Annotated in this window: 59 protein-coding genes, 1 tRNA gene, 2 rRNA genes and 1 riboswitch (1 of these 63 running past the window's edge); of the genes, 60 read left to right on the forward strand and 2 right to left on the reverse strand. The window is 50.1% G+C overall.

Features of this window, described 5'->3' with window-relative positions; genetic code table 11:
- From B1728_RS34165 to B1728_RS34175, 3 genes are all read left to right on the forward strand, one after another.
- Positions 1-82 (forward strand): 23S ribosomal RNA (locus B1728_RS34165); the annotation flags it as partial.
- Between the two features lie 273 nt (positions 83-355).
- Positions 356-472, forward strand: a 5S ribosomal RNA gene (gene rrf, locus B1728_RS34170).
- A gap of 164 nt (positions 473-636) precedes the next feature.
- Entirely contained in the window at positions 637-1,122 is a 486-nt protein-coding gene (locus B1728_RS34175; protein ID WP_079914895.1) for a hypothetical protein, read from the forward strand.
- 14 nt (positions 1,123-1,136) lie between these two features.
- On the opposite strand, the gene B1728_RS34180 is transcribed toward B1728_RS34175, so the two are convergent.
- A complete protein-coding gene (locus tag B1728_RS34180; protein ID WP_079914896.1) occupies positions 1,137-1,505 on the reverse strand; it encodes a hypothetical protein in 369 nt (122 codons plus the stop codon).
- Between the two features lie 328 nt (positions 1,506-1,833).
- Between B1728_RS34180 and B1728_RS34185 the strand changes: the two genes are divergently transcribed.
- The 10 genes from B1728_RS34185 (at position 1,834) to rsmI (ending at position 9,500) form a co-directional block, all read left to right on the forward strand.
- A complete protein-coding gene (locus B1728_RS34185; RefSeq protein ID WP_079914897.1) occupies positions 1,834-2,034 on the forward strand; it encodes a sigma factor G inhibitor Gin in 201 nt (66 codons plus the stop codon).
- A gap of 121 nt (positions 2,035-2,155) precedes the next feature.
- Positions 2,156-3,613, forward strand: a complete 1,458-nt coding sequence (locus B1728_RS34190) for an aminotransferase class I/II-fold pyridoxal phosphate-dependent enzyme (protein ID WP_079914898.1) — start codon at positions 2,156-2,158, stop codon at positions 3,611-3,613.
- Positions 3,614-3,818: 205 nt separating this feature from the next.
- Positions 3,819-4,466: a dTMP kinase gene (gene tmk / locus B1728_RS34195; protein WP_079914899.1), complete on the forward strand. Its 648-nt coding sequence runs from the start codon at positions 3,819-3,821 to the stop codon at positions 4,464-4,466.
- 275 nt (positions 4,467-4,741) lie between these two features.
- Complete coding sequence (locus tag B1728_RS34200) at positions 4,742-5,071, forward strand: cyclic-di-AMP receptor (protein ID WP_079914900.1); 330 nt, start codon at positions 4,742-4,744, stop codon at positions 5,069-5,071.
- Positions 5,072-5,092: 21 nt separating this feature from the next.
- Positions 5,093-5,539, forward strand: a complete 447-nt coding sequence (locus B1728_RS34205) for a YaaR family protein (protein ID WP_079914901.1) — start codon at positions 5,093-5,095, stop codon at positions 5,537-5,539.
- A 73-nt stretch (positions 5,540-5,612) separates the two neighbouring features.
- A complete protein-coding gene (gene holB / locus B1728_RS34210) occupies positions 5,613-6,590 on the forward strand; it encodes a DNA polymerase III subunit delta' (protein ID WP_079914902.1) in 978 nt (325 codons plus the stop codon).
- Positions 6,591-6,592: 2 nt separating this feature from the next.
- Complete coding sequence (locus B1728_RS34215) at positions 6,593-7,399, forward strand: PSP1 domain-containing protein (protein WP_079914903.1); 807 nt, start codon at positions 6,593-6,595, stop codon at positions 7,397-7,399.
- A gap of 28 nt (positions 7,400-7,427) precedes the next feature.
- Positions 7,428-7,778 carry a DNA replication initiation control protein YabA gene (gene yabA / locus B1728_RS34220; RefSeq protein WP_079914904.1) on the forward strand — a complete coding sequence of 117 codons (351 nt, stop codon included), beginning with the start codon at positions 7,428-7,430 and terminating at the stop codon, positions 7,776-7,778.
- Positions 7,779-7,841: 63 nt separating this feature from the next.
- Positions 7,842-8,612 carry a tRNA1(Val) (adenine(37)-N6)-methyltransferase gene (locus tag B1728_RS34225; RefSeq protein ID WP_079914905.1) on the forward strand — a complete coding sequence of 257 codons (771 nt, stop codon included), beginning with the start codon at positions 7,842-7,844 and terminating at the stop codon, positions 8,610-8,612.
- Between the two features lie 12 nt (positions 8,613-8,624).
- Positions 8,625-9,500: a 16S rRNA (cytidine(1402)-2'-O)-methyltransferase gene (gene rsmI / locus B1728_RS34230; protein ID WP_079914906.1), complete on the forward strand. Its 876-nt coding sequence runs from the start codon at positions 8,625-8,627 to the stop codon at positions 9,498-9,500.
- 314 nt (positions 9,501-9,814) lie between these two features.
- Here rsmI and B1728_RS34235 read toward each other — a convergent pair whose 3' ends face one another.
- Positions 9,815-10,069: an AbrB/MazE/SpoVT family DNA-binding domain-containing protein gene (locus B1728_RS34235; RefSeq protein ID WP_010501678.1), complete on the reverse strand. Its 255-nt coding sequence runs from the start codon at positions 10,067-10,069 to the stop codon at positions 9,815-9,817.
- Positions 10,070-10,429: 360 nt separating this feature from the next.
- Here B1728_RS34235 and B1728_RS34240 point away from each other — a divergent pair, with 360 nt between their 5' ends.
- The 47 genes from B1728_RS34240 to folK all read left to right on the forward strand — a co-directional run.
- The gene (locus B1728_RS34240) at positions 10,430-11,716 is read left to right on the forward strand and encodes an HD domain-containing protein (RefSeq protein ID WP_079914907.1); all 1,287 of its coding nucleotides are present in this window, start codon (positions 10,430-10,432) and stop codon (positions 11,714-11,716) included.
- A gap of 63 nt (positions 11,717-11,779) precedes the next feature.
- On the forward strand, positions 11,780-12,547 hold the full coding sequence (locus B1728_RS34245) for a TatD family hydrolase (protein WP_079914908.1): 768 nt from the start codon (positions 11,780-11,782) through the stop codon (positions 12,545-12,547).
- A gap of 224 nt (positions 12,548-12,771) precedes the next feature.
- Positions 12,772-12,967, forward strand: a riboswitch (cyclic di-AMP (ydaO/yuaA leader).
- A 414-nt stretch (positions 12,968-13,381) separates the two neighbouring features.
- Positions 13,382-14,521 (forward strand): resuscitation-promoting factor, encoded by a 1,140-nt coding sequence (locus tag B1728_RS34250; protein WP_079914909.1) that lies wholly within the window; start codon positions 13,382-13,384, stop codon positions 14,519-14,521.
- 192 nt (positions 14,522-14,713) lie between these two features.
- On the forward strand, positions 14,714-15,265 hold the full coding sequence (gene rnmV / locus B1728_RS34255) for a ribonuclease M5 (protein WP_079914910.1): 552 nt from the start codon (positions 14,714-14,716) through the stop codon (positions 15,263-15,265).
- Positions 15,262-16,176 (forward strand): 16S rRNA (adenine(1518)-N(6)/adenine(1519)-N(6))-dimethyltransferase RsmA, encoded by a 915-nt coding sequence (gene rsmA / locus B1728_RS34260; RefSeq protein WP_079914911.1) that lies wholly within the window; start codon positions 15,262-15,264, stop codon positions 16,174-16,176. The genes rnmV and rsmA overlap by 4 nt, the downstream gene beginning before the upstream one ends.
- Before the next feature lie 82 nt (positions 16,177-16,258).
- Positions 16,259-17,134, forward strand: a complete 876-nt coding sequence (gene yabG, locus B1728_RS34265) for a sporulation peptidase YabG (protein WP_079914912.1) — start codon at positions 16,259-16,261, stop codon at positions 17,132-17,134.
- Positions 17,135-17,319: 185 nt separating this feature from the next.
- Positions 17,320-17,592 (forward strand): biofilm formation stimulator Veg, encoded by a 273-nt coding sequence (gene veg / locus B1728_RS34270; RefSeq protein ID WP_028551901.1) that lies wholly within the window; start codon positions 17,320-17,322, stop codon positions 17,590-17,592.
- 137 nt (positions 17,593-17,729) lie between these two features.
- Positions 17,730-17,918 (forward strand): small, acid-soluble spore protein, alpha/beta type, encoded by a 189-nt coding sequence (locus tag B1728_RS34275; protein WP_079914913.1) that lies wholly within the window; start codon positions 17,730-17,732, stop codon positions 17,916-17,918.
- A 110-nt stretch (positions 17,919-18,028) separates the two neighbouring features.
- Positions 18,029-18,883 (forward strand): 4-(cytidine 5'-diphospho)-2-C-methyl-D-erythritol kinase, encoded by an 855-nt coding sequence (ispE, locus tag B1728_RS34280; RefSeq protein WP_079914914.1) that lies wholly within the window; start codon positions 18,029-18,031, stop codon positions 18,881-18,883.
- A 229-nt stretch (positions 18,884-19,112) separates the two neighbouring features.
- Entirely contained in the window at positions 19,113-19,940 is an 828-nt protein-coding gene (gene purR, locus B1728_RS34285; protein WP_079914915.1) for a pur operon repressor, read from the forward strand.
- 5 nt (positions 19,941-19,945) lie between these two features.
- The gene (locus B1728_RS34290) at positions 19,946-20,335 is read left to right on the forward strand and encodes a RidA family protein (protein WP_079914916.1); all 390 of its coding nucleotides are present in this window, start codon (positions 19,946-19,948) and stop codon (positions 20,333-20,335) included.
- Between the two features lie 119 nt (positions 20,336-20,454).
- Entirely contained in the window at positions 20,455-20,739 is a 285-nt protein-coding gene (gene spoVG / locus B1728_RS34295) for a septation regulator SpoVG (RefSeq protein WP_028551906.1), read from the forward strand.
- 259 nt (positions 20,740-20,998) lie between these two features.
- Positions 20,999-22,402: a bifunctional UDP-N-acetylglucosamine diphosphorylase/glucosamine-1-phosphate N-acetyltransferase GlmU gene (gene glmU / locus B1728_RS34300; RefSeq protein WP_079914917.1), complete on the forward strand. Its 1,404-nt coding sequence runs from the start codon at positions 20,999-21,001 to the stop codon at positions 22,400-22,402.
- Positions 22,403-22,478: 76 nt separating this feature from the next.
- Positions 22,479-23,120, forward strand: a complete 642-nt coding sequence (locus B1728_RS34305) for a 50S ribosomal protein L25 (RefSeq protein ID WP_079914918.1) — start codon at positions 22,479-22,481, stop codon at positions 23,118-23,120.
- Positions 23,121-23,275: 155 nt separating this feature from the next.
- Complete coding sequence (gene pth / locus B1728_RS34310; protein WP_079914951.1) at positions 23,276-23,836, forward strand: aminoacyl-tRNA hydrolase; 561 nt, start codon at positions 23,276-23,278, stop codon at positions 23,834-23,836.
- A 97-nt stretch (positions 23,837-23,933) separates the two neighbouring features.
- Positions 23,934-24,164: an anti-sigma-F factor Fin gene (gene fin, locus B1728_RS34315; protein WP_079914919.1), complete on the forward strand. Its 231-nt coding sequence runs from the start codon at positions 23,934-23,936 to the stop codon at positions 24,162-24,164.
- Between the two features lie 337 nt (positions 24,165-24,501).
- Positions 24,502-28,023, forward strand: a complete 3,522-nt coding sequence (gene mfd, locus B1728_RS34320; protein WP_079914920.1) for a transcription-repair coupling factor — start codon at positions 24,502-24,504, stop codon at positions 28,021-28,023.
- The gene (locus B1728_RS34325; RefSeq protein WP_079914921.1) at positions 28,010-29,092 is read left to right on the forward strand and encodes a peptidylprolyl isomerase; all 1,083 of its coding nucleotides are present in this window, start codon (positions 28,010-28,012) and stop codon (positions 29,090-29,092) included. The genes mfd and B1728_RS34325 overlap by 14 nt, the downstream gene beginning before the upstream one ends.
- A gap of 237 nt (positions 29,093-29,329) precedes the next feature.
- Positions 29,330-29,872, forward strand: coding sequence for a stage V sporulation protein T (spoVT, locus tag B1728_RS34330; protein WP_079914922.1), 543 nt, complete (start codon positions 29,330-29,332; stop codon positions 29,870-29,872).
- 207 nt (positions 29,873-30,079) lie between these two features.
- Positions 30,080-31,750 (forward strand): putative polysaccharide biosynthesis protein, encoded by a 1,671-nt coding sequence (locus B1728_RS34335; RefSeq protein WP_079914923.1) that lies wholly within the window; start codon positions 30,080-30,082, stop codon positions 31,748-31,750.
- A gap of 120 nt (positions 31,751-31,870) precedes the next feature.
- Complete coding sequence (yabN, locus tag B1728_RS34340; protein WP_079914952.1) at positions 31,871-33,349, forward strand: bifunctional methyltransferase/pyrophosphohydrolase YabN; 1,479 nt, start codon at positions 31,871-31,873, stop codon at positions 33,347-33,349.
- Between the two features lie 79 nt (positions 33,350-33,428).
- Entirely contained in the window at positions 33,429-33,701 is a 273-nt protein-coding gene (locus B1728_RS34345; RefSeq protein ID WP_028551916.1) for an HU family DNA-binding protein, read from the forward strand.
- Positions 33,701-33,970, forward strand: a complete 270-nt coding sequence (locus B1728_RS34350; RefSeq protein ID WP_079914924.1) for an RNA-binding S4 domain-containing protein — start codon at positions 33,701-33,703, stop codon at positions 33,968-33,970. The genes B1728_RS34345 and B1728_RS34350 overlap by 1 nt, the downstream gene beginning before the upstream one ends.
- Positions 33,971-34,356: 386 nt before the next feature.
- Positions 34,357-34,641 carry a sporulation protein YabP gene (gene yabP / locus B1728_RS34355; protein WP_079914925.1) on the forward strand — a complete coding sequence of 95 codons (285 nt, stop codon included), beginning with the start codon at positions 34,357-34,359 and terminating at the stop codon, positions 34,639-34,641.
- Positions 34,638-35,207: a spore cortex biosynthesis protein YabQ gene (gene yabQ / locus B1728_RS34360; RefSeq protein WP_079914926.1), complete on the forward strand. Its 570-nt coding sequence runs from the start codon at positions 34,638-34,640 to the stop codon at positions 35,205-35,207. The genes yabP and yabQ overlap by 4 nt, the downstream gene beginning before the upstream one ends.
- Before the next feature lie 22 nt (positions 35,208-35,229).
- Positions 35,230-35,568 carry an FtsB family cell division protein gene (locus tag B1728_RS34365; protein ID WP_079914927.1) on the forward strand — a complete coding sequence of 113 codons (339 nt, stop codon included), beginning with the start codon at positions 35,230-35,232 and terminating at the stop codon, positions 35,566-35,568.
- A 214-nt stretch (positions 35,569-35,782) separates the two neighbouring features.
- Positions 35,783-36,307: a S1 domain-containing RNA-binding protein gene (locus B1728_RS34370; RefSeq protein WP_079914928.1), complete on the forward strand. Its 525-nt coding sequence runs from the start codon at positions 35,783-35,785 to the stop codon at positions 36,305-36,307.
- A 235-nt stretch (positions 36,308-36,542) separates the two neighbouring features.
- A tRNA-Met gene (locus tag B1728_RS34375) sits at positions 36,543-36,616 on the forward strand.
- Between the two features lie 644 nt (positions 36,617-37,260).
- Complete coding sequence (gene spoIIE, locus B1728_RS34380; RefSeq protein WP_256865627.1) at positions 37,261-39,705, forward strand: stage II sporulation protein E; 2,445 nt, start codon at positions 37,261-37,263, stop codon at positions 39,703-39,705.
- 142 nt (positions 39,706-39,847) lie between these two features.
- Positions 39,848-40,621, forward strand: coding sequence for a vWA domain-containing protein (locus tag B1728_RS34385; RefSeq protein WP_079914930.1), 774 nt, complete (start codon positions 39,848-39,850; stop codon positions 40,619-40,621).
- Positions 40,605-41,516: a protein kinase domain-containing protein gene (locus B1728_RS34390; protein ID WP_079914931.1), complete on the forward strand. Its 912-nt coding sequence runs from the start codon at positions 40,605-40,607 to the stop codon at positions 41,514-41,516. The genes B1728_RS34385 and B1728_RS34390 overlap by 17 nt, the downstream gene beginning before the upstream one ends.
- 17 nt (positions 41,517-41,533) lie before the next feature.
- The gene (gene tilS, locus B1728_RS34395; protein ID WP_256865628.1) at positions 41,534-42,988 is read left to right on the forward strand and encodes a tRNA lysidine(34) synthetase TilS; all 1,455 of its coding nucleotides are present in this window, start codon (positions 41,534-41,536) and stop codon (positions 42,986-42,988) included.
- A gap of 39 nt (positions 42,989-43,027) precedes the next feature.
- Positions 43,028-43,567 carry a hypoxanthine phosphoribosyltransferase gene (hpt, locus tag B1728_RS34400; protein WP_079914932.1) on the forward strand — a complete coding sequence of 180 codons (540 nt, stop codon included), beginning with the start codon at positions 43,028-43,030 and terminating at the stop codon, positions 43,565-43,567.
- Between the two features lie 70 nt (positions 43,568-43,637).
- Positions 43,638-45,581: an ATP-dependent zinc metalloprotease FtsH gene (ftsH, locus tag B1728_RS34405; RefSeq protein ID WP_079914933.1), complete on the forward strand. Its 1,944-nt coding sequence runs from the start codon at positions 43,638-43,640 to the stop codon at positions 45,579-45,581.
- Between the two features lie 404 nt (positions 45,582-45,985).
- A complete protein-coding gene (nadA, locus tag B1728_RS34410; protein ID WP_079914934.1) occupies positions 45,986-46,924 on the forward strand; it encodes a quinolinate synthase NadA in 939 nt (312 codons plus the stop codon).
- 94 nt (positions 46,925-47,018) lie between these two features.
- On the forward strand, positions 47,019-48,632 hold the full coding sequence (gene nadB, locus B1728_RS34415) for an L-aspartate oxidase (protein WP_079914935.1): 1,614 nt from the start codon (positions 47,019-47,021) through the stop codon (positions 48,630-48,632).
- Entirely contained in the window at positions 48,625-49,494 is an 870-nt protein-coding gene (gene nadC / locus B1728_RS34420; RefSeq protein WP_079914936.1) for a carboxylating nicotinate-nucleotide diphosphorylase, read from the forward strand. Before nadB ends, nadC begins: the two co-directional genes overlap by 8 nt.
- A complete protein-coding gene (locus B1728_RS34425) occupies positions 49,491-50,255 on the forward strand; it encodes a type III pantothenate kinase (protein ID WP_079914937.1) in 765 nt (254 codons plus the stop codon). Before nadC ends, B1728_RS34425 begins: the two co-directional genes overlap by 4 nt.
- Before the next feature lie 53 nt (positions 50,256-50,308).
- Positions 50,309-51,178, forward strand: a complete 870-nt coding sequence (gene hslO, locus B1728_RS34430) for an Hsp33 family molecular chaperone HslO (RefSeq protein WP_079914938.1) — start codon at positions 50,309-50,311, stop codon at positions 51,176-51,178.
- Between the two features lie 74 nt (positions 51,179-51,252).
- Positions 51,253-52,185 carry a peptidyl-prolyl cis-trans isomerase gene (locus B1728_RS34435; RefSeq protein ID WP_079914939.1) on the forward strand — a complete coding sequence of 311 codons (933 nt, stop codon included), beginning with the start codon at positions 51,253-51,255 and terminating at the stop codon, positions 52,183-52,185.
- Between the two features lie 137 nt (positions 52,186-52,322).
- The gene (gene cysK, locus B1728_RS34440; protein ID WP_079914940.1) at positions 52,323-53,261 is read left to right on the forward strand and encodes a cysteine synthase A; all 939 of its coding nucleotides are present in this window, start codon (positions 52,323-52,325) and stop codon (positions 53,259-53,261) included.
- 111 nt (positions 53,262-53,372) lie between these two features.
- Entirely contained in the window at positions 53,373-54,920 is a 1,548-nt protein-coding gene (locus tag B1728_RS34445) for an anthranilate synthase component I family protein (protein WP_079914941.1), read from the forward strand.
- Positions 54,921-54,924: 4 nt separating this feature from the next.
- Entirely contained in the window at positions 54,925-55,506 is a 582-nt protein-coding gene (gene pabA, locus B1728_RS34450; RefSeq protein ID WP_079914942.1) for an aminodeoxychorismate/anthranilate synthase component II, read from the forward strand.
- The gene (gene pabC, locus B1728_RS34455; RefSeq protein WP_079914943.1) at positions 55,503-56,381 is read left to right on the forward strand and encodes an aminodeoxychorismate lyase; all 879 of its coding nucleotides are present in this window, start codon (positions 55,503-55,505) and stop codon (positions 56,379-56,381) included. Before pabA ends, pabC begins: the two co-directional genes overlap by 4 nt.
- A 12-nt stretch (positions 56,382-56,393) precedes the next feature.
- Complete coding sequence (gene folP, locus B1728_RS34460; RefSeq protein WP_079914944.1) at positions 56,394-57,263, forward strand: dihydropteroate synthase; 870 nt, start codon at positions 56,394-56,396, stop codon at positions 57,261-57,263.
- 8 nt (positions 57,264-57,271) lie between these two features.
- A complete protein-coding gene (folB, locus tag B1728_RS34465) occupies positions 57,272-57,634 on the forward strand; it encodes a dihydroneopterin aldolase (protein ID WP_079914945.1) in 363 nt (120 codons plus the stop codon).
- A 4-nt stretch (positions 57,635-57,638) separates the two neighbouring features.
- Positions 57,639-57,671, forward strand: partial view of a 2-amino-4-hydroxy-6-hydroxymethyldihydropteridine diphosphokinase gene (gene folK / locus B1728_RS34470; RefSeq protein ID WP_079914946.1) — the 5' portion only. 474 nt of this gene lie beyond the right edge of the window; only the first 33 of its 507 coding nucleotides appear in the window; it begins with the start codon at positions 57,639-57,641; its stop codon lies off the right edge, out of view.

The following is a 57,671-nucleotide window of genomic DNA, read 5'->3' on the forward strand; positions in this document are numbered from 1 at the left end:
GACGACGAGGTAGATAGGTTCGGGGTGGAAGCACGGCAACGTGTGGAGCTGACGAATACTAATCGGTCGAGGGCTTAACCTAGAGTCCCCACAAAGTGAAGCAAAGCGTTGTAGCTTATGCCGATTACTTTGCGGGGAGCCCCGAAACACAAATTGCTCAACAATACGCATGCATTTCGTATCTAGTTTTCAAGGAATAAGCCTTGAGCTGCAAGTCCTTTCTAAGGATGGATATTTTCTAGCAGTAATTTCGAAGGAGTAGCGCTTCGAAAAAAGCGTATGCTTACGAAGTAAGCTTTCTGACGAAAGCTCAGCAATCCTTACGAAGCCAGTTTTGCTAAAGCAAAACTCTTAGTTTGGTGATGATGGCGGAAGGGAACCACGCGTACCCATACCGAACACGAACGTTAAGCCTTCCAGCGTCGATGGTACTTGGACCGAAGGGTCCTGGGAGAGTAGAACGTCGCCAAGCACAAATTGAAACAGTCTTTCTGGATGTAGGTCCAGAAAGACTGTTTTTTGTTTTTCCGTCCGAAAGCATGGTGGGTTATGGGGCGAATAGAACCGATGACGGGGACTGATAATAACTCGTGAAGCTGGTGCCGTCCTTCACTTTGAGCTTATCGGAGGAATACAATGAGACATTATGCGTTAGTACTATGTATAGGTTTCCTTATTATGCTGATCGCTTTTCCGGCCGCAGCGGACGCTAATTCCGAAGTAATGCCGACGGAGTACAGACAGGATCTAAGACAAGCCCCTGCTATGGACGGGGAGGTTGCTCCTCAAGGCTATCGCTCGGGCCGGGGATCGTTTTCCGGGGTAAGAACTCCTGCAGGCAGGGGCACTACGACCACTCCGAACCGTAATCCTGCGAATGTTACTACCAATCCGCGGACCAATCCTCCGACTACAGGGACTCCTGCCCGAGGAGGATGGGGAAGTTTATTCGGCGGCTTCGCGGCAGGGGCCTTAATCGGGAGCTTATTTAATCCGTTTGGATTTATGGGCTTCGGTCCGGGAGCAGGAACACCGTTTTCCTTTATTGGGCTGATTTTTTGGGCTGTTGTGATTTATTTGGTTTATCGGTTGTTTACAAGATCCCGTAGAAACGAATCCTGATTTAGGGAACGATTTTATTGAGCGTAGCAGGATGTGTCCTGATCGTTAATTTTCAAATATCCGTTCTCCATGTGGTGTCTCAATTGAAAGATGAGTACAAATCTGGGAAGCAGGATCCAGACGTGTACAAACATTGCATGGAGAATCAAATCCAAGGATACCCAAGGGAAAAAGCAGCCGCAAATGACAACGGTAACCCATAGCAGGTGAGCGGTCAGATTACGCATGCGATATAGAGCAAAGTAGCTTAATGGAACGTACCCCAGCCAGGGAAGCCGATAAAGAAGTCCCCACTGATGCAGCGGGCGTTTTTCCTTAAAGGTAAAGTATACGTAAATGATGAACGTATGCAAAAGAGGAATCAGTACTGTGCTAATAATCATTGGCAGAGGATTCCATCGTATCAAATCCCAAAGTAATAAAAGACCGGGAATGCACCAGTAAGCTATAAGTAACCAAGGCTTATACCGAATTCGTTGAAGCAGCCGGTAATGATAAACGGTTGATTCCTTTGATAATCGTTGTTCCTTCACTTGATCTCACTCGTCCATTTTCATAGATTCTTTTTTGCAAATACTATATCGGTTATTTTAGCTTGAAATATAAGCGTTTGGAACCATGTACTAGCTTTTTTCATAAAAATAGATCATCCGCGTTTACTTTAAGAGAAACAGGACATACTGGTAGAAAAGAAGAATAGAGGTGAGTTGTGTGGGAGACGCTTTACATGAACCTACGGTGGCCCATAACTGCATCATCTGCGGACAATTAAAGGAAGACGGCATTATGATTATATCCGAATTCATCTGCGAAGACTGCGAGCATGAAATGATCTCAACCGACGTCAGGGATGCCAAATATCCTTTTTTTATCCATCAAATGAGGCAAATCTTTTATAAGAAAAATGCATAGGTTGTCTATGAAACATGAATTCGGCTCTGATGAACGGAATTTTTCCCGTTGGTGAGAGTCTTTTTGTTTGTTACAATAAAGGGTATATCAACTTTTATACGCAAACAGGGAGATTCACAACATGGATAAACAGAGCGCTCCATTATTCGAGCGATTGGTACAGCATTCTCAAGGGAAGCATGTCAGCCTGCATGTTCCCGGTCATAAATCAGGACAAGGCTTGGATGAAGAAGCCAGAGCTTATTACGAATCTATTATGCATCTGGACGTAACGGAAATTACCGGGCTGGACGATCTTCATCATCCGGAGGAAGCGATTCGGGAGGCGCAGCAGCTGGCTGCCGAATGCTTTGGTGCGGAGGAAACCTTTTTTCTAGTAAACGGAAGCACTGTGGGCAATTTGGCCATGATCCTAAGCGTATGCCGCAGAGGAGATTTGCTGCTGGTTCAGCGTGATGCCCATAAATCGGTGATACACGGCCTTATGCTTGCGGGTGCAAGGGCTGTGTTCTTGAATCCTGAGATCGACCCGGCAACAGGGCTCACATTAGGGATTCGCCAGGAGGATGTCCGTCTAGCCTTGCAAAAATATCCCGAAGCGCGTGGGCTTCTTATTACTCGGCCAAGCTATTACGGCACGGCCATTCCTCTAGAAGGGATCGTACAGCTTCTGCATGAATACGACAAGCCTCTGCTCGTGGATGAGGCGCATGGAGCGCATTTCGGATTTCATCCGGCCCTTCCGAAGTCAGCTTTGTCCTGCGGGGCGGATGTTGTGGTACAGTCGACGCATAAGCTGCTTACCGCTATGACGATGGGAGCGATGCTTCACGTGCAGGGGGATCGGATCGACCGGAAGGAAGTAAAGCGCTACTTAACGATGCTTCAAAGCTCAAGTCCTTCCTATCCTCTCATGGCGAGCCTGGACCTAAGCCGCAGACAAATGCATGTACAAGGCATGGAGCTGCTGGAGCAGGGGATTCGTATTGTCGATCAGGTGATGGAGCTGATGAAGGATAATGAACGGTTTGTGCTGCTTCAGCCGGAGCACGATAACGAGATCGTCCGCGATCCGTTCAAACTGATCGTCAAGGACGCGACGGGCTCTTTAAGCGGCTTTGAACTGAAGGATGCCCTGGAAGAGCGCGGATGTTTTGTCGAGCTGGCAGACCCGCAGGCGGTTTTGCTTGTCCTGAGCCTGGCGTCCACGCAAGAGGATGCGCATAGGCTGGCGCAGTCTTTTAAAGAAATAGCCGAATCCAGCCCGCCTGTTAACCAACAAGGGAACGCCAGGCTTACCGCAACCTATTCTGCGATGTCGGGTTTATCGGAGCCGGTATCCTTCGATGAATCGGTGTATCGCCATAAAGGGACGGCGCAAGTGCCTTTGGGGGATGCCATAGGCTTGAGATCCGCAGAGATGATGGTTCCCTATCCTCCTGGAATTCCGGTTCTATGCCCCGGCGAAATTATTTCTTCCGAAGTGGTTCGCTATTTGAAGCAATTGGTTCAGATGGGGGCCCGTATTCATGGATTAATCGACGGCGAAGAGCCGATGCTGTCCGTATTGATATCTTAACTAAATAACCCCACTCGGGAACTTATCTTCCATGCTGAATCAAGTGTTTTGCTGGGAGTCCCCGCTATGTTATGTCTTTCATCCGGAAGTTAGGAAAACAAGCTAGGTATTGCAAGCCAAACAGTATATAATCATAATATCCTTAAGGGTATGCTGAGCCTGCAATCGGGCAATAGTGACCTATTATATGATTGGAGATAACCGAATGCAAAAAGGGTATTTTATAACGGTGGAAGGCGGCGAAGGGGCAGGCAAAACCTCCGTTATCGAACTCATGACTCAATATTTATCCACGCTGGGCCTGGAAATCGTCTCTTCACGGGAACCTGGCGGGATCGACATAGCGGAGCAGATAAGAGCGATTATATTAGATAAAAGCAATACGAAGATGGAAGGGAGAACGGAAGCCCTCCTCTACGCAGCCGCGAGAAGACAGCATTTTGTTGAGAAAATTCAACCGTCCCTGGCTCAGGGGAAGGTTTTCATATGCGATCGGTTTATTGATAGCAGCTTGGCATATCAAGGCCATGCCAGAGGCTTGGGAATGGATGAGGTGCTTACGATCAATCAGTTTGCGATCGAGAATGTATTCCCCGACCTGACGATCTATCTGGATGTAAACCCTGAGGAAGGGTTACGGCGCATTCATGCCCGGAGCGACCGGGAAATCAATCGGCTTGATCTGGAATCATTGGCGTTTCACCAGAAGGTTCGCGAAGGATATTTGATCTTGGCGGATCGATTCCCCGACCGCATCGTACGCATTGACGCTAACGGCGGCATAGACGAGGTTTATGAAAGCGTGAAGGGCTGTCTGGACAGCCGATTCAAGAAAAGCAGCGAAGCCGATTAATTCCGGCATGACGCAATCTTGCAGTCGATTTCGCACACCGCCCGTTATCGTGACATATACTGCCATAGATCGGACAGAAGGCTGCTTTGGGAATGGCGATGAGAAGTTAAATTACGGTTCCCAAAACAGCTTTCCAAAGAGAAAAGCAGGAATCGAATGAACCGGTGTCAAATTAATAAGATATGAACTAATGTATCATTCGACATCATTCTAAGTCATCCATTGCTGCAAGGGTCAACCGAGTCATTTGTAAAAATGTAAAGGAGGGCAATGCCATGAAATTAGTTGTTGCCGTTGTACAGGATAAGGATAGCAATCGGCTTTCGAATGCTCTGATCAAGGAAGGCTTCCGGGCTACCAAGCTGGCAAGTACGGGCGGGTTTCTACGGGCCGGCAATACGACCTTTATGATCGGTATCGAAGACGACCGTGTGAATGAAGTAATGCAGGTTATCAAGTCGAACTGCAAAATTCGTGAACAGATCGTTACTCCTGTATCTCCTATGGGAGGAACGACCGACTCCTATATTCCGTTCCCGGTCGAGGTTCAGGTTGGAGGAGCTGCGGTATTCGTGCTTCCGGTTGAACGGTTTGAGCATTTCTAAATCGGAGAGGCAGGTTGCACTGTGAAAATAAATCCGGGCTGGCGCCCTTTCGGTAAAGAAATTCAACGAAACGAGACCTCAACGCCCCAACAGCTGCAGCAGAAATCGTTCTCAGATATGATGCACCAGCACGACGAAAGGGCATCGCAGGAGCAGCTTCAGCGTATTTTGCAGCAGATTCATCTGCAAGGGGAACGCTTGTCGAGATCGATGACGGTCCGTGAATTGCGCCAGTATAAGCTTCTCGTGAAGCAGTATTTGGAGGAGACGGCACGCCGCGGGGTACAGCTGCGCGATACGCGCGGCTGGGACCGGCGGGGGCGCTCCAAGCGGTACAAGCTTTTGGAGGAGATAGACGAAAAGCTTCTGGCCCTGGCGGACGAGCTGTTAGAAAGTGAGCAGGGAAGAATTGATCTGCTGCATCAAATAGGCGAAATTCGCGGCATGCTGATCAATCTTGCTTTCTAGGTTTGTAAGAATCGGACAATGCAAAGGTCAACACTGACCTCTATATAATAGGAAAGGATAGTACAGGAGCACAATGTCTTTCCAATCCATACCCGGGCAAGAACGTGTCAAACAGATATTGCAGAACAGTTTACGTACAGATAAAGTATCCCATGCTTATATATTTACAGGTCCATCCGGAACTGGCCGTAAGCAGATGGCGCTTGCTTTTGCACAAGCTCTGTACTGCCAGGTGCTGCCGGACGATGCCTGCGGAGAATGTCTCGACTGCCGTAAGGTGGAGCATGGCAACCATCCGGACCTGCATTGGGTCCGCCCAGATGGGGCTTCTATCAAGATTGAGCAAATTCGGGAGCTTCAGAAGCAGTTCTCCTATCGTGCATCCGCTTCCGGGCTAAAGATGTACATTCTGGAAGACGCCGATAAGATGACGGTTCAGGCTGCCAACAGTCTGCTGAAGTTCCTAGAAGAGCCGACCTCCCGTGTCGTCGCCATTCTGATTACTGATAATGGACAGGCCCTGCTTCCGACGATCCGGTCCCGGGCGCAATGGGTTCCCTTTGCTCCTATGAGCCGCGATCGTATGATAGCCGTGCTTCAAGAGGAAGGGCATCCCTCGGTTCTGATTCAAGCGGCGGTTCGGCTGGCTGCAGGTCCCGATGCGGCGAGAGAGCTAATTCAAGGAAATGGGTTTGCAGAAATAAGAAATCTAGTGATACAATTAACAAAGGAAAGTATGTCCCGACTGCCTACGGCGCTTTTGACGGCTCAGCAAAAGCTGGCTAAGTCCGAGCTGACGGAGCAGCTTCCCTTATTCATGGATCTGCTGATTTTATGGCTGAAAGATATGGTGCAGTTAAACATCGGCAATCGGTCCGGGCTCGTATATGCCGATCAAACCGATTGGATGGCAGGATTGGCCTTATCTTACGATATGAAGCATTGGGTGCGGTGTTTGGAGCAAGCAGTCGAGCAGCAGAAAAGACTCCGCTTTCATGCAAACCCGCAGCTGGTGTTGGAAAAAATGTTAATGCAGCTGAAGGGGGTGTAAATTTGTACTCGGTTGTTGGTGTCCGCTTCAAGAAAGCGGGAAAAATCTATTATTTCGACCCGATCGATTTACCGGTGGATAAAGAGAGTGCGGTTATTGTTGAAACGGCTCGAGGGATTGAGTACGGAAAAGTAGTTATCGGGAGACGGACGGTTCAGGAATCCGATGTCGTTCTTCCATTAAAGAAAGTCATTCGCATAGCGGATCAAACTGACGCACAGCTTGTGGAGGACAATAAGAACGCGGCGAAAAACGCATTTGCGCTTTGTCAGGATAAAATAAGGGATCATCAGCTCAAAATGAAGCTGGTTGACGTTGAATATACATTTGATCGCAACAAAATCATTTTTTATTTTACAGCCGAAGGAAGAGTCGATTTCCGGGAGCTGGTGAAAGATTTGGCCGGAGTCTTCCGGACCCGCATTGAGCTTAGGCAAATCGGCGTTCGAGACGAAGCCAAAATGCTGGGAGGTATCGGTCCTTGCGGGCGCATTCTTTGCTGCTCATCCTTCCTGGGGGATTTTGAGCCGGTATCCATCAAGATGGCAAAAGACCAAAATTTATCGTTAAATCCGACAAAAATTTCCGGGCTTTGCGGCCGGTTAATGTGTTGTTTGAAATATGAGCACGATAACTATGAAAGTGGTAAAGAGGATATGCCGCGCGTAGGAAGCGAAGTCATTTCCTCCCTGGGCAACGGCCGTGTCGTATCGCTAAATATTAACGAGCGTACCGTAAAAGTGCAGATTTATGAGCTCGGTAAAGTCATGGAGCTATCCTTTGACGATGTAGTGGAGCAGCAGCTTTAACGGTTGTTAGCTTTCTTGAGGTGAATGTGTGGATAAAAGAGACGTTTTTGTTCAAATTGAGCAAATCGAAGAACAGATGGGTGCTATCTACTCCGAGCTGGGGCTGATGAAAAAGCAAATTATCGAGCTCCTCGAGGAAAACAAACGCTTGAGCATAGAAAATCAGCAGCTGCGCAAGCTGCTAAAGAAGGATGCGGAGCCACCTGTTGAAGTACCCCATATTCATGTCACCGCCGCACAGGCCAAGGAGCTTACAGGTGAGGGGTACGACAATCTGGCCCGCCTGTACCACGAAGGCTTCCACATCTGTAATGTCTACTACGGTCATTTGCGTACGGAAGGCGATTGTTTGTTTTGCTTATCGTTTTTAAATAAATAAAAAAACCGCCGTAGGGAGCAAGCTTCTCTACGGTTTTTTTCAAGAAAGAGGAAGCGTGCGCTGATGGAAAAGGTACCTTTGCAGCCTAGTGAAAGACTAGACGATTTATTAACGAATGATCTGAAAATCATCCAAAGCGATGAAGTGTTCAGCTTCTCGATGGATGCGGTGTTGTTAGGCAGATTTAGCTATGTTCCGCCGAGGGGAAGGATGGTCGACCTCTGTACGGGGAACGGAGTGATTCCCTTGCTGCTGTCGACGCGCACGAAGGCTTCGATCGTTGGCGTAGAGATTCAGGAGCGGCTCGCGAATATGGCGGAGCGCAACGTCCAGCTGAATGATTTGGATCACCAGATTCAGATTATTCACGGGGATTTGCGCACGATTCATCAGCAGCTGGGGAACGGGACCTTCGATGTAGTGACCGTGAACCCGCCATATCTTCCCGTTCCGAACGGGGAGCAAAATGGGAATGAGCATGTGGCGGCTGCACGGCATGAGGTGTTCTGTACGCTTGAGGATGTCGTCAGAACCAGCAGCAGGCTGGTGCGCAGCGGAGGCCGCGTAGCGATGGTGCACAGGCCCAGCCGGTTAGTCGAAATTTTTTGCACGATGCGTCAGTATAAACTGGAGCCCAAAAGAATCCGGTATGTACACCCGCGTGCAGGCGAAGAAGCGAATATGGTGTTGATTGAGGCGCTCAGAGACGGGAAGCCGGAGCTTAGGACGCTGCCGCCGCTGATCGTATATAAAAATAAAACGGACTATTGTGACGAGCTGATGGAGATATATTACGGCAAGCGTGACGAGCTCATCCAGCCGACCGTTACATAGTGAGGGACTAACGTGGACATTCAGAAAAGCTATCAGCAGGATCATGGAGCAGGGAAGCTGTATCTGGTCGGAACACCGATCGGCAACCTGGAGGATATGACGTTTCGTGCGGTGCGCATTTTAAAGGAAGTGCAGTGGATCGCCGCAGAGGATACGAGACAGACACGCAAGCTGCTAACCCATTTTGATATCGCAACACGGCTTGTAAGCTACCACGAGCATAATAAGCATGCAAGCGGGCCCGAGCTGATTCGTCTTTTGCAAACAGGCGAAGACATTGCGCTTGTCAGTGATGCAGGGCTGCCTGCCATTTGCGATCCGGGAGCGGATCTGGTTCGACAAGCTATCGACGCAGGAATAGCGGTTATACCCATTCCAGGCGCCAACGCGGCCTTATCGGCCTTGATCGTATCGGGGCTATCGACAGAACGTTTCACCTTTCTGGGCTTTTTGCCGAGAGACAGAAAGCCGCTGCAGCAGGAGCTTGAATCGCTTAAGCAAAGGAACGAAACGATGCTGTTCTATGAATCCCCTCATCGCATAATGAAGACGCTGGAAGCGATGCTGGAGGTATGGGATCCGGAACGGCAAATGTGCCTGATGCGGGAGCTGACCAAGAAATACGAGGAAGCGGCAAGAGGGACGATCCGAGAATGCTATGAGCTGCTGCAGGAGCATCCTCCCCAGGGAGAATACTGCATCGTCGTACAGGGCAGCACCGATTCGGAGAATGAAGCTTCGGACGCCTGGTGGGAAGGCTTCAGCCCGGAAGAGCACGTCGAGCATTATACGACTCAAGGGCTTGACCGCAAGGAAGCGATAAAACGCGCGGCAGCGGACAGACAGATACCGAAGCGGGAGCTGTACAATTATTTGCACCAAAAGTAGATCGCGAATGCGGAAGCGGCGAAATCAGCCGGTCGGCTCATTGCCGGATCGGCTGATTTTTTATTGGCTTACGCAGGCCGTACAAGCCCGTCGATGATGTGCCCGTGCTTTCCCGCCGCCAAACTGTAGAAATGGAGGCTTGGCGGAACTTTTGTGACATGTTCTTTCTATTATAATAGGTGACGCTAACACAAATAAAAACGGAAAAAAATCCCCAATCTCATGAAATTTCATGGATTGGGGAATAGAGGAGATATGAAAAAGGTTAGAATTACCTTAGTAAGAAGTGCTATCCTTATTATAACCTATTTTTCTTATTTTGTCACAGGTATTGGCATTTCCGATAAACATTCGTGACAAACAATTTTACCTTTGAAATAAGAGACGTTTTCTGCATTGCCACAGAAAATGCAGGCCGGCTCATATTTCTTCAGCATGATGCGCTCACCGTCGACATAGATTTCCAAAGCGTCTTTTTCGCCGATGCCCAATGTTCTGCGAAGCTCGATAGGGATAACAACACGTCCCAGCTCGTCAACCTTTCTAACAATACCAGTAGATTTCATCATATATAAAAGTCCCCTCTCGAATTAGATAAATCGTCATTATTCGACAATATTCTTAAGATTTATGATACCAACCATTCCCAAAATAGTCAACTAGAAAATTGCATTTTTTGCCGTTAAAATATGGTAGTCTATCCTTCTACTTCAATATAAAACAGAGTGGCTGCTGAAAAACCTTGCAAATATGCACCTTTTCTATAGACACCAAACATAGTATTATGAATATATTCCATACTAAAGAAAAATTTAGAAGACATATTCTGTTCACATTTGGAAGTTTCATACGACAAAGTTCGACAAAATCATCATTTTCCTGCTCATTCCGTGTCGAAAATACAAGAAGCTTTAGGGAGGTTACGCATCATGTCGAGTCCTTTACAGGAAGAAAAGGTATTCAAAGACCCGGTACATAAATACATCTACGTGCAGGACCAAACGATTTGGGATCTGATTAACACCAAAGAATTTCAACGCCTCCGTCGTATACGACAGCTCGGCACTTGCTTCCTGACGTTTCACGGCGCCGAGCACAGCCGATTTTCCCATTCCCTCGGGGTTTACGAAATCACGCGCAAAATCATATCGCAATTCGAACGAAACGGCTATGAGGATTGGCCGCGGGAGGAGCGGCTGCTCTCCTTGTGCGCGGCCCTTCTGCACGATGTCGGACACGGCCCCTTTTCCCATTCGATTGAAAAAACGTTCGGGACCCATCACGAGGAATGGTCCTGCCGGATCGTTCTTGGAGATACCGAAGTGAACAAGGTGCTTAAGCGCATATCCCCCACTTTTCCACAAAGGGTGGCCGGGGTTATCGCCAAAACGTACAAGCAGGAAATCGTCGTCAGCCTCGTCTCGAGCCAGCTGGATGCAGATCGGATGGACTACTTGCTCCGCGACGCTTATTATACCGGTGTCAATTACGGGACGTTCGACCTGGAACGCATTTTGCGGGTGATGAGACCGTTTCAAGGCCACATTGTCGTGAAAGAGAGCGGCATGCATGCTGTCGAGGATTACTTGATGTCCCGGTACCAGATGTATTGGCAGGTATACTTTCATCCTGTTACCCGCAGCGCGGAGGTTATTCTGCATAAAATTTTTGAAAGAGCGAAACAGTTATATGAAGAAAACTATTCTTTCTCGTTTATGCTGCCGCCGCTCTTAAGCCTGTTCCGGGGGACATTGTCCATACAAGAGTTCCATTTGCTCGATGAAGCCTTTATGCAGACGGTGCTGATGCAGTGGACCAACGAGCAGGATGCCATTCTGGTTGACTTGTGCTCTCGCTTCCTTAACCGCAAGCTGTTTAAGTATGTCATGCTGGAGAGGATCGACGCGCTTCAAATAGAGCGGCTGCGCGATACGATGCGGGCTCTGAATCTGGATCCGTCCTTCTACCTCGAAATTGATTTCCCGTCGGATCTTTCGTATGATGTGTATCGGCCGGGAGTCCATGACGAAAAATTGCCGATTTTGCTGCTGGACCAAAAGCATACGTTGACGGAAATTTCGCGCAAGTCGGAAATTGTCCGATCCATCAGCGGCATTCATATGGGGAAATATCATCTGTATTTCCCGGAGGAGCTCTTATCCGCTGATCCGGGCTCCATTCATCCGGAGCACCGCAAGCTGCTTGGCATGGAATAAAAGCTCGTCTATCGAACCGCAAGGACCAAATTGAACTTACATATGAAGGAGTTAATTGCCGCTATGCTGATAGACACGCACACCCATTTGAACGCCCCTCAATTCGATGACGATCGACATGAGGTTATCCAACGGGCATTAGAAAGCGGAATCAGTCGAATCATCAATGTCGGATTTAATCGCGAAACGATCCCTACCTCGATTGCGCTTGCCGAGCAATATGACTTTATTTATTCAACCGTCGGATGGCATCCCCAAGATGCCAAAGATATGATGCCGGGCGATCTGGAATGGATCGAAGAGCTGTGCAAGCACGAGAAGGTGGTCGCCATCGGAGAGATAGGCTTGGATTATTATTGGGATACCTCTCCCAAGGATGTACAGGATCGAGTATTTCGGGAACAAATCCGTCTGGCCCGCAAGCTGGGTATGCCTATCGTGATCCATAACCGGGACGCACACCAAGACATTATCCGGGTTCTTCGAGAAGAGAAGGCTTCGGAGGTCGGCGGCGTCATGCATTGCTTCTCCGGCAGCTGGGAGACGGCCAAGATGTGCCTCGATATGAACTTTTACATCTCCTTCGGCGGCCCTGTCACATTCAAAAATGCCAAGCAGCCCAAAGAGGTGCTGGAGAAAGTTCCGCTGGACCGTTTATTGGTTGAAACCGACGCGCCTTATTTGACTCCGCACCCCTATCGAGGGAAAAGAAATGAAACCGCATATGTGAAATTAGTCGCAGAAACCGCTGCACAAATCAAGGGGTTAACCCTGGAGGAGCTGGCTCACGCGACTACGAAAAATGCAGTTACATTGTTCGGATTACGGTGAAATAAAAGGGGGGTTGGGACAGCCCTATTTTCGTCGAAAACGTGAAAACGAGAGAAAAACAATCCAAAAAATACGTCAAGTTGAGAAATACATGGGTTATGCTCAAGAAATCGATCAAAAAAATCGGAATTGAACAAAAACGGACCTTTTTTGCCGAGTTTGTATACTTTACAACTTTATATCCGACAGCGTAAACTCAATATTAACTTAATACGATTACCAATTTTCCATTATCGCTGAGTTTCCGTAAGGGAAACGGGGGAACCGCAAAAGGCCAGTCTTGATTTGAAAATAAGGCTAAGGTCACATTTTCTGGGGTGAGTCTTGGATGGGTAGATGTTTGTTTACCCGGATCCAAGTAGGGCGACTCTCAAGTCCGAATCCGTCAGCTAACCTCGTAAGCGTTAAGAGAGAGGTATGATTGTCGTGTGCTTTATTTCATTACTGATGAAATAACCTAAAGTCACGGGAAGAGTCCTCTTTCCGTGACTTTTTTTGTTCTCCCGTCATTGTGATAACTATCCGACAACATAATCATTACCTACAGCCAAGAGGAGGTGCTGGCCGCACGCAGGAGAAACGATATGGATTGCTAGTTGCAGCCCTTAGTTGACCGCACAGGAGAAGCTTAATCGGGCAGAACAAGTGTTCGATGAAGTCTTCCGTGCTTCCAGGATGCGTTGGACTCAACGGTCATGGAGGCTGTTCCTGGGGGAAAGAACGTCGTTAGGCGTTGTTCTTTATTAACCAACAGATTGCAAAACTTAACCATAGTCGCGTCAGATCAATCATGCGTAACACTCGACGGCGGGGCTTTGAAGGAGGACCGAACTAGTGGGAGCTATTCAACACGAGCAAACCCATGTAAGACGATCATCCAGCATGTCCTTCGCATTGCGATGGAGGCATGAAAACTTGCGTTTGATATCGATCATAGCAATTATTTCATTCGCGTTGACTTTCATGTTTTTATTAATGTTATACGGTACGGCTACCAAGAAGGTGACCGTAGTCGTGAACGGAGAAGAAACCGTTGTTTACACTAAGCAATGGGATTTGAAGCATTTACTGGATGAGCAAGGCGTCACTGTAGGAGAGCATGATCGTCTCTCTGCAGCGCTGGATTCGAAAGTAAAATCCGGGGACCGGATTACGATCGAGCATGCAAGGCCGATTCAGCTGACGGCTGACGGAGAAACGAAGACGCTGTACACGGTGCAAAAGACGGTGGGCGGCGCATTGAATGATTTACAGGTTCAGGTAGGAGAGCTTGACAAGGTAACCCCTGTCGTGGATGCCGAGCTGCCTGACAGCGGTGAGATTCAAATCGTACGGGTAACCAAAGAGGTTGAAGAGGTTCAAGAAAAGATAGCCTATGACGTTGTGAAAAAGAACGACCCTCAATTGGTAAAAGGCAAGGAGCAAGTGGTGCAGGAAGGCCAGGAAGGCCTGGTTGTGAAGAAAAAGGAAAAGATGTACGAAGACGGTAAGCTTGTATCCGAAGAAGTAGTGGACCAAAAGGTTCAATCAGAGAGCGTCAATAAAATTGTCGCAGTAGGCACCAAAAATCCGGTTGTTGTATTATCGGCATCATCGCCAAATCTACAGGAAGTAACAAAAGGCGGAGTTTCCTTCGGCGTCAAGCAGGTCATTAACAATGTGACATTGACCGCTTATTCAGCGGGCGCTGCTTCGACAGGAAAGAGTACAGAGCATCCGCAGTACGGACTTACGTCTACAGGCACGAGAGTAACGGAAGGTCGCACAATTGCAGTGGATCCCAAGGTGGTTCCGCTGGGCTGGTGGGTTTATATTGACGGGCTTGGATTCCGCAGAGCGGAGGATACCGGAAGTGCAGTCAAAGGAAACATTATCGATGTGTATTTTGACAGCAACGATTATGCCAACCGATTTGGCTTGAAGCGCGGGTATACCGTTTATGTGATTGGACCCAAGAAACCAACCGCGGACTAAGGACCTGCAATTGGGGAAGACTCATTATATATATGCTAAAGGAAGAGAAGAGGGCTACCTCTTCTTTTTTATGTGATCAGGGCAAGTTCACGCGGGCAGGCTTCGTCATCACTTGAAAGTGGCGGGAACAAAGGCTAGTATAAAGAAAGCCGTATGGATGATCCTGGTATAGGGTGAAGGAAGGTAAGCAAGATGATCAAAGAAATTATAGTGGTAGAGGGCAAAGACGATACAACCGCCATCAAAAGAGCCGTAGAAGCCGAGACCATAGAAACGGGCGGCTCCGCGATTAATAAAGACGTTATCCGGCGCATCAAGCTGGCTCAGCAGCGCCGCGGCGTCATCATATTGACGGACCCCGACCATGCGGGCGAGCGCATCCGTAAAATCATTACGGCGCAGGTGAAGGGCTGTAAGCATGCTTTTATCACTCAGGAAGAGGCGACGGCCAAAGGGGACATCGGGGTAGAGAATGCTTCGGTTGAGGTCATCCGCAAGGCTCTTGCGAATGTAAGAACCGATTATGAGGCTGAAGAGTCGGACATTACTTGGGAGGACTTGATTGACGCCGGCTTGATCGTCCATCCGCAAGCTGCTGCCCGTCGTATGGAAATGGGCAAGCATTTGGGTATCGGGTACTGCAACGGAAAGCAATTTTATAACCGCTGCCGAATGTTTCGAATTTCCCGCGAGGAGTTCGCGGAGGCATGGAAGCAGCTTGAGAAAAAAGAGGGCGAATCATGACAAATATCCATTTCAATATGCAGGAGGACATTGCCTCCCCCAAAAAAACGAAAGAGCTTCTTCAGAGGCATGGCTTTACGCTGAAAAAAAGCTTGGGTCAAAACTTTTTGATCGATCCGAATATATTAAATAAAATCGTTACCGCCGCAGATCTGGATACTTCCAAAGGAGCACTGGAGATTGGTCCCGGGATCGGTGCTTTAACCCAGCAGCTGGCCAAAATCGCAGGCGGCGTTGTTGCCGTCGAGATCGATCGGCGACTGCTCCCGCTATTGGAGGAGACCCTGTCGGCCTATCCGCATGCGAGCGTCGTCCATGGCGACGTACTGAAGGTCGATTTGAAGGAATTGTTTGAACAGCATTTCTCGGCATTCTCCAAAGTAAGTGTGGTCGCCAATTTGCCGTACTACATCACGACGCCGATTATTATGAAGCTGCTTGAGGAAAAGCTTCCGCTGGAGAACATTGTCGTTATGATCCAGAAGGAAGTGGCGGAGCGAATGTCGGCCAAGCCGGGAGGCAAGGATTACGGCAGCTTGAGCATTGCGGTGCAGTACTATTGCGAGCCTGAGATTGTTACGATCGTTCCTCATACGGTATTCATTCCTCAACCGAATGTCGATTCGGCCGTCATCAAGCTGAAGGTTCGGAGCGCGCCTCCTGTGACGGTGACGGACGAGTCCTTCTTCTTCGAGGTCGTTCAGGCTTCTTTTGTGCAGCGCCGTAAAACGATCTATAACAACCTGGCTTCGCGGTTCTTTACCAAAGAGACGAAGACCCAGCTGGAGGCTATTTTGCAAGAGGCGGGCATCGAGCCTTCCCGACGGGGAGAAACCTTGTCGATCGAGGAATACGCTCGTCTGAGCGACTGCTTGCTCCGTGCACGTGGGAGCGAAGCATCGGCAACGTGATTGCGGATTTCATGAAAGGATAGGCTTGATAATCACCAAATGCCTATTGACGCCATAGGATACACGAGGAGGCGATTTGGCCATGAAACAGGGAGACCTCGTTATTCGTAGATCCTATGGCGGTGATATCATATTTAAAATTCAGGATATTATGCAGAATCAGGCTATTCTGCGTGGTGTGGATTACAGGCTGCTGGCCGACGCACCGCTTTTTGACCTGATCAAGGCGCCGCTGGATCCGTACCAGTACACGATCAATACCACCCGGCCGTCATGGATGGAATCCATGCGTCGGGCAAGAGAGAATCAAACGGAAGCCCCCCAGGCATACGGGGCGGTAGGAACTGCCGGTAATCCGACTCCGGTATATTTTGAAATGCCGGGGAAGGTGCTGCATTTGGACGGCGATCCGATGTATTTGCGCAAATGTATGAACCTGTACGGTGAATTAAGAGTCCCCGCAGAGGGATACTATGTACCGGAGCCTCAGATGGCGGATGCCATGTACCGTTTACTGCCCCAGGTAAAGCCGGATATTGTGGTCGTGACCGGCCATGACGGCATTCTGAAGCATCGCAGAAACGGCGACGTGACGCATCTGAGCAACTATAAGAACTCCTACCATTTTGTGAATGCCGTCAAAATAGCAAGGCAGTATGAGAAAAATAAGGATACCTTAACGGTCATCGCAGGCGCTTGCCAATCCCATTTTGAGGCGATTATGCAGGCCGGAGCTAATTATGCCAGCTCACCGGCCCGGGTGCTGATTCATGCATTAGATCCGCTCTGTGTGGCGGTTAAGGTAGCCTATACGCCAATAAGGGACACGGTCAATATAGTGGATGTCATAGGACTGACTCACAGCGGACTGGAAGGGCTTGGCGGTGTGGAGTCTCGGGGCAGCTACCGTAGAGGCGTTCCCACTATGCAAAAAATGACTCCTAAAGAAGCGCCATAAGGCGCTTTTTTGTTTTTATATGACAATTTTGTGAACGGTAATGAGGGGGATTCCTCGAAAAAGTCGCTGGAATAAGGAAAAATCCCGTTGACAACCGCTCGACATGGCTGATATAATATTTGTTCTAATTTGACATACTACCTCTATTGGGTTATAATTAACAAGGAAAGAGGTGGTAGTGGTCAATGGCTAAAAACGCGCTATTGGAGATCAAACGCAGTTTGGAACCTCATGTCGGACAGAAAATCATGTTAAGAGCAAACGGCGGTCGCCGTAAAACGATCGAACGCTCCGGTGTATTGGAGGAAACCTACCCTTCCGTTTTTATTGTGAAGCTTGATCAGGAACAGAACGCTTTTAAGCGCGTTTCCTATAGCTACGCAGATATACTGACTGAGTCAGTTGAGGTCATGGTTTGTAACGATGATGGACAAGTACGTATCACTATACAGCAATAAAGGGGTTACTTGAACGGCATGCTCTGACAAACAGAGTGTGCCGTTTTTGGTAAGTGAGCCTTCGTCTATCCGGACTGCATGAATAAGCGGCGGCCGGGTATACTACGGTTATCTTACCTGAAAAGGAGTGTTCGCGTATGGCACGCAGAAGAAAGGGAGTCATGTCGGAACAATTCAAATACGAGCTCGCCAAAGACCTGGGATTTCACGATACGATACAACGTGAGGGCTGGGGAGGTATACGTACCAAAGATGCGGGCAACATGGTAAAGAGAGCGATTCAGATTGCCGAGCAATCGATTTCGAAGCAGCCGCCGAGAGGTTAAATAACGGTTCTAACGGAAGCTGGAGCACGCGAAGCGCTGCTTTAGCTTTTTTTTGTTTCTTTTTTGTTATAGTATTAGGGAATAGACTAGAGCTGCAAAGAAGGTGTCCTATGAAAGTATTTGAAAAAGCGCCGGCCAAAATCAATTTGTCGTTGGACGTCCTGCGGAAGCGGGAAGACGGTTACCACGAGGTAGAGATGGTGATGACGATGGTGGACCTTGCAGACCGGATTGAAATGCAGGAGCTTCCACGTGATACGATTATCATCTCCAGTCAAGCGGGGTATATCCCTCTGGATGAAAAGAACTTGGCCTTTCAGGCAGCCAAGCTCATCAAGGACCGTTATGATGTAAAGCAGGGTGTTTACATACATTTGGATAAAAAAATACCGGTAGCTGCAGGTCTTGCGGGCGGTAGCAGCGACGCGGCAGCTACGCTGCGGGGACTCAACCGGTTATGGAAGCTTAACATTCCTTCGGAGGAGCTTCAGCGCTTGGGAGCGGAGCTGGGATCCGATGTGCCCTTCTGCGTTACAGGGGGTACAGCTATTGCGCGAGGGCGCGGCGAGAAGCTGGAACCGATCGAGTCTCCTCCTCAGTGCTGGGTTGTTTTGGCCAAGCCCCCTATCAATGTATCCACTTCGGAAATTTATGGAAAATTGAAAGCCAATGCGATTCAATCGCATCCTTCCACGGAACGCATTGTCCAAGCGATTCGGAATAAAAGGTTCGATCTGTTATGCGAAAACCTCGGCAATGTGCTGGAGGAAGTGACACTGGATTTATACCCGGAGGTTCGCCAGCTGAAGGATTGCATGATGCGGCTTGGGGCGGACGGAGTCCTGATGTCGGGCAGCGGGCCGACTGTATTCGGATTAGTATCCAAAGAAGCCAAAGTCCCAAGGATTTATAACGGCCTTCGCGGCTTTTGCAAGGATGTTTATGCCGTCCGTATTTTAACATGATCGGTTTGTGTTAGTTATATGTAAGAATAATTTGCATCGATCTCTTGAATAAATACGGATAAAAATGATATATTCACTATATATTATTCGGATTTTTGTGTATTTTCATGAAAGATCTTACAGTGCTGGCGGTTCATCGTACATAAGCACGAAGAAGAACGTATGTTACCTCTGGCCGGGGTCTCTTCACTGGGGGCCGGCAGAGGGCTATCTCAAAGGGGGCATTCAGATGAAAAAGTTAAAAAGAAGCGCAAGGTTGGTCGAGATGACCCAATACTTGCTTTTCCGCCCCCATACCCTGATTCCTTTAACGACATTCGCGGACAGATATAATTCGGCTAAATCTTCGATAAGCGAAGACTTGGCAATCATTAAAGAGGTGTTTGAGGAAGAAGGGCTTGGCGAGCTGATGACGCTGGCCGGAGCAGCCGGTGGCGTCAAGTTTATTCCGAAGGTGACCAAGGCGGCCTCGTTGCAGTTTATTCAAGGCATCTGCCGTCAGCTGGAGCAGCCGGAGCGAATATTGCCGGGCGGTTATATGTATATGTCCGATATTATGGGACAGCCGATGATATTGAACGAAGTAGGGAAAATGTTTGCTACGGCCTTTGCCGGGAATGAAATCGATGTCGTCATGACGGTAGAAACCAAGGGGATTCCGCTGGCTTATGCTACGGCATCGTTCTTGAATTTGCCTGTTGTCATCGTGCGCCGCGATAACAAAGTGACGGAGGGCTCCGCCGTCAGCATCAATTATGTTTCGGGCTCGAACAAGCGGATTCAGACGATGTCGCTTTCCCGCAGAGCCTTGAAGGAAGAATCCAAGGTGCTCATCATCGATGACTTCATGAGAGTGGGCGGAACAGTGCACGGGATGATGGACCTGTTGAAGGAATTTAATGCTACGGTCAAAGGTGTAGGCGTTTTCGTGGAATCCGGAGAAGTGGAGGAGCATTTGGTGGAGGATTACATTTCTCTCGCCAAGCTGTCTGCCGTTGATCCGAAGACAAGACAAATCACCGTAGAACCGGGAAACTATTTCAGTGACGGAGAGTGAATACAATGACATTAAAAACCATTGCAACGACAGAGGCCCCAGCGGCCATCGGACCTTATTCGCAAGCCATTCAATTCGGCAGCCTGCTGTTTACTTCCGGACAGATTCCGTTAAATACGGACGGGCAAGTGGTGAGCCAGGATATTGAAGAGCAAACGCACCAGGTATTCCGGAATTTGCAGGCGGTGTTATCCGCAGGCGGCTCCTCCTTCAGCCAGGTGATTAAAGCAACGGTGTTCATCAAGGACATGAACCAGTTTGCCAAGGTCAACGAGATCTACGCATCGTACTTCGGTGACCATAAACCGGCCCGCTCTACGGTCGAAGTAGCCCGTTTGCCAAAGGATGTCCTTGTCGAAATTGAACTGATAGCGACGACCAGTGTCGAAATTTAATAAATTAATCAAATATTTATAAAATTATACATTTTTGATTAAAAAAAAGAAGGATTTTGCCCTAAAATGTGGAATTTTATATCCCAAGTCTCCTAGATGGAAAAAGGTGGTGAACACTAATGCAGATTACAGACGTTAGACTCCGTCGGGTTAATTCCGAGGGAAGAATGAAAGCCATTGCTTCCATTACCATCGACAACGAATTTGTGGTTCACGACATTCGTGTGATTGACGGTAACAACGGCATGTTCGTCGCAATGCCAAGTAAGCGCACACCAGACGGGGAGTTCAGGGATATTGCACATCCGATCTCTTCCACAACTCGTGAGAAAATTCAAGCCGCTGTTTTGGCTGAATACGATCGAGCAGCAACGGAGGAAGAAGTAATCGTTGAAGGGGCATAATTCAGCTGAGAGAGGGCCGAGAGAGGCTCTCTTTTCTTTTTGCATGAATTCAGATATATTGGGTTGAGGGACCACGTTCATGAATATGTTTGGCTGGGATGGTCCCAAGCGGGAACGTCCTTTCGAAGGTTTTTTTAGTGAGAAATCGCAGTCTCCTCTTGAAGGAGCCTCTCTTTTACTTGTTTTCATAAGTATAGTTGGTTAGCATGGAAGTAGAAGTTTCATAGACATAATAGGGATAACAAAGGAGTGGACTGGATTGAACGTGATGGGGATTGTCCTGGCGGCAGGACAAGGCAAACGTATGAAATCGAAGCTGTACAAAGTGCTTCACCCGGTATGCGGGAAGCCGATGGTAGGCCATGTTGTTACCGTGCTGGAGCAGCTGCAAACGCAAAGAACGGTTGTCGTGGTAGGCCATGGGGCTGAATCCGTTAAGGCATACCTTGGAGACCGCGCCGAATATGCGCTGCAGGAGCAGCAGCTGGGTACGGGACATGCCGTGCTGCAGGCTAAGGAATTGCTAGGAAACGAGGACGGGTTAACCGTCGTGCTATATGGCGATACGCCGCTTGTAACGACAGAGTCCGTACAGGAAATGATCCGTGTCCACCAAGAGAAGGGCGCTGCCGCAACGGTGATGACGGCTATCTTTGACAATCCGTTCGGGCTGGGGCGCATTATCCGCGACGCCCAGGGGCGTGTTTCCCGAATCGTGGAGCAGAAGGACTGCAATGCGGAGGAACGGGAAATTAAGGAGATTAACTCCGGAATGTACTGCTTCACTAACCGAAAGCTGTTTGATGCTCTTTCCAAGGTGAAGAATGATAATGCGCAGCAGGAGTATTACTTGACGGACGTTATCGGGATTCTGGTGAATGAAGGGGATATCGTGGAGGCTTACTGTACGCCGGATGCGATGGAGACGCTCGGAGTAAATGACCGGGTGGCGCTGTCGGAAGCGGAACAGCTGATGAAGTCAAGGATCAACCGCGGTCATATGCTCAATGGGGTTACGCTTATCGATCCGGCGAATACGTATATTGAAGCTGATGTGCAAATCGGTTCGGATACGGTCATTTTGCCCGGAAGCGTGCTGAAAGGGCACACCGTGATCGGTGAGGATTGCATCATCGGCCCTCAAGCGGATATTACGGATTGCAAGCTCGGCAATCAGATCCAAGTGAAGCATTCGGTTCTTTCCGAAGCTGAGGTCGGCGACGGCACGGCCATCGGTCCGTTCGCTTATTTGCGTCCGGGCTCCAAGCTGGGCTCCAACGTGAAGATCGGAGATTTCGTGGAAATCAAAAACGCGAAGCTGGACGATGATGTGAAGGTATCCCACTTGAGCTATATCGGCGATGCGGTCGTCGGCAAGAACGTCAACTTTGGCTGCGGAGCGATTACGGTCAACTACGACGGCTTCAATAAACAGCTTACCGAAGTAGAGGAAGATGCGTTTATCGGCAGCAACGTCAATTTGATCGCACCGGTCAAAATTGGAAAGGGCGCCTATGTCGTGGCCGGATCGACCATTACGCATAATGTCGAAGCGAATGATTTGGCGATTGCCAGAGAACGTCAGGTGAATAAATCCGGCTATGCCGAGAAGCTGCGCAATAAATTTCGCGCGAAGAAACAGCAATTGAAGAACGACAAGTGATTGGTTTTTTCCTTATTTGGGTAAAGTAAGAATAGGCAGGCTATTTCCTGGACCCAAATGAAGGAGGATTCACCCAATGGAAGCTACATTGAAAGCGGAAGTCCGCGGTACCAATACCAAATCAGAACGTAAAGGTCTGCGGGCAAAAGGAAAGATTCCGGCGGTTGTGTACGGAAGCAAGGTGACCAACACGCCTATCGCTGTAGATGAAAAAGAGCTGCTGGCACTGCTGCGCTCCAATCCTCACGCCATCATTCAGATGGAGCTGCCGGATTCGGGCAAGCAGCCCGTGATGATCAACGAGGTTCAGCGAGATGCCATTTTGAAAAATGTGCTTCACGTTGATTTTCACCAAATTAACATGGACGAACCGGTTACGACAACCGTGCGGCTCGACTTTACCGGAGAGCCTGTCGGCGTAAACATGGGCGGTATTCTGCAAATTCAGCATCATGAGATTGAAATTCGCTGCTTGCCAACTCATATCCCTGCTTCGATTGAAGTCGATATTAGCGGGCTGGAGATCGGCGGCAGCATGCTGATATCGGATCTGAAGGTGGACCCGTCTATTGAGATCAAGTCCATCGCCAATGATGTATTGGTTACCGTGCTGGCGCCTCAGAAAGAGGATCTTCCTGCCGATACGGAGGAAGAAGCAGAGCAAAAGGCGGAGGCCCAGGCCGAGGCGGCTCAGAACCATGCGCAGGAAACGGTGTAACGTTAGTTTGGTGGGGAGTTCTCCCTTGTTTGCGGAGCGTGTCGAACGCGTGTTCGATGCGCTCCTTTGTCACGTTTGGCGTCTTCCTGCTAAGCAGATAGCTTCTACAGCATCACTTGGTTACATCAGCTGGAGTGGGAAGGGGAGCAATGAAAATGAAATGGTTTGTCGGATTGGGCAACCCGGGCAAGCAGTATGAAACGACCCGGCATAATATCGGTTTTATGGCATTGGACCGTTTTGCAGACAAGCATGGGATTACAATAACCCAAAATAAATGCAAAGGGCTCTTGGGAGAAGGTAATGTCAACGGAACGAAGGTGTATTTGCTGAAACCGATGACGTATATGAATTTATCGGGGGAATCGATAAGAGCATTCCTTGATTTCTATAAGGCATCTATAGACGATTTGGTCGTTATTTACGATGACCTGGACACGAGCTATGGACAAATCCGGCTTCGCTACCAAGGAAGCGCTGGAGGCCATAACGGCATCAAATCCACCATTCAGCATCTCGGCACTCAATCGTTTAACCGGATCCGGATGGGGATCAGCCGCCCGGCGCCGGGGTACAACATTGCGGACTATGTGCTGTCTTCATTTTCCAAGGAGGAATTCAAGACCATGCCGCAGGTGCTGGATACGACGTGCGAGGCCATGGAATATGCGCTGGGTAATCCGTTCGAGAAAACTATGGCGAAGTTCAACGGCTAATCTATGCTAGAGCGTGGTCTTATTTATTGATCGGGTGAGTGTCGGCTAAAATCCCCCTTTTTGGGTCATAATGTAATCAAAAAGGAGGGATCGCGTCATGGCTATCCGATACGTCTGCCGGCACTGCCGGACAATGATAGGAGAACTGGAGCAGCGTCAGGTAAGTGAGGAGCTGCTGGGCTTCCATTTCTTGACCCCCGAAGAGCGTCAGAGTATAATATCGTATAACCCGAACGGAGATATGACCGTCAACGTGGTTTGCGATTATTGCAAGGAAGCGCTGGACAACAATCCGGAGCTGTCGCTTGTGGCAAGTCCGCTTCAGTGACAAGGGCGGCTGCAGCATTCGAGTATACGTGCCTGGGCTAGTTGAAGTCTGGGTTCTTTTTCGAGTACTTGAGTTACGGGCTTCTTAAGCGGGCCTCCCCGCCATATGATTTAGATGGAAGCCTTGCGTGACATCCATCCCTATTGGAGCTTTATTAGGTATGTGAACATGGATAGTGAATAATAAAAAGGGGCGTCACCCTGATATGGTGTCGCTCCTTGTACCCGTTGGCGGGAAACAGGAGAGCCACTCGGCCGTTGGCGAAGCAGCCGCGGCTGACTTCTAGAGGGCGATAGATGAAAGAGGTTTTGTTGATGGGTGAGAGGGGGTACGTTTTTTGCAAGCTTTAATCCAGGCGTTCTCTGCGGACCCGGATTTGCAGAGTATTGTTTCGGGCATTCAATCGGGGATGAGAGAGCAATTAATATCCGGGTTGTCCGGATCTTCCAGACAGGTGATGCTGGCTGCGTTATACCAGGAGCTTCAGCAGCCGTTGTTTATCGTAACGCACAACATGTTTTCGGCACAGAAAATATTCGAGGATTTGGTGGAATGCCTGCCGAGCGATAAGGTGCTGCTGTTCCCGGCTCAAGAGCTGCTGGCCGCAGAAATGGCAGTTGCCAGTCCTGAAATGCTGGCTCAGCGGATCGATGCGCTGACCCGGCTATCCGAAGGGTTCCGAGGCGCCGTCGTTGTGCCGTATGCAGGTATGAGGCGGATTCTTCCGCATAAGGAGATGTTTGCCGAAGCCAGGATTCCCGTTCAGGTGGGCCAGACTTTGGATTTGGATGCGTTTGTAGCAGAGATGGTGCATCTCGGGTATGAACGCGTAGAGCGTGTGGAAAGCAAAGGCGAGATGAGCGTTCGAGGCGGGATCATTGACTTTTATCCGCTGTCGGCCGTGAATCCGTACCGAATTGAGCTGTTCGATGTGGAAGTGGATTCGATCCGCACCTTCGACATAGCCGATCAGCGCTCTATGGATAAAATAAATGACTTGGTGATAACCCCCTGCCGCGAAATTATCGCCGAAGGAAAACGGTTACAAAGCGCGGCGCAGCAAGCCTATGAGCTGCTTCAGGCCCAGATGGAGAAAATGGCCGACCGCAACGCCAAGGACCGCCTGCTTGAGGGCGTAGGGCATGATATTGAACAAATGCGGGAAGGGCAATATTTTCCTGGCCTTTTCAAATACATTTCTCTGCTGTTCCCGGAACGTCAAACGCTGCTCGATTATATGCCGAAGGATTCGGTGCTCTTGATCGACGAGCCGGCAAGGCTTCTGGAGACAGCCAAGCAGCTGGAGCGGGATGAAGCCGAGTGGATGACAATGTCTCTGCAGGACGGCAAAAGCATCCCGGCGCTAACGCTGTCCAAACCTTATGAAACGCTGCTGCAGCGCAAGCCTTATCCGATGCTGTACATGTCTTTGTTCCTGCGGCAGGTTCCGCAAACCCAACCGCAAAACATCGTAAACTTCATGTGCCGCGTCATGCAAAATTTTCATGGGCAGATGAATGTGCTCAAATCCGAAATGGAGCGCTGGAAAAAGTCGGGCGCGAAGGTGCTGATTCTGGCTAACGGAGAAGAGCGGGTAGAACGCGTGCGCCGTGTTCTGGCGGATTACCACATTGAAGAACCCGCGATTTTGAACGGCAACCTGCAGACCGGCTTCGAGCTGCCGAATATTCATTTGGTGGTCATTACCGAAGGGGAAATGTTCACTCAGAAGCAGCGCAAGGCGAGAAAAGTAGAGAAGAAAATGGCGAATGCCGAGCGGATCAAGAGCTATCAGGAGCTCAAGGTAGGCGATTATGTCGTTCACGTCAACCATGGGATCGGGAAGTTCGTGGGCATCGGCACGCTGGAAGTCGGCGGCATTCATAAGGATTATTTGCATATTTTATATGCCGGGGGAGATAAGCTTTCTGTTCCTATCGATCAGATCGATCATATTCAGAAATATGTAGGGTCAGAGGAAAAGGAGCCTAAGGTTTATAAGCTGGGCGGAGCGGATTGGAACCGTGTGAAAAGCAAGGTGCGTTCCTCTGTTCAAGATATTGCCGATGACCTGATTAAGCTGTATGCGGAACGCCAGGCGACGACAGGGTACGGCTTTAACCCGGACACGACGTACCAGCAGGAATTCGAAGGCATGTTTCCTTACGAGGAAACGAGCGATCAGCTGCGGGCTATCAGCGAAATCAAGGCGGATATGGAGAAGCCCCGTCCGATGGACCGGCTGCTGTGCGGCGATGTGGGTTACGGCAAGACTGAGGTTGCAATCCGGGCCGCTTTTAAAGCGGCGATTGACGGCAAGCAGGTAGCTGTTCTTGTGCCGACCACGATTTTGGCCCAGCAGCATTATGAAACGTTCCGTGAGAGATTCTCCGGATATCCGTTTAACATTCAGGTGCTGAGCCGCTTCCGGTCGAAGAAGGAGCAATCCGATACGATGAAGGGCGTGAAGGCCGGTACGGTGGATGTCGTTATCGGAACCCACCGGCTGCTGTCCGCGGATGTGAAGTTCAAGGACTTGGGTCTTCTCATCGTTGACGAGGAGCAGCGGTTCGGCGTATCCCATAAGGAAAAGCTGAAAAAGCTAAAAACCAATGTGGATGTTCTGACGCTCACGGCGACGCCGATCCCGCGCACGCTGCACATGTCCATGTTGGGAGTACGGGATTTGTCGGTTATCGAAACGCCGCCTGAGAACCGCTTCCCTGTGCAGACTTATGTCGTCGAGCACAGCAATGCGCTTGTGAGGGAAGCCGTGGAGCGGGAGCTTGCCCGGGAAGGTCAAGTCTACTATTTATACAATCGGGTTCAAGGCATCAATCAAATGGCCGAACAGATATCCATGCTCGTTCCCGACGCGAGAGTAACGGTAGCACACGGTCAGATGTCGGAGCAGGAGCTGGAGAAGACGATCCTCGACTTTTTGGACGGGGAGTACGACGTTCTGGTTAGCACAAGCATTATCGAGACCGGGGTGGACATCCCTAACGTGAATACGCTGATCGTTCATGACGCTGATAAAATGGGCTTATCCCAGCTGTATCAGCTCCGTGGGCGCGTCGGCCGTTCGAATCGGATCGCTTATGCGTACTTCACCTATCAAAGGGATAAGGTGCTGACCGAAGTAGCCGAGAAAAGGCTGCAGGCGATAAAAGAGTTTACAGAACTTGGATCAGGGTTTAAAATTGCGATGAGGGATTTGGCCATTCGCGGTGCAGGTAACCTGTTGGGCGCCGAGCAGCATGGATTCATTGCTTCGGTCGGCTTTGACTTGTACTCGCAAATGCTCGCCGAAGAAATTGCCAAGAGAAAGCACGAGATTACTGGGGAAGAGCCGGAGGTTCAAAAGCCTTGGACAACCCAGCTCGATATTCAGCTCGACGCTTACATTCCCGGAGATTACATTTACGACAGCGTACAAAAAATCGAAATCTATAAAAAAGTGGCTGCCATTAAGACGTTGGAGGAAGCTGCAGAGCTGCACGACGAACTTGTAGACCGATTCGGCGATCTGCCTCAGGCGGTTCTCAATCTGCTGGCTGTTGCGAGATTGAAGGTATATGGTTCGATGTATGCGATCGAAACGATTTCGCAAAAGGGAGTGGATTACGACATCAAAATTCATGCCGACCAAACCGGCAATTTGGATGGTCAAAAGCTGCTTGCGGTAACAAGTGAGTTTGAAGGCAGGATCAAGCCCGTTTCCGGTCCGCAAATTCATTTCCAACTGAAAGGCAAGGGATTAAAGCCAGAAGAATCCATCGATTTGCTGGAAAGGTTTCTGGTACAATATAAGCGTGCGCTGAAATCGAAGGGAGAACTACAGGATGTTGCAAAATAAATGGAAGACGGCCAAGAAAGGGCTTATCGCTCTGCTGGCTGTTACGACAATCATTGCGGCCGCAGGCTGCGGTAAGAAGACCGATACAGAAAATACAGGAAATGCAGGCACTGCAAGCAAAGACGCTAACGAGGTTATAGTAACGTATAAAGATGGCGGTAAAGTGACACGCGGTGAATTTGATACGTTCATCGACACGAACCTGTTGTTCTATAAAGAGTACGCGCAATTTAAAGAAGAGCCTGCGTTCCAGCAGGACATGATGAAGCAGCTGGTTACATTCAAGGTATTGTCCGCGCGTGCGGATGATAAAGCCAAGGCTGAAGCGGCTACGAAGTCGAAGCAGCAGCTGGACCAGATCAAAACCTTCTTGGGTATGCAGGAAGGCGGCATGGAGAAACAGCTGAAGGATAACAATATTACGGAGAAGGATCTGGAATCGTTCGTTGACCGCAGCTTCCAGGCCATTGCCGCTATGGAAAGCAAAGTGACGGATGATGAAGTCAAGGCGGAATATGACAAACGGATTACCGCGGATAAAAATGTGTATGATGTGGCGACGGTAAGACATATTCTAATCGGGCTTACCGATCCGGCTACGGGCAAGGAAACCCGTTCGAAGGAAGATGCATTGAAACGTGCGAAGGAAGTTGAGGACAAGCTGAAAAACGGCGGCGATTTCGATGCGCTGGCCAAAGAATATTCAGATGATCCGGGCTCCAAGGATAACGGAGGCAAATACGAAGATGCTCCGATCTCCCAATGGGTTCCTGAATTTAAAAAAGCGGCTGCCGAGCTTCCGCTGAACCAAATCAGTGACCCAGTGGAAAGCAGCTTTGGTTATCACGTGATGAAGGTGGAATCGCGCAAAACCAAGACGTTCGATGATGTGAAGGGCGATTTGCGCTCTGAGCTTGCCGAGCCTCATATTTATGATTTTGTGGAGAAAGAGCTGCCTGCTATGATAGAGACGAACAAGCTTCCGACTCCAACGCCTGCTCCGACTCCGACACCACAGCCTTCTGGGGCGCCGCAGCCATCTGCGACTCCGGCAGCACCGGCCAAGTAAGATATTACCAGGGTACCCGCAAGGGTGCCCTGTTTTTATTTCTCAAATATGGACATAATGAAAACAACGGCGTCACGGATATGGGGTTCGCGAACGGGCGCTAACTACTTAGCAACAGATGTATAAGCTTCTGGGAATCGAAGAATACTATGGTTACTAATTGAATTCCCTCCATTTGTATACACCGTGCTATCCAGTCGAATCTAACTCTTCAAGGAAAGCGAGGCATCTAGAAATATGAAAGCAACTGGAATCGTTCGTCGTATTGACGATTTAGGAAGAGTGGTTATCCCTAAAGAAATTCGCCGCACACTAAGGATTCGCGAGGGAGACCCGTTGGAGATTTTCGTGGATCGCGACGGGGAAGTTATTTTAAAAAAGTATTCTCCTATCGGAGAATTGGGCGATTTCGCCAAGGAATATGCGGAGTCTTTATTTGAGAGCACGAATCATATTACGATGATATCCGACCGGGACACCATTATCGCAGTGGCCGGAGGATCGAAGAAGGACTACTTGGAGAAGCAAATCGGTCCCTTGGTGGAAACGTGCATGGAAAACCGCAAGTCGTCGATGGAGAGCGGAACGGGTCAATACGAGATATGCAAGGATATAACGGAAACGTACTCCTCCTATGTCATCGCCCCGATTGTGGCCGGCGGAGACCCTATCGGCTCCGTTATCCTTGTAAGCAAGGACGAGAATGTGAAGATGGGGCAAATGGAAACGAAAATGGCGGAGACCGCCGCTGGATTTTTGGCTAAACAGATGGAGCAATAGGTGATTCACGCATGCGCAGTTCATAAGCTTCCTGACAAGCGGATCCTTTATGGGAGACGAAAGTTGGGAAGCTTTTCGCTGTTAGAGCGGGGGTGCGGAGCCCGTAGCGCGAATGGACAGCCCTTTCGTTACAACAGACGATATTATATAATGATGAAATTAACAGGGCTGTACATAAGGAGCCGGGATGGGGAATGAACGAACCGGATGAAAGAAGAACCGAATAATGCAGGCGGCCTGAAGGCAACCGCCGTACCTTCCTTACTGCGGGGGGCAGCCGTGCTGGGCATCGCCGCTATCGTATCGAAGCTGATCGGAACGATGCAAAAAATTCCGCTGCAAAATATAGCGGGCGACGGCGTATTCGGCATTTATAACGCTGTGTATCCGCTCTATATATTAATATTGTTTTTGGCTACGGCCGGATTTCCGCTGGTCGTATCCAAATTTGTGTCCGAACAGGCCGTTGCCGGGCGGCATCGGGAGGCGCGACGCGTACTCAAGGTAGCGTCTTCGGTGCTGGCCGTCACGGGCATGCTGTTCTTCGCATTATTGTACTGGGGAGCCGATTGGATTGCTGCCCTGATGGGAGCCGAACAGACGAGCCCGGCGATCCGCAGCGTCTCGTTTGCCCTTTTGTTTGTGCCGGTGATGTCGGCCTTGCGCGGCTATTATCAGGGCTACCAAAATATGATGCCGACGGCGGTTTCCCAAGTCGCTGAGCAGACGGCACGGGTAGCTGTGATGTTCCTGCTGCTGCTCCTGTTCGTCCATTGGCAGTATGGGCCAGAGCTGATTGCTGCGGGGGCCACCTTCGGTTCTGTCGCCGGCGCGGTAGCCGGGCTCATCGTCATGCTGTGGTTTTGGAGGAAGGCCGATCCCTCTCGCGAGCGGCAGGAATCGCTGCCAGGCGCGGACGACGGCTATGCGCCGGAGAGCAATGGGAGATTGGTTCGGCGTCTGCTTGCCTATGCGATCCCGATTTGCCTCGGTACCATCGCCATGCCGATATTGACGCTGGTCGATTCTTTTACGGTTCCGCGGCTACTGAAGCTGGGCGGAGCGGATGAGTCGGAGGCGCTGCTCCGCTTCGGGCTGTACAATCACGGGCTTCCGCTAGTACAGCTTGTCGCCATGATTGCTTCCTCGATGTCGGCGGCGCTCGTCCCGTCCATCGCCGAAGCCCGGTGGCGGGGCGACAAGGAGGCGCTGCAAAGCCGCACGCGGATGTCGATCCGGCTGACGTGGCTGATCGGGATGGCTTCGTCCTTCGGCTTGGCCGTCCTGGCGGAGCCGATCAACGTCATGCTGTTCAAGAGCCCCGAAGGCTCGTGGACGATGTCGATCCTCGCCTTCACGGCCTTATTCAGCACGCTGAACATCGTGGCGTCCAGCGTGCTGCAGGGCTTCGGCGCCGTCGCCGCTCCGGCGCTGTATCTGCTCGCCGCGGCGGCGGTCAAGACCGCGGGCAACATCGCCCTCGTGCCCCTCTGGGGCATCGATGGCGCTGCCGCCGCGGCTGTGGCCGCCTACGCGCTCGCAGGCTTGCTCGCGCTGGCGCACGCGCTCTCCGCCGCCGGCGTCAAGCCGGCCCTAGGCCGCGCGGTCATCAAACCGGTGCTGTGCACCGGCTTGATGATTGCGGCCGTGCTGGCCGTGACGCACGGGCTGCCCGCGCTGCTCGGCGCGCTCCGCCTGAGCCTGCCCCCGCGGGGCATGGCTACGGCGGTCGCGCTCGCAGGCGTCGCGGCCGGAGCGCTCGTCTACGCGCTCGCGCTTCTGCGCCTCGGCGTCATTACCGCCGCCGAGCTGGAATCGGTTCCGAAGCTGGGCGGCAAGGCGCTCAAGCTTCTGCGCAAATGCAGGCTGCTGCGATAAATAAGCCGGCCGTCCTCGTTGCGAGGACCGCCGGGAGAGTCCCGGCAGCGCATGATTCACAAGGCATATCCGGCTCACGCCGATAACAGATATGAACAATTGAAGGAGGCGAATGCCGACATGAAACCGCACATTACGGTAGTCGGACTAGGGTCGGGCGACGAAGATCAATTGACGCTCGGCGTTTGGAAGAAGCTGAAGCAGGCCGATCGGATCTACCTTCGCACCGATCAGCACCCGATGGTGAAGCTGCTGAGGGAGAACGACATCGCATTTGAGTCGTTCGACAAGCTCTATGAAAGCCGGGATACGTTCGAGCAAGTGTATGAAGCCATTGCGGACGAGCTGCTGCACAAGGTGAAGGAGGCCGGCGAGCTCCTGTATGCCGTTCCCGGGCATCCGATGGTAGCGGAGATGACCGTCCAGCTGCTGAAGGCACGCTGTCCGGAAGCCGGTATCGAACTTACGCTGCTTGGGGGAGAGAGCTTCCTGGATCAGGCTTTTATCCGTCTCGGCTTCGATCCGATCGAAGGCTTTCAGCTGCTTAACGGAACCGAGCTGTCGGTTCATGCCCTCAATCCGCAGCTCCACACGATAATCGGCCAGGTCTACGATACGTACTCTGCCTCCGATGTGAAGCTGACCCTGATGGAGCTGTACCCGGATGATTGGGAGGTTGTCGTCGGCCATGCCCTGGGCGTACCGGGAGAAGAGGCCATTCACCGCATTCCTCTTTACGAGCTGGACCATTTGCAGGATTACGGCAACTTGTCGCTGGTCTGGATCCCGCGTTCGGATGAGGACCGGCTGCGCAACCGTACCTTTGCCCGCCTGCACGAGATTGTCGAAATATTGAGAAGCCCCGAAGGGTGTCCATGGGACCGTGAGCAGACGCACCAGTCGCTGCGCAAAAACCTGATCGAAGAAGCGTACGAGGTGCTCGAGACGTTCGATGAGGACGATCCGGACCATATGGCGGAAGAGCTTGGCGACCTGATGCTGCAAATTATGCTTCATTCCCAGATCGAAGCGGAGGAAGGCGGGTTTACCGTATGGGATGTCATTGCGGGGCTCAATGAGAAGCTGATTCGACGCCATCCTCATGTATTCGGAGAAATGAAGGCCGAGGATGCGGACGAGGCGTTAAGCAACTGGCAGCAGATCAAGCAGGAGGAGAAGCGCCGTAAGGGCATAGATCCTGATGAGCTTCCTATTCTATCCGGCGTTCCTCGCGAATTGCCGGGACTCATGAAGGCCTACAAGCTGCAGAAGAAGGCGGCGGCCGTCGGCTTTGACTGGTCGGAGCTGGGCGATGTGTTGAAAGTTGTCGAATCTGAGCTGGTCGAATTGCAGGAAGCTATTAGCTCCTTGTCGAAGAAAGAACAGCAGGAAGAACTCGGCGATCTGCTGTTCTCGATTGTAAATTTGGCCCGTTTCCTGAAGATCGAGCCCGAAGAAGCCATGTCTGACGCCAATCGCAAATTTTTTGACCGTTTTGGCTATATCGAGCGGCAGCTGCGTTTAAAGGGTAAATCTTTTGACCAAACTGATTTACAAGAGATGGAATCTTTGTGGCAGGAAGCAAAAAAAGTTTTATAAATCGACAACGGCTAGCAGGAATTTCCTGATGAACAAAGAATACATAGCATTAGTGTTATTTTGAGGAGGAAATGTATCCATGAACAAAACAGACTTGATTAACAACATCGCTGAGAAAAGCGGCATGACCAAGAAGGACGTTGAAACCGTTCTGAACAACTTCCTGGGCGAAGTAACCGAAGCTCTTTCCACCGGCGACAAAGTACAACTTATCGGCTTTGGCACCTTCGAAACTCGCAAGCGTTCCGGACGTACGGGCCGCAACCCGCAAACCGGTAAAGAAATCAACATTCCTGAATCCGTAGTTCCGGCTTTCAAAGCAGGTAACAAGCTTAAAGAAGCGGTAAAATAATGCGCCTTGATAAATTTCTCAAGGTGTCCAGGCTGATCAAGCGTCGTACGGTCGCCAAGGACGTGTCCGATCAAGGACGTGTTTGGATCAATGGAAAGGACGCCAAGCCAAGCAGTGCGGTTAAGGTCGGCGACGAGCTGAAAATTCAGTTCGGCCAGAAAATCGTAACCGTGCGTGTAGAACAGCTGTCCGAATCGACCCGCAAGGAAGATGCGGCTGCTATGTACACGCTGCTTAGCGAGGAAGCTCGTAAAACCGAATTATGGTAACGCTAAAGAGACTGAATCCTTCAGTCTCTTTTTTGACCCCCTAATAGAGTTAGATGATGTCTATTTGGCGGTGAATCAGCTTCCAATTCCGGGCCTCACTTTGTGGGGTTATTTTGGTTCTATTTCGGGACATCCCTCCATATTTTTAAGTAAACAAGCTTTGCTCGTGAATGCTTGATGATTCCATGTTTCATAAGGCGGAGGGCAGTGTAACGAACCGGAGAGTTTACGTGTCGCCTTTGAAAACGGGTTGTACCAGAAAAAATCTTATGATCAAGGAACCCGTTTTCAACAGCGACCGGAGGTCGTTACACTGGCCCGCAGCCTGGCCGAAACATGTAATCCTTTGTTCATTCACGAGCAAAGCTGCCAGGAGGGATCGTATCATGGCAATCGAGCCGGGAAAAGTAAAACGCCAAGAAATCAAGATGCTCAACCGTAAGCTGCTTGAAGTATCCGGCGTCATGAATGTAGAGAGCTTTGATAGTGAGGAATTTTTGCTGGAAACCGAGTTTGGCTATCTTATGATTAAGGGGCAGAACCTGCATATCAAAAACTTGAGTTTGGAGCAGGGATTGGTTGCGATTGAAGGTTTGGTGAACGAGCTGGCCTATTTGGACACAAACTCCCAAGGTAAGCCCAAGGGATTTTTCGGTAAGCTGTTTAAGTGACCCTTCAGGTTCAATTCGTCACGATGGGCATGATGCTTCTTGGGGGACTTTCGCTAGGCGGACTTTTCGATCTGTATCGGGTGCTGGCCGGCCAGCTTCGAGCGCCCCGGTATGCCTATTACCTCCTTGACATCTTCTTTTGGTGCATCGGGACGCTCCTTATTTTCAAGCTGCTCTACATGAGCAATTTGGGACAAGTGCGGATGTTTATTTTTATCGGCTTGCTTGTTGGGGTGGGGATTTACTTTCTGCTGTTTAGCCGAACGGTGATTCGTGTCATTATGTGGATGATCCGATTGGTTCAGGCAACGATCCGTTTGGGAATACGGCTGTTCCGGGTATTTATTATCATTCCGTCGATTTGGCTATATAGGGCTACTGTCGTGTTTTTAGGATTTTTACTGGCCATAGCTATTTTCCTGTATAAAGTTATGCTACAATTACTCTATCCTATGTGGAAATTGCTGCTATGGCTCGTGAGGCCGCTCGGCAAGTGGTTCCGTATGCCTACATGGGTAAACCAAGCAGGTCGAAGCATTGCGTCATTCTTTCGTCGCTTTTTTTGACCGGATAAGGAGGATTGCACAGTTGACGCGAGCAGTTCCGGCAGTAAGCAAAGAGACAAAACCGAAACCGAATAACAAAGGCTCTTTTCGGAGACGCCGGTTAGTCCTCATTATTTTTGCATGCTTTATGAGCTGGGCTGGTGTAACTCTGTGGAATCAGATCGATAAGCTAAAGGACCGCAGCGAGAAAGTGATTGCTCTGGAGCAGAAGAAGAAGGAAACCGAGCAGGTGAACCAGGACAGCAAGCGGGAGATAGCAAGATTGAACGATCCTGAATATTTGGAACAAAAAATTAGAAAAGAGCTGCACTACGTGAAGCAGGGAGAAACTCTCTTTTATGTCCCGAAGGAACAAAAGTAAACAAGTGTCATAATCCTTCTGTTGACCGTATTGCGGCCAGTACGTTATAATCTGCATTGTCAGGGTTTTTGTTACCATCGTAAGAATGGTCTCGTTATCTTTTTACGGGCTGTATCTTATTGGCAATAAGGCCTACCTCTAAGCGCGGTCGCTCATCTTCGAAAGGCCTCGATAGAGGTTTTCTCAATTATTTAAGGGAGGAACATTTTACTTTATGGCAATTGAAGTGGGCAGCAAGCTGGAAGGAAAAGTAACGGGCATTACTCACTTTGGGGCGTTTGTAGAGCTGCCTGAGGGCGGTACCGGCCTTGTGCACATCTCGGAGATAGCAGACAACTATGTTAAAGATGTTAATGATCATCTGAAGTTGAATGACATGGTTACCGTCAAAGTGATTAATGTGGACAAAGACGGCAAAATCGGGTTATCGATTAAGCAAGCCGTAGATAAACCGGTAGAAACAGCGAGGCCCGCTCGTTTTGAAAGACCTAGTGGCGGTTCCAGTGGCGGCGGCAATTTTGGCGGCGGCGATCGTGGAGATCGTGGACCACGAGGCGGTGGCGGCGGTTTTGGTGGCCGTGGAGGCGACCGTGGTGGCCGTGGGGGTAAACCTCCTGCTGGCAAGTTAACATTCGAAGACAAAGTGTCACGCTTTTTGAAAGATAGCGAAGAACGTATTTCGTCCCTGAAGAAGAATACAGAAGGTAAACGTGGAGGCCGAGGAGCACGACGCGATTAATGATACAAAGTAAGCCGTACGGGCATGTGAATGCTTGTACGGTTTTTTTAACTCTATAAGACTTCACGGAAAAAGATCTGAATCAGCATCGAAGGCAATCCCCACTTTGTGGGGTTCACTCGGGGCTCCCCGCAAAGTACTTGAATCAGCATCGAAGCTAAACCCCACTTTGTGGGGTTCAACACCAGCTATCTTGACAAACGCTGCGGCGGTAGTATATAATTCTGATTGTTGTGGCGGTGTAGCTCAGCTGGCTAGAGCGTACGGTTCATACCCGTGAGGTCGGGGGTTCGATCCCCTTCGCCGCTATAGAAGATACAAGAAGACACCCTTTCCGAAATCCGATTTCGGGAAGGGTGTTTTTCGTTGTCATGCAGCTTTTGTGGCTCATCCAAAATACCTGAACCAGCTTCGATGCCGATGCCTGCTTTGCGAAGCTATTTTTTTTCAGCAATTTCGTTATTAGCTCCGTGCTCTGGCAGAATTCGTGTCATTCCATGGCAAGTGGTGAGACGTTTCGGGCGAATCTTGCCCATTTGACCATTTTAAGCTCAGGGGAGTGGAAAGTTGTGGAATAATATCCCAATCCATGTCGGCCGATGAATCCCGTTTCAGTTGTTTTGTCGTATCGTTAAAGAGCCCCCGGTGAATCGACACCATGTAACGGCAATAGAGGAGGCTTGACCAGTTCATAAGCCGAACACTCGTTTGGGTATGTGATAAATTCCGTACCCTGCCATAGTCCTTCACGGCTGTCTATATAAGGGCTGGCGCCGACTCGGCCCGGCTTCTTTTTTTTGTCGGAAAAAACTTTTGCTCTACCAACTCATTCTGACAAACTTTATAGTAGACTGCCCATATACTAGAACCACTAAATAGTCTATGGGTGGTGTTCAGGAAATATGCAAAGAAAATTAAATGCCGGTCAAGTTGGAATCGTTTGGAGTCGTTGGATGCAATCAGGGAAAAGCCGTATTACCAGCATCGTCGTGGAAAATCGCTTGGTTCAATCCGTCGTTGCCAAAAAATGGTCCATTCTTCTTTTGTTTATGGCATTTTTATTGGGAAGGGCAATGATCCTGGATCAGCTGGCGCCGTTCGCCGTAGCCTTCTTTGCGGTTATGTATTTCTTGCGAAGGGAGCTGCTGTTCTGGACGGGGACCTTCCTGTTGGCCGGCAGCATCTTCTCGGCTGCTCCTGCACACGCAGGCTATATTGCTGCACAGATGCTCGTCTTTCTTCTCATCCAAAAAGGGGTCGAGAGGTTTGAACGATCCGATATTTCTTATGCACCGGTCATTGTATTTTTCTCCACCTTCTTCGTCCAGCTCTTTGCCAGTTTGGTCAATACGCAGCTGAGTGGTTATGCGTTCTTGATGATTGGAGTGGAGTCGCTGCTCAGCCTCATACTGACGCATATCTTTTTGCAGGCGATTCCGGTGTTTACCTTAACCCGCAAAAATTACAGCTTAAAGAACGAGGAAGTCATATGTCTTATTATTCTTCTCGCTTCCGTGATGACAGGGACTGTGGGCTGGTTGGTGGGGCCGGTTACCGTAGAGCATGTACTGTCACGCTATCTCATATTGCTGTTCGCCCTGGTGGGAGGGGCTCCGTTAGGGGCATCCGTCGGGGTCATTACCGGATTAATCCTTAGTCTTGCCAATACCAATGCCATCTACCAGATGAGTCTTCTTGCTTTTGCCGGTATGCTGGCAGGCTTATTGAAGGAGGGAAACAAACTAGCGGTATCGCTCGGCATGCTGCTGGGCTCATCTATTCTCACGATTTATATCGGGAACCAATCGGAGGTGTTGAATTCAACCTGGGAATCGCTGGCTGCCGTTATTTTATTCATCTTTACACCGAAAGCGGTAATTCAAATGCTGGCCAAATATGTGCCCGGCACTCAGGAAAATTTGAAATCCCAGCATGACTATGCCAAACGGGTGAGAGATGTTACGGCAAGCCGCGTGGAGCAATTCAGCGAGGTGTTCCGCCAGCTGTCGCGCAGCTTCAAGCAAATTACGGCGGATGTGCAGCCGCTTCAGAAGGAGGAGGAGGTCGGGCATTTTATGAATTCGGTCGCTGAGCAGTCCTGCAAGGGCTGCTGGAAGCGAAGCCAATGCTGGGATGATAAATTTTATCAAACCTATAAATTTATGACCGATATGATGACGGAGGTGGAGGTCAGGGGGCCGCTCGCAAGAAAGCATATTTTGCCTCAATGGAAAAAGCACTGCATTAAGCCGGATCAAGTGCTTGAGGTGATGAAGCATCAGTACAGCCTGTACAAGAACGATCAGCATTGGAAAAAACAGATCATGGAGAGCCGCCAGCTGGTGGCGGAGCAGCTATCTGGGGTCTCGCAGGTGATGGAGGACTTGGCCAAGGAAATCAAACGGGAGGGCCAGGAGCTGTTCATGCAGGAGGAACAGATTCGCAGCGCATTGGAGGAGCTGGGGCTATCCATCCACAGCATCGACATTATAAGTCTGGACGAAGGGAACGTGGAAATCGAAATTATCCATCAATACACGAAAGGATTTGATGAATGCCGCAAAATCATAGCGCCATTGCTTTCTGAAATATTAGGAGAGCATATTGCCGTCAAGAATGAACAGGCGCTTGAACGCAAGGAGGGGTACAGCACTGTAGTGTTCGGCTCGGCTAAGGAATATGAAGTCGAGACCGGTATTGCCGGCGCCGCCAAGAACGGCGATTTGCTGTCGGGAGATAGCTTCAGCGCCGTAGAGCTCGGCAACGGGAAGTTTGCCGTCGCTTTAAGCGACGGCATGGGGAATGGTGAACGGGCCCGGGCGGAGAGCAGCGCGGCACTCAGCATATTGCAGCAGCTGCTGCAATCGGGCATGGAGGAGAAGCTTGCGATCAAATCCGTCAATTCCGTTCTGATGCTGCGCTCGTCTGATGAAATGTATGCGACAGTGGATGTTGCACTGATCGATTTATATAATGCGAATACGACCTTCTTGAAGATTGGTTCGACGCCAAGCTTTATTAAGCGCGGCTCGGAGGTATTCCCCATTTCGGCAAACAATTTGCCGGTAGGGATCGTGAACGACATTGATGTCGATCTGGTAAGCCTGCCGCTGCAGCCGGGGGATATTCTGATTATGATGACCGATGGGATTTATGATGCGCCGGGCCATGCTGTCAATAAGGAGCTTTGGATGAAGCGGGTGCTGTCGGAAATCCATACTGATGTTCCGCAGGAGTTTGCGGATATTTTGCTCGAGCGGGTCGTCCGCTACCATCACGGCAATATATATGACGATATGACCGTCGTTGTCGCCCGCGTGGAGAAATACCAGCCGGAATGGGCAACGTTCCGCTGGCCCGGGCTGCAGCGGATTGAACGCCCCAAGACGGTCAGTTAACCTATGGACAGGCGCTTTCTTCTCTGACTGAGAGAAAGTGCCTTTTTGTCGCGGCCGGTCGACTTCTCCCTTAAGTTTAGGAATCTCGCAAAATGGAAAAACTAGAGATCATACTATTCGTTATAGGGAGGAAGAGGCATTTATGAAGCAAATTATTTTAATAACGGACGGCTGCTCCAACGTGGGCGTCAGTCCTGTCATTGCCGCCGCCCACGCCAAGGCGGAAGGGATTATCGTCAATGTTATCGGTTTGATCGATTCTAGTGAAATCGGAGAGCATGGCATAGAGGAAATCAACGAGACGGCCAGCGCGGGAGGCGGGCTCAGCCGTATAGTGAACGCATCCGAGCTCTCGCAAACGGTTCAAATGATGACGCGTAAAACGGTAGTGCAAACCATTCAGCAGGTGGTTGGGAAAGAGCTTCAGCATATTTTAGGAGACTCCAAGATTGAAAGTCTTCCTCCGGACAAGCGGTCGCAGGTCGTTCAGGTCATGGATGAGCTGTCCGAATCGTCTTCCTTGCAGGTGGCGCTGCTCATCGATACGAGTGCCAGCATGAAGCCCAAGCTGCAGGCGGTGAAAGAAGCGATCTATGATTTGCAGCTAAGCATTCAGGCGCGCAAAGGGGACAGCGAAATGGCCGTTTTTCATTTTCCGGCATCGGTTTCCGGCGAGGATGAGGTCGAAATGGACCTCGGCTGGACGCGGGACCTTGCAAATCTGAACCGTTTGTTTTATAAATTAAACATGAAGGGTACGACCCCGACCGGGCCTGCGCTTCTCAAGGTCATCCAGTTCATGACAGGAGCCGGGGAAGGGCTGCACCGGGATCAAACCTTCGGGCGCGAGGAGCCGTCCGGAACAGCGAGCAAGCATAAAGGCGAGGATGGGATTCTGAGTGACTACGTCGTTTGAGCCGTTCGCGGCTTCCGGAACGGTCGTTATCGGCAAGTGGAATAAGCGGCAATACCGGATCGAGCGCCTGCTGGGCGCAGGGGCCAACGGCAAGGTATATCTGGTCAGGCGGGGCAAACTGCATTACGCGATGAAGACCGGCTTTGACGCTGTGGATCACCAGTCGGAGGTCAACGCGTTGAAGGCATTGTCGCGGTCGAATACGTCGTTTCGGCAATATTTGCTCGACGTGGATGATTATCAACGGGACGGCCAGGATATTCCGTTCTATGTCATGCCTTATTTCAAGGGATCATCCATCGGCGATTTTATGAAGCTTAACGGCCGGGATTGGATTTATCTGATAGGCTTGAACCTGCTGCGCAAATTGGTAGAGCTGCATAAGGAAGATTACATATTCGGCGATATCAAGATGGAGAACCTTATCGTCTCGGGATACGGTGACGTTGATTTGATCGATTTTGGCGGAGTTACCCCCAAGGGGAATGCCGTCAAGCAGTTTACAGAGGTGTATGACCGCGGATTCTGGGGAGCTGGAAGCCGCACTGCGGATGAGGCATACGATTTGTTTGCCTTTGCGGTGCTCCTGATCAGCAGCACCGATTCCGAGCGCCGGCTTGCGGGAATCAAGCAGGTGCTGCCGCAAAACCGGAATGCGGACATGCTGCTCGACATGCTGCAATCGAACAAAGCCTTAAGCCAGGCTGCCCCTGTGCTGCGCAAGATGCTGCTCGGGAAATATTCGACATCGAAGCAGGCTTTGGCGGATTGGCGGAGGCAGAGCTACCCGAGACCGGCCAAATCTCCGCGTTCTACAGGGGGAACCTGGCTCAAAGTTTGCTTCGCGGCTTCGCTCGTGGTCTTCGGCTTGACGGTTTATATGTATTGGTCGTGAGGAAGCATAACGGCCGTATGAAAGGATTTATGGCGATGGATCTGGTATCAAGGATTGAGAGGCAATTGAAAGACGAACAGCTGCTTTGCCGAGGGGACAGTATCGTTGCTGCGGTATCGGGGGGACCTGATTCCATAGCCATGCTGCATGTCCTTTTTTTGCTGTCCGAACGATGGGAGTGGCGATTAACGGTAGCGCATGTCAATCATCAATTCAGGGTGGAGGAGTCCGCAAGGGAAGCGGAGTTCGTCAAGGACTTTTCCGACAGGCTTGGCCTTCCGTGTGAAGTTGCCGTCATCAACGTGCCCCAGTATATTCAGGATACCGGGATGAACGCGCAGGCGGCCGCCCGCGAGCTGAGGTACCGTTTCCTGCAGGAAACGGCCGCCAGGTTGGGCGCGGGGAAGATTGCTCTCGCCCATCATGCGGATGATCAGGCGGAGACCATGCTGATGCGGCTGCTCCGCGGTACGGGACCCTCCGGCCTGGCAGGAATCCCTATTCGGCGGACCGAACGGAATGTGGAACTTGTGCGCCCGTTGCTCCGTATATATAAATCAGAGCTGCTGGACTACTGCCATCATCATCAGCTTACTTATTTTATGGATAGCAGCAATCTGAGTACGAAGTATCTTCGGAACGAAATCCGTCTAGAGCTGCTGCCGATGCTTCAGCAAAGATATAATGATCAGCTGCCGCAGGCGCTCAATCGGCTGTCAGTTACAATGGCTGCAGAAGATGATTTTCTGGATCAGCAGGCATCCGCCATATTTGAACAAAATGTGGCCGTAGAAAGCGATTTCGCACAATGGTCAAGAAATTGGTATGCCGGGGTACATGTTGCTTTACAAAGGCGATTGATTAAACTAATATTAAATTATCTTTCTTTTGAGGCCGATTCCCTTGATTTTACCAAGCTGGAGCAAATGAGGGAGCTAATCGTCAAGGAAGAGCCTTCCAACCAACGTATCGATATAGGACATAATCTGACGCTAACAAGGGAATATGACCGTATCCAATTACATACTTATGTGGTACCGCCTAAGCCCTACCTGTACACGTTACAGCCCCGTCAAGGAAGCTTGACCGTTTCCGAAACGGGAGCGGTTATCGAATGCGCTTTGTTGGAAGAGGCGGGGAAGTACGAGCGTAATTCCGGGGACAGAGCCTCGGAGTGGTTCGATGCAGATTTGCTGGCATTTCCGCTGACGGTGCGCAGCCGCGCTGACGGGGACAGAATGAACCTGTTCGGACTAAACGGGTCGAAAAAAGTAAAAGATATTTTCATCGACGCCAAGATTCCGCCGAGTCTCAGAGCCAGAATACCTGTCATCGAGGATGCGGAGCACCGCATTATATGGCTGCCGGGGATTAGAAGATCCTCGTGGGCTCCGGTAACCGGGAATACGAAAGCATGGCTTCACTTGAAACTTTGCATGGAGGAAGGTTTTTTGTCCACTGTGTTAAGATAGCATTACAAGATCATTTTATTCCAAGTAGGAGGTTCTCTCTTGCAAAACGACATTCAAGAAGTACTTTACAGCGAGCAACTGATTCAGGACAAAGTAAAGGAGATGGGCCAACAAATAAGCCGCGATTTCGAAGGACGCAATCCGCTAGTCATTTGTGTACTGAAGGGTGCGTTTATTTTTATGGCGGATTTGGTTAAACAGATTACAGTGCCCTTGGAAATTGATTTCATGGCAGTTTCCAGCTACGGTCAATCGACCAAATCGTCCGGGGTCGTCAAAATTATTAAGGATCTCGACGTTCCTGTAGAAGGACGGCACATTATTATTGTCGAAGACATTATTGATAGCGGATTGACCTTGAGCTACTTGATCGACGTATTGGAGCGCCGCAACGCTCTTTCCATTACGGTGGCCGCACTTTTCGATAAGCCTGGGCGTAGAACTGTGGAATTGGACGCAGACTATAAAGGGTTCGTTATTCCTGACGCGTTCGTTGTTGGATATGGTTTGGACTACGCGGAGAAGTACCGCAATTTGCCGTATGTCGGCATACTGAAGCCCGAGGTTTACTCCCATTAGCATTTCTTGTGATGCCAAGACTTGCTGTGGTACAATATACAAAGTTGCCGTTTTTGAGAGGAGGTAGGGGATGAATCGAATTATTCGCAATACAGGCTTTTATTTGCTCATTTTTTTGGTCACTGTCGGTATCGTTCACTTTATCAGCACACAGAATGACCAGAAAGACGTAATCAGCTACGATAAGCTCCGACAGGCCTTAATCAGCAAAAATGTGGAATCGGTCAGTTTGAGATATGACGGACAAACATACTTGGTTCGCGGTAAATATAAAACTCCAGAGTCGCCGGATAAGAAGAATTTCGAAACCCGTGCGCCTTACGACCAAGAAACCGTTACTTTGATCGAGAAGAGCGACGTGCCTAACATCGTCATCGAGAAAATGGAAGGGGACAATGTCTGGATCAGTTTCCTTACCTCCATTATTCCGTTTGTCATTATTTTCATCCTGTTCTTCTTCCTGTTGAATCAGGCACAGGGTGGCGGCGGTAAGGTGATGAATTTCGGAAAAAGCCGCGCGAGGCTTTATAATGAAGAGAAGAAGCGCGTGACCTTTGAGGATGTAGCGGGGGCAGACGAAGAAAAGCAAGAGCTTGTGGAAGTAGTCGAATTTTTGAAGGATCCTCGTAAGTTTGCTGCCGTAGGAGCCAGAATTCCTAAAGGGGTTCTGTTGAATGGTCCTCCGGGAACGGGTAAAACTTTGCTGGCGCGAGCGGTTGCCGGTGAAGCGGGAGTTCCGTTCTTCAGCATAAGCGGTTCCGATTTCGTAGAAATGTTCGTCGGTGTGGGTGCATCCCGTGTCCGCGATTTGTTCGAAAACGCTAAGAAAAATGCACCTTGTATTATATTTATAGACGAGATTGACGCTGTAGGTCGTCAGCGCGGTGCCGGTTTGGGCGGCGGTCATGACGAGCGGGAGCAGACTCTCAACCAGCTCCTCGTGGAGATGGACGGATTCGGAGCGAATGAAGGGATTATTATCGTCGCGGCTACCAACCGGCCGGATATTCTAGACCCTGCGCTGCTTCGTCCGGGACGCTTTGACCGTCAAATTACGGTGGATCGTCCGGATGTCAAGGGCCGTGAAGCGGTACTCAAGGTACATGCTCGCAATAAGCCTTTGAATAAAGACGTTAAACTGGATGTGCTGGCGAGATACACAACAGGCTTTACAGGCGCTGACCTGGAGAACCTGCTGAATGAAGCTGCTCTGATTGCAGCCCGCCGCAACCGGAAAGATATCTCTATGGAAGAGCTGGACGAAGCGTTCGACCGCGTTATTGTCGGTACGCAGAAGAAAGCTCGCGTCATCAGCGAACGCGAGAAGCGCATGGTGGCTTTCCACGAAGCCGGGCACACAATTATCGGCTACCATTTGGAGAATGCCGATATGGTCCACAAGGTTACGATTATTCCTCGCGGTCGTGCAGGCGGCTATGTCATGATGCTGCCTAAGGAAGGCGAAGACCGGATGATGAATACCAAGAACGAGCTTCTTGATAAAGTTACCGGTTTGCTGGGCGGACGCGTATCCGAGGAGCTGTTTATCGGCGAGATCGGTACTGGTGCGTACAGCGACTTCCAACGGGCAACCGGCATTGTACGCAAGATGATTATGGAATACGGCATGAGCGATAAGCTGGGTCCTATGCAGTTTGGTAATGTTCAGGGGCAAGTGTTCCTGGGCCGTGATTTCGGACATGAGCAAAACTACAGTGATGCGATTGCCTATGAAATCGACCAAGAGATGCAGACGATCATCCGCAGCTGCTATGCCAGAGCAAAAGAAACGCTTGAGAAGTACGCGGATCAGGTTCGCCTGATTGCCGAAACCTTGCTCGAGAAGGAAACCCTCGAGAAAGAACAAATCAAGCAGCTCATCGAGAACGGCAGGCTGGATGATGCCGGCTCTGAAGTGAAGGTGAACATTGTCGGTCAACAGCAAACGGCAGATGCCAACAAGCTGGACTTCGACAAAGGTACTTCCGATGAGGAAGATAAAGAGAACAAATAAAGAGACACAGAACCGGAAGGCGAATGCCTTTCGGTTTTTTTTGCGCCGTAGCTGTCTAGACACCACTTTCCCGTTAACAGATAAACAACTTGTTTACGAAACGGGGGGTTGCTGAAGCGAAGTCTTAAGGTCTCAACTTTATGGAAGTACATCAGCGAGACAATGCACCCATTTTCACTGTCTTTATTTAGCCTTAACATAGAAACTGGACACTAGAGACCAAAGCACGGAACAACACCGTCATCTGCTGAATGAATTCGGGTATTTTGTTGTTATTTGAGCATTGACACCACCGGGGATGTTGTGTAAATTAGTTGTAAATCTTCAAACAATATGTGAACATTTTCACGACTTAGTTGTTAAATAAAAAGGGGCATAGGGACGGAAAGGATGGTAATGCGACGATGGAAGCATTAGCTCTGGAGCGCAAGGAAGAACAGAAAAGGGAGCTTAAGGAACGAATTGCTCAATTGAAGAAGGAACGCAACGCTATTATTCTTGCTCATTATTACCAACGTGATGAAATCCAGGAAATTGCTGATTTTCGCGGCGATTCTTTTTTGCTGGCCCAAAAGGCGGCATCGACCGACGCTGACGTTATTGTATTTTGCGGTGTTCATTTTATGGGCGAAAGCGCAAAAATACTGGCTCCGAACAAAACTGTTCTGATACCGGATGAGAGAGCGGGCTGTCCGATGGCCGATATGGTCAATGTGGATGGACTCCGTGCACTGAAGAAGCAGCATCCGAATGCCAAAGTGGTAGCTTACATTAACACTTCGGCAGATGTGAAATCCGAAACCGATATTTGCTGTACCTCGGCTAATGCTATCAAAGTCATTAACTCCGTCGACTCCGATGAGATCATCTGGGTGCCTGATAAAAACCTGGGTGATTACGTTTCCAAATTTACGGACAAAAAAGTCATTATTTGGGAAGGATATTGCAACACTCATGACATGTTAACCGTCAAAGATGTAGAGGAAATGAAAGCTCTCCATCCGAATGCCCAATTTGTGGTTCATCCGGAATGCCGCCCTGAAGTGGTGAAACTGGGTGATTTTGTAGGCAGTACGACAGCCATTATCAAGTACTGTAAGGAATCTGACTGCCAAGAATTTATTGTTGGCACGGAAGACGGTACAGGATATCAGCTTCGCTTGGATAGTCCGAATAAGAAGTTCCATTTCGCAACAAAATATTTGGTTTGTCCGAATATGAAAGTCAACAACCTAAAAAAGGTTGCCAAATGTTTGGAAACGATGCAGCCGCAAATTTATGTACCGCCGCACATCGCAGAACAAGCCAAGGCGTCCCTGGAGCGCATGCTACAAGTGAAGTAGCATGCGCTACTCTCTTGTTTGTGTCAGTATGCATAAGCTCTATTTCCTTTGAAGCTTTTAACCATTTTTGGGCATTAAAGAAGGAGAGCGTATCATGATTCCACGTTATTTAGTCGACTTTCAACTGGACGAGCTGCCTCAAGTACATACAGATGTCATCGTCATCGGTGCGGGTATCGCCGGGCTTTTTACCGCTATTAAAGCCAGTCAGCATTTTAAAGTGCTGATGGTCACCAAAAAGTCGCTGTTGGACAGCAATACACGCTATGCTCAGGGGGGAATCGCCGCCGTAATTTCCGACGAGGACTCCCCGGAATACCACCACCAGGATACGCTGAACGCCGGGGCCGGGTTGTGCTCCTCAGCCGCGGTCAACGTCTTGGTGCATGAAGGCCCTGCCGGAGTTCAAGACCTGATTCAGATGGGGACGCAGTTCGATCTGGAGGATGGAGTGTTTGCCCTGACCAAGGAAGGGGCGCACAGCCAACGCCGGATTTTGCACGCTCATGGAGACGCAACGGGTGCGGAAATCGTCCGCGCCTTATCGGAAAAGACGAAGCAGCATCCGAATATCGAGCTGTGGGACGATCATTTTGTTATTGATCTGATTACGCAAGACGGGGAATGCTATGGAGCATTGGTTCAAAAGCCGGACGGGCAAAAAGTATTTGTACGGGCTAACGCAACCATCCTGTGTACTGGAGGAGCCGGGCAGCTGTTCCGGTATACGACGAACCCGGATATTGCGACTGCCGACGGAATCGCTATCGCGTATCGTGCCGGGGCTCTCATTCAGGATATGGAATTTGTTCAATTCCATCCGACAGCGTTATGCTACCCGGGCGCTCCAAGGTTTTTGGTTTCTGAAGCGGTACGCGGCGAAGGGGCTATATTAAGAAACATTAACGGCGAACGCTTTATGGAGAAGTACGATCCTCAGCTGGAGCTGGCCCCCAGGGACATTGTAGCGCGAGCGATTGTCAACGAAATGGAGCAGACGAAGTCGACCTTCGTTTATATTGATTTTACCCATGAATCGGAAGAAACGGTGAAGCACCGGTTCCCGACGATTTATGAGTTTTGCTTGAATTACGGCCTGGACTTGTCCTCCGACTGGATTCCGGTCGCTCCTGCCGCTCACTATATGATGGGCGGGGTCAAAACCGATCTGTACGGCGAAACCGAGGTTGCAAGGCTGTTTGCTTGCGGTGAGGTTTCCTCTACAGGAGTTCACGGGGCCAACCGGCTGGCGAGCAATTCCTTGTCAGAGGCGATTGTGTTCGGGCGCAGAATCATAGAAAGAATTCATCAGCTTTCCCCTGTCGGATCCGTTCCGTCCATTTCGTCCGAGTCCAATCGGACAGAGCATGCCAAGCAGCCGATTGTGGAAAGAAGGCTTAAGCTGCAAAAGGTTATGCTGCGCTATGTAGGTCTCAAAAGAAATGCGGCAGGGCTGGAGAAGGGCTACGAGGAGCTGAAAAGGCAGATTTCGATCTATGATACCTGCTTGTCGAAGCGCGAGGATTATGAATTCGCCAATCTTCTTACCTGTGCGCTTCTTACGACGCAAGCCGCTTTGATTAGAGAGGAAAGCCGAGGGGGACACTATCGGGAGGATTTCCCCGAAAAAGATGACCTCCACTGGAGAAAGCATACGGTGTTCCATCGCGAGCACGGCATTACGGAGGGACGTATTGACGATGTATGAGCTGCAAATGGATTTAGTGAAGAAAAGCTTGAAAATGTGGCTGGAAGAGGATATCGGTATGGGCGACGTAACGACCATGTCGACCATTCCTCCCGGTCAGCAATCCAAAGGGATTATTCATCTTAAGGATAACGGGGTTATCGCAGGCCTGCCGATTGCTGAAGCCGTATTCTCCCTTGTCGACGAACAGCTTCGTTTTGAGTCCAAGGTGCAAGAGGGACAAGCTGTCAGCTACGGAACTGTATTGGCCGAGGTGACAGGAAGCACCCGCAGCATTCTGCTGGGCGAGCGGCTGGCATTGAATCTGATGCAGCGCATGTCAGGCATTGCGACTCGGACGAGACAATACGTAGACGCCCTGCAAGGATTGCCGGTCCGACTTGTGGATACGAGGAAGACGACGCCCGGTCACCGTCTGCTCGAGAAATATGCGGTGCGTATCGGCGGCGGTCATAACCACAGATTTGGCTTGTACGATGCGGTCATGATTAAAGATAATCATATTAAAGGCGCAGGCGGGATTAAGGAGGCGGTTCTGGCCGCACGCTCCCAGATTCCGCATACGATGAAGATCGAAGTGGAAGTCGAAAGCATGGAGCAGCTGGAGGAGGCTTTGAGCGCGAAGCCGGATATCATTATGCTGGACAACATGAAAACGGATCAAATGCGTGAAGCGGTTGTACGCATGAAATCCCAGGCTCCGCATATTCTTGTAGAGGCATCAGGATCTGTAAACCTAGACACTATACATGCCATTGCTTCTACGGGGGTAGACGTCATTTCCGTCGGTCGATTAACCTATTCGGTGCAAGCCTTGGATATCAGCCTGGATTTGAATGAGCGGAAAGGGGGAGCATCATGATACTGGCGGTGGATGTAGGGAATACGAACATCGTATTAGGCCTTTATGAAGGGGACCAGCTGCTGCATCATTGGCGATTAAGCACTAACCGCTCCAGCACGACCGACGAATACGGAATGATGATTTACAATTTGTTTCAGCATTCGGGGCTTGAGCTGGATCAGATCGAGGGCATTATTATTTCCTCCGTCGTTCCGCCGCTCATGTTTGTTCTCGAACAGTTATGTTCAAAATATTTAAAGAAAACCCCGCTTATCGTCGGACCGGGTATCAAGACAGGACTGAACGTTCGTTACGAGAATCCGCGCGAAGTCGGAGCGGACCGGATCGCGAACGCAGTCGCTGCTATCGAGCTTTACGGCGCGCCATGCATCGTTGTTGATTTTGGTACGGCAACAACCTTTGATTATATTGATGCATCCGGCCAGTATATTGGGGGAGCAGTCGCACCGGGTGTCGGCATTTCTACCGAAGCCCTGTATCAGCGTGCGGCAAAGCTGCCGCGGATTGAACTTGTGAAGCCCAAATCGGTCGTTGGACGCAACACCGTCGCTTCGATGCAGGCAGGTATCATTTATGGCTTTGCCGGGCAAGTGGACGGAATTGTGGGGCGTATTCGCGAGGAGCATAACGCCCAGGCGAAGGTTATCGCTACAGGAGAAATGGCCGAGCTTATAGCGAGCGAGTCCCGTACTATAGAGAAGGTGAATCCGCTTCTGACGCTTCAGGGGCTGCAGATGATCTATCAGCGTAACCAATAGGAATTGGATGAACGCATCCTAATCAAACCAACCAGCATAGAAAGGGAACCTCAATGCGTGATTATTTAATTCGAGCAACGGCGATGGGCGGCAAGGTAAGAGCCTTTGCCGTATGCTCTACCGGAATAGTAGATGAGATTAGCAAACGCCACCAAATGACTCCAACCACAACGGCGGCGCTGGGAAGAACGATGTCGGCAGGCCTGATGATGGGGGCTATGCTGAAGGGTGAGGAGAAGCTCACCATCATGATTAAAGGCGGAGGCCCCATCGGTCAGATCGTAGTGGACGCCAATGCCAAGGGAGAAGTACGCGGCTATGTAGCCAACCCACAGGCGGATCTCCCTCTTAACGCGGTAGGTAAACTCGATGTAGCAGGTGTGGTCGGCACCGAGGGCTACATTAGTGTTGTGAAAGACCTGGGGCTGAAAAAGCCATACAGCGGGAGCGTTCCTTTGATCTCCGGAGAGCTTGCCGAAGATTTTACATACTACTTTGCCACATCGGAGCAAACGCCTTCGGCGGTTGGCTTAGGGGTGCTTGTAGGCGTAGATTATGCCGTTACTTCTGCAGGAGGCTTTGTGATCCAGCTTCTGCCCGGATTGAAGGAGGATGAAATCTCGCTCATCGAGCAGCTGCTTTCGAAAGTTGAGCCTGTATCCGCCCTACTTGAACAAGGGCTGGATCTGGAGCAGATTTTGCAGCGTATTGTTCCTGATGTTGAGGTGTTGGAGGAAATGGACGTATATTTCCGCTGCCAATGCTCTCGGGAACGCGTGGAGCAAACCTTGATCTCATTAGGACGTGACGAACTGGAGCAGATCCTGGAAGAGGACGGGAAATCCGAGGTCGTCTGTCATTTCTGTAACGAACACTACACCTTTGACGAAGAGGATTTAAAATCTATCATCAATCAGCTTTAACCGGACGATATAAAGGTTGAGACAACCTATTGGAATACCAATAAAGCAATAGTGACCATACGAGGGGATTAGGAATGCGAAACATTAAGATACTGTGGGGAGTCGTAGCGGTTTTGTTCATTGCCGTTGTCATCCTTTCCTCCGTATTGTCTGCCGATCTAATCAACCAACGACATGTCGACATGAGCCCGGATCAGACGAAGCAGAACCCGTCAGTAAAAGTCATCGCAACTATCGGAGATAAGACCATTACCAGCATGGAATTGGAACAACAGCTGCTGCAAAAGCATGGCCGGGAATTGTTGAATCAAATGGTGGATCATGAAGTCATTCGCATGGAAGGCAAGGCATTGGGCTTGTTTGTGGAGGAAAGCGAAATCCAGAAGGAACTAAAACGCATGCAGCAAGGCTATGATAATGAAGGACAATTCTATGAATCGATGAAGGTCCAGCTGGGACTGACGCCAGAGGCTCTTAAAGCCGATATTTACGACAAGCTGCTTCAGGAGAAGATCATTACGAAGGATATTATTGTTTCGGATGAACAGGTCAATGCCTATATCCAGTCCCATCCCGAAGAATTTAAAGCGGCGGCCCAGCTTCGTTTGCAGCAGATCGTCGTAAGCAGCAAGGATCAGGCGGCCAAAGTAGCGGCTGACGTAAGCAAGGGGATTGAATTCGCCCAGATTGCCAAAGACCGGAGCTTGGATGATGCGACACGCGATAACGGCGGGGATCTGGGATGGGTGGAGGAAGACGACCCTTTTATCGCCCCGGCCATTCTGAAAGCGGCTAAACAGCTTAAGCCAGGCGAGGTAAGCAAACCGATCGACTTGAACGGGCAGCTTTATATTATCAAATTGAAGGATCGGAAGGAGCAGCCTAAGGAGAGCAAGGAGACGATCATGGAAAGTGTACGCAAAGAGCTCGCTCTTCGTGCAGCGCCGCCGCTTAAGGACGCGATAAAAAAGCTGCGGGAAAAATATAAAGTACAGGTTATGCTGTAGCTGGGGCAATCCTTTCTGGTAAACACATCCACAAAATGATATTGACAACCTAAGCTCCGGTTGATAAGATATTATTATAATACCTACCAATTTACTCGGATATTATACATCATATCTATTTTAGGAGGAACGTCAGGATGGCAAAACTAGTTCAGAACATAACACAATTAATCGGTGGAACCCCGTTAGTCAAACTGAATCGCGTTGTGCCGGAAGGCAGCGCAGAAGTGTATGTTAAGCTGGAGTATCAAAATCCGGGTGCGAGCGTAAAGGACCGTATCGCCATCAGCATGGTGGAAGTAGCCGAGCAAGAGGGCAAGCTGAAGCCGGGTGATACCATCATTGAGCCGACAAGCGGTAATACGGGAATCGGCCTGGCCATGGTAGCTGCAGCTAAGGGTTACAAAGCCATTCTGGTGATGCCTGAAACGATGAGTATAGAGCGCCGCAACCTGCTTCGTGCATACGGTGCTCAATTGGTACTGACTCCTGGAGCGGAAGGCATGAAAGGCGCTATCAAGCGCGCGGAAGAGCTGCTGGCCGAGAATCCGACTTATTTCATGCCGCAGCAATTTAAAAACCAAGCGAACGTGAAAATCCACCGTGAAACAACAGGTCCGGAAATCGTGGAAGCCATCCAATCCCACGACGGTAAGCTGGATGCATTCGTGGCCGGTATCGGAACCGGCGGTACCATTACGGGTGCGGGCAGCGTGTTGAAAGAAAATTTCCCTAACATTAAAATTTATGCGGTTGAACCAAGTGCATCTCCGGTATTGTCCGGCGGTAAACCAGGTCCTCATAAAATCCAGGGAATCGGTGCAGGTTTCGTTCCTGATATCCTGAACACTTCGGTGTACGATGAGGTCATTCCTGTCGAGAATGACGATGCATTCGAGACCTCCCGCCGTGTGGCCAAAGAAGAAGGGATCCTTGGCGGTATTTCTTCCGGTGCGGCTATTTTTGCAGCATTAAAAGTTGCCAAAGAATTGGGTCCGGGCAAACGGGTCGTCGCTATCCTTCCAAGTAACGGTGAAAGATACCTCAGTACGCCATTGTATCAATTCGAAGACTAATAACGAAAAAGCAAAGGCCCTTCCATCGAGAGGGGCTTTTTTTCGTTTGCAATATCAAGTATACTTAGTCCAAAACTTATGAATGAGAAGCAAGGAGGGGCGTCCGTTACGATGATAACCTACGAACAATGGCGGCAATGGGCGGGCCGCTATACGATGCTTCCCTACGTACGGCGTTACCCCTTGAAGGAAGATCGGTTGATTTCTTGGGAAACGGCCTGGGAGCAAGCGTCACCGGGTTCCTTTGTACTGGAGAGCGGAAAGGGAGGAAGGTATACCTTTCTAGGGTTAAAGCCGGTATCTGCCATCCGTGGCAAAGGAATGCGAACCGTCGTTCATCATGAAGACGGCACCGTGACCGAGGGAGAAGGAGCGCCTCTTGAAGCGGTAAAGCAATGGATGGCTGAATACCGCTCACCTGCTGTTCGCGGTCATGGGCTGCCCAAATTTCTGGGAGGCTGCGTCGGCTATTGGGGCTATGATGTCGCCCGTTCTATCGAGAGGCTCCCGGAGACAGCCTCGGACGACCTGCCGGTGCCGGACTATGCTTTTGCCAGATTCGACCGGATTTGGATTATCGACCATGAGGAGCAAGTGCTGTATTGTGCCGTTCACAAGATGAGCACGGAAGAGGCTGACGCCTTGGCCGAGCTTTACCGTGAAGCGGAAGCGGACGCAGACCGGATGAAGCGCCAATGGGATCTCGTTGCAGCCGCGAATCGAACGGAGAAGTATAGGGCCCTCCGTGAAGGCATGATGGAACGTATACATCAAGACCTGCTTCATATCGACGTCGACTCCATTGAAGGCATTCAGGCGGATTTCCCGAGAGAAGCCTACATTCAGGCGGTTCAACAGATTCAGCGCTATATCGGGGCTGGAGATGTGTTTCAGGTCAATTTGTCTGTCAGACAGCATAAACGGCTGCATGCTTCGCCTGAGGCAATCTATGAATGGCTGAGGGTCGTTAATCCGTCTCCTTACATGGGACTGCTGCGGTTCGGGGACTTTCACATTGTATCGGGATCGCCGGAGCTGCTGGTTCAGCTTGAAGAGGATACCGTGAGGACCCGGCCTATCGCCGGAACCCGGCCAAGAGGGAAGGATGCCGAGGAAGACCGGCACCTGGCGGATGAATTGATCCATCATGAGAAGGAACGTGCGGAGCACATTATGCTGGTCGATTTGGAGCGCAATGATCTGGGGAAAATATCTACCTACGGTACGGTAAAGGTCAAAGACTTCATGGTCATCGAATATTATTCCCACGTCATGCATATCGTCTCGCAGGTAGAAGGGAAGCTGGCGCCGGGCAAAGAAGCTTACGATGTCATTGCGGCAGCATTCCCCGGCGGAACGATTACAGGGGCTCCCAAGGTTCGCACGATGGAAATAATCGAAGAGCTTGAACCTGTGCGCAGAGGCCCATATACAGGGTCTATCGGATGGATTGACTACAATGGCGATATGGAATTTAATATTATTATACGGACTTTGGTCATGGCGGAAGGGATAGGCTACGTGCAAGCCGGAGCCGGCATTGTGATAGACTCCGTCCCTGAGAAGGAATATACCGAATCCATCAACAAGGCTAAAGCGATGTGGAAAGCAATTCAATATAGCGAATGGAATGAAAAAATGGAAGCGCGGGGGGTATAAAGCTGTGATCCTAGTCATTGATAATTACGATTCGTTTACTTATAATTTGGTGCAATACTTGGGCGAGCTCGGTCAACGGGTGGAGGTTCGCCGCAATGACGAAATCGACTTGGCCGGTATCGAGGCTATGAAGCCGGACCATATTCTGATATCTCCGGGGCCGTGCACTCCGAACGAAGCGGGAATCAGCCTGTCGCTGATCGAGCATTTTAAAGGAAAAATTCCGATTCTTGGCGTATGTCTCGGACACCAATCGATCGGCCAAGTTTTTGGCGGTGAGGTCGTTCGGGCCGAGCGGCTCATGCATGGCAAGACCTCCCCGATCCTGCATGACGGGAAAACCCTTTTCAGGGATATCCCATCACCTTTCACGGCCACCCGATACCATTCCCTGATCGTCAATAGAGAGACGCTGCCCGATTGCCTGGAAATCAGTGCAGAGACGGAGGAAGGCGAGATTATGGGGCTCCGCCATAAGGAATATCCTATTGAAGGCGTACAATTCCATCCCGAATCTATCATTACCGATCACGGATTGCGTCTTCTGCGCAACTTTTTGAATGAAACGGCAGTGAAGCAGGCGTGAACATCTATGTCAACGGAAGCTTAATAGCGGAAGAACAGGCCGTGGTCTCAGTATACGATCACGGTTTTCTTTACGGCATAGGACTGTTTGAAACGCTCCGTACGTATAACGGGCAGCCTTTCTTGCTCAAGGAACACCAGGATCGGTTGATTGCAGGCTGCGAACAGCTGGGCATGGATTATCAGCCGGGGACCGGAGAGTGGGAGGGAATCATCGAATCGCTCCTTAAAGCGAACAGGTTAGAGGATGCCTACTTCCGCTTTACGGTAACGGCGGGGGAAGATATTTTGGGGCTTCCCGCCGGGGAATACTGCAAACCCAATTTGATTGTCTACGTCAAAGGATTGCCTGATCGGGACGAGAAGCTGTATCGAGAGGGGAAGTCGCTGCAGCTGCTAACCTTGCCTCGAAACACGCCAGAAGGAAGCGTAAGATTCAAATCCCTTCATTATATGAATAATATATTAGCCAAGCGTGAAATGAAGCGGTACCCATGGGCAGGCGGAGCCGAAGGCTTGCAGACCGACAAGCAGGGCTTTCTTGCCGAAGGGATCGTAAGCAATCTGTTTTTCGTCAAACACGGTCAGCTTCATACTCCAACGCTTGATACGGGAATATTACCGGGCATAACGAGAGCTTTTGTTATGGATCTGGCCAAACAGCTCGGTATAGCAGTAGAAGAGGGCTGGTACCGATGGGGAGATTTGCAGCTGGCGGATGAAGCTTTTATTACGAATTCCATTCAGGAGATCGTTCCGGCGACGACACTATATGATCCGGAGGGCCATTCCCGCATGGTAGGCAGCGGTACGTCCGGTCCGGTGACGAGGCGGCTCATAGAGCAATACGGACAACACACAATAATACGGAAATGACGGTGAACGCTCATGTCGAAATCAGTCAATGAGCAGCAGCCTTACATAGACTGCCGCGGAATAGCTTTGGATGTATATCATGAAACAGTCATTATGGGGATTTTGAATGTTACTCCGGATTCCTTCTCGGATGGGGGGAAGTTTACCGATCTTTCCGCCGCTGTCGACCATGCTAAACAGATGGTGGCCGACGGAGCCGGGATTATTGATATTGGAGGAGAGTCGACCCGCCCGGGCGCGGAGTTTGTTACATTGGAGCAAGAGCTGGAGCGGGTTATTCCTACTATCCGGGCTTTGAAGGAAGCCGGCATTCAGGTGCCCCTGTCGGTGGATACCTACAAGACAGAGGTGGCAAGACAAGCGCTGGAGGCGGGGGCCCATCTATTGAACGATATTTGGGGACTGAAGAAGGAACTCCATATGGCGAAGCTTGCCGCCGAATACGGGTGTCCCATCGTGATTATGCATAATCGCGTGAAGGCGGAGTATGATAATTTCATTCCCGATGTGATCGGGGATTTGCTGGAAAGCGTCCGGATAGCCCACGATGCAGGCGTGAAAGACCATCAGATTATTTTGGACCCGGGAATCGGGTTTGCCAAATCCTACGAGCAAAATTTGCAGCTGATGAACGAGCTTCATCAAATTGCCGCAATAGGCTATCCCGTCCTGCTTGGAACCTCCCGCAAAACGATGATCCGCACCGCCTTGCAGCTTCCTGCGAACGACGTAGTGGAAGGAACTGCGGCTACGGTAGCCATGGGGATTGCACAAGGCTGTCGAATTATGCGGGTTCATGATGTCAAATCCATGAAGCGCGTCGCTGTCATGGCAGACACTATTATCAAGCACCGTCTTCCAATCAAGAGCGATGAGAAATGAGGTAAATGATGGATAAAATCATATTGAACGGTATGCAATTTTATGGGTATCACGGCGTGTTTCCCGAGGAAAATAAGCTGGGTCAGCGGTATCACGTCGATGTAGAAATGCATATGCCCTTGGACAAACCGGGAGCTACGGATCATCTGGAGGACACCATCAACTACGCGGAAGCATATGAGCTCATTAAGAACATCGTGGAGAAGCGAATTTTCAAGCTGATTGAAGCTTTAGCCGAGCAGGTTGCATCTGAGCTTCTACAAACTTATACTAGTATAAATGCAATTACTGTACGCGTCAGGAAGCCGCATCCGCCGGTTGCAATGGTGTTCGATGGCGTTACAGTTGAAATTCATAGAAAGCGGGCATAAGTTCATGGGCTCACAGCCTTCACATCGCGTATACATT

The sequence above is a fragment of the Paenibacillus sp. 32352 genome, from assembly GCF_002042965.1.
In the GTDB taxonomy this organism is placed as follows: domain Bacteria; phylum Bacillota; class Bacilli; order Paenibacillales; family NBRC-103111; genus Paenibacillus_S; species Paenibacillus_S vulneris.

Bases quoted from the DNA above. Each gene is read 5' to 3' on its own strand.
- B1728_RS34175 (WP_079914895.1), top strand. From the start codon at position 637: ATGAGACATTATGCGTTAGTACTATGTATAGGTTTCCTTATTATGCTG.
- B1728_RS34180 (WP_079914896.1), bottom strand. From the start codon at position 1,505: ATGATTATTAGCACAGTACTGATTCCTCTTTTGCATACGTTCATCATT.
- B1728_RS34190 (WP_079914898.1), top strand. From the start codon at position 2,156: ATGGATAAACAGAGCGCTCCATTATTCGAGCGATTGGTACAGCATTCT.
- tmk (WP_079914899.1), top strand. From the start codon at position 3,819: ATGCAAAAAGGGTATTTTATAACGGTGGAAGGCGGCGAAGGGGCAGGC.
- B1728_RS34200 (WP_079914900.1), top strand. From the start codon at position 4,742: ATGAAATTAGTTGTTGCCGTTGTACAGGATAAGGATAGCAATCGGCTT.
- holB (WP_079914902.1), top strand. From the start codon at position 5,613: ATGTCTTTCCAATCCATACCCGGGCAAGAACGTGTCAAACAGATATTG.
- B1728_RS34225 (WP_079914905.1), top strand. From the start codon at position 7,842: ATGGAAAAGGTACCTTTGCAGCCTAGTGAAAGACTAGACGATTTATTA.
- B1728_RS34235 (WP_010501678.1), bottom strand. From the start codon at position 10,069: ATGATGAAATCTACTGGTATTGTTAGAAAGGTTGACGAGCTGGGACGT.
- B1728_RS34240 (WP_079914907.1), top strand. From the start codon at position 10,430: ATGTCGAGTCCTTTACAGGAAGAAAAGGTATTCAAAGACCCGGTACAT.
- B1728_RS34245 (WP_079914908.1), top strand. From the start codon at position 11,780: ATGCTGATAGACACGCACACCCATTTGAACGCCCCTCAATTCGATGAC.
- rnmV (WP_079914910.1), top strand. From the start codon at position 14,714: ATGATCAAAGAAATTATAGTGGTAGAGGGCAAAGACGATACAACCGCC.
- rsmA (WP_079914911.1), top strand. From the start codon at position 15,262: ATGACAAATATCCATTTCAATATGCAGGAGGACATTGCCTCCCCCAAA.
- yabG (WP_079914912.1), top strand. From the start codon at position 16,259: ATGAAACAGGGAGACCTCGTTATTCGTAGATCCTATGGCGGTGATATC.
- veg (WP_028551901.1), top strand. From the start codon at position 17,320: ATGGCTAAAAACGCGCTATTGGAGATCAAACGCAGTTTGGAACCTCAT.
- B1728_RS34275 (WP_079914913.1), top strand. From the start codon at position 17,730: ATGGCACGCAGAAGAAAGGGAGTCATGTCGGAACAATTCAAATACGAG.
- ispE (WP_079914914.1), top strand. From the start codon at position 18,029: ATGAAAGTATTTGAAAAAGCGCCGGCCAAAATCAATTTGTCGTTGGAC.
- purR (WP_079914915.1), top strand. From the start codon at position 19,113: ATGAAAAAGTTAAAAAGAAGCGCAAGGTTGGTCGAGATGACCCAATAC.
- B1728_RS34290 (WP_079914916.1), top strand. From the start codon at position 19,946: ATGACATTAAAAACCATTGCAACGACAGAGGCCCCAGCGGCCATCGGA.
- spoVG (WP_028551906.1), top strand. From the start codon at position 20,455: ATGCAGATTACAGACGTTAGACTCCGTCGGGTTAATTCCGAGGGAAGA.
- B1728_RS34305 (WP_079914918.1), top strand. From the start codon at position 22,479: ATGGAAGCTACATTGAAAGCGGAAGTCCGCGGTACCAATACCAAATCA.
- pth (WP_079914951.1), top strand. From the start codon at position 23,276: ATGAAATGGTTTGTCGGATTGGGCAACCCGGGCAAGCAGTATGAAACG.
- fin (WP_079914919.1), top strand. From the start codon at position 23,934: ATGGCTATCCGATACGTCTGCCGGCACTGCCGGACAATGATAGGAGAA.
- B1728_RS34325 (WP_079914921.1), top strand. From the start codon at position 28,010: ATGTTGCAAAATAAATGGAAGACGGCCAAGAAAGGGCTTATCGCTCTG.
- spoVT (WP_079914922.1), top strand. From the start codon at position 29,330: ATGAAAGCAACTGGAATCGTTCGTCGTATTGACGATTTAGGAAGAGTG.
- B1728_RS34335 (WP_079914923.1), top strand. From the start codon at position 30,080: ATGAAAGAAGAACCGAATAATGCAGGCGGCCTGAAGGCAACCGCCGTA.
- yabN (WP_079914952.1), top strand. From the start codon at position 31,871: ATGAAACCGCACATTACGGTAGTCGGACTAGGGTCGGGCGACGAAGAT.
- B1728_RS34345 (WP_028551916.1), top strand. From the start codon at position 33,429: ATGAACAAAACAGACTTGATTAACAACATCGCTGAGAAAAGCGGCATG.
- B1728_RS34350 (WP_079914924.1), top strand. From the start codon at position 33,701: ATGCGCCTTGATAAATTTCTCAAGGTGTCCAGGCTGATCAAGCGTCGT.
- yabP (WP_079914925.1), top strand. From the start codon at position 34,357: ATGGCAATCGAGCCGGGAAAAGTAAAACGCCAAGAAATCAAGATGCTC.
- B1728_RS34370 (WP_079914928.1), top strand. From the start codon at position 35,783: ATGGCAATTGAAGTGGGCAGCAAGCTGGAAGGAAAAGTAACGGGCATT.
- spoIIE (WP_256865627.1), top strand. From the start codon at position 37,261: ATGCAATCAGGGAAAAGCCGTATTACCAGCATCGTCGTGGAAAATCGC.
- B1728_RS34385 (WP_079914930.1), top strand. From the start codon at position 39,848: ATGAAGCAAATTATTTTAATAACGGACGGCTGCTCCAACGTGGGCGTC.
- tilS (WP_256865628.1), top strand. From the start codon at position 41,534: ATGAAAGGATTTATGGCGATGGATCTGGTATCAAGGATTGAGAGGCAA.
- ftsH (WP_079914933.1), top strand. From the start codon at position 43,638: ATGAATCGAATTATTCGCAATACAGGCTTTTATTTGCTCATTTTTTTG.
- nadA (WP_079914934.1), top strand. From the start codon at position 45,986: ATGGAAGCATTAGCTCTGGAGCGCAAGGAAGAACAGAAAAGGGAGCTT.
- nadB (WP_079914935.1), top strand. From the start codon at position 47,019: ATGATTCCACGTTATTTAGTCGACTTTCAACTGGACGAGCTGCCTCAA.
- nadC (WP_079914936.1), top strand. From the start codon at position 48,625: ATGTATGAGCTGCAAATGGATTTAGTGAAGAAAAGCTTGAAAATGTGG.
- B1728_RS34425 (WP_079914937.1), top strand. From the start codon at position 49,491: ATGATACTGGCGGTGGATGTAGGGAATACGAACATCGTATTAGGCCTT.
- hslO (WP_079914938.1), top strand. From the start codon at position 50,309: ATGCGTGATTATTTAATTCGAGCAACGGCGATGGGCGGCAAGGTAAGA.
- B1728_RS34435 (WP_079914939.1), top strand. From the start codon at position 51,253: ATGCGAAACATTAAGATACTGTGGGGAGTCGTAGCGGTTTTGTTCATT.
- cysK (WP_079914940.1), top strand. From the start codon at position 52,323: ATGGCAAAACTAGTTCAGAACATAACACAATTAATCGGTGGAACCCCG.
- B1728_RS34445 (WP_079914941.1), top strand. From the start codon at position 53,373: ATGATAACCTACGAACAATGGCGGCAATGGGCGGGCCGCTATACGATG.
- folP (WP_079914944.1), top strand. From the start codon at position 56,394: ATGTCGAAATCAGTCAATGAGCAGCAGCCTTACATAGACTGCCGCGGA.
- folB (WP_079914945.1), top strand. From the start codon at position 57,272: ATGGATAAAATCATATTGAACGGTATGCAATTTTATGGGTATCACGGC.